Below are 57,671 nucleotides of genomic sequence, written 5' to 3' on the forward strand. Positions count from 1 at the left end.
TCATACACCAGGATACCGCTGTAAGTCGACTGAAAATACGTATTGTTAATACTGCTTTTAGATAAATTCCAGCCACCACTTACGCCATTAATTTTAGAGAGGGAGCCATTATCATAAGAAAATGTTCCGTCATTATGTCCAATGATATACTGAGTGCCGATTTTGGTAATATTCCAACCTTGTCCCTGCGTATTGGGCAGCATATTAAACCTGCCGGAGCCAAACTCAAAAATACCATGATTGGAAGCAATCAGATAGCCTTTATTTGTAGTTGCCACCGAATAAACAGATCCTAATATGCCTGAATTATCATAGAAAAAGGAGATTGGAGAATTGACTTCAACATGAGCAATTCCGTTATCCAGCCCCAACCATAAATCATCTTCCTTATCAAAACCTATACTCAGAATCGAATTGTTCATTAAAACATTATTACGATCAATGTTTTTATACAAATTTGAGTTTAAGTCTAAAATAATAACGCCTTTATTTCCGGTACCAATTATTAGTTTATCCCCTTTAATAAATTTGGCAACATTTATAGTGGTTGACTTTAAGGTTTCGTTCAGGGGATTATTCCACGGTCTGAGTCCCTTCTTTTCAACTATAAAAACTCCTTTTTTCTGTGTAAAAATGTACGTTTCGTTTTTGTATTTTTCGATAGCGTGCACTACCGTGTTTTTCAGAATGTTCCATCCTTTTGGATTTGCGATCCTTTTGCCGTTCATCTTAAAAATACCATCCTGAACAGAAGCCACATATAGGTTTTGATCTATAAAAAAACAATAGGATATGAGAAATGGAAATTTTATTTTTTTAATGGTTTTTCCATTATAAATAAAAACATCATTGAAGGATTGAAAATAAAGTGAACCATTGAACCTGAATATTTTCCAGATTTCTTCATTGTCTTTTTCATCAAATAAACGCAGGTTTTTGGTAATCGAAACGTAATGCATTTTGCCCTGTTTACGGTACCAGTAACCAAATTCTTTATAAGAACCGGAATATATTTTATCGCCTTCAATTAAAATAGAACGGATAATCGTTTTATTGGGTAATGTATATTTCTCCCATATCACCCCATCATATCGCAACAAATAATGATTATTGGCAAAATACATGGCATTATCTTTTCCCTGTGCTACATTCCAGATCTGATTATCGCCCTGATAATCTGATTTACTGTAATTTTCAACAAAGGGAAGTAATTCTTGTGCCTGAATTTGTGAAGCTATGAAAAGGAAGAAAAGTAATTTTAAAAGTATCGATTTCAAAATATTCGGATTTATATTCAAAGATACTGACAAATAATTAATTTTTGAATGTAAAAAAGCTCCTCAATTGGGAGCTTTTTCTAGGTATAAAATATGTTTTTTAATTCTGAAGCAGTTGATACACCTGATTTGCAATCTCATATTCCTCGTCTGTTGGAACGACCAAAACTTTAGCCTTAGAATTAGAATTATTGATTTCTCTTATTTCTTTAGAACGAACTGCATTTTTTTCATGATCTAATTCAATTCCGAAATACTCCATATCCGTACAAACCAATTTACGCATGTAGGATGAGTTTTCACCAATTCCTGCGGTAAAAATAATCGCATCCAGACCATTTAAAGCAGCGGTATAAGCACCAATCGTCTTTTTAATTCGGTACGCATTCATCAGCAAAGCCAGCTGACAATCTTTATTTCCTTTTTCAGCTTCCGATTCTATATCTCGCAAATCGCTGTATCCTGTAAGTCCTAGCATACCGCTTTGTTTTAGTAAAATTGCATTTACTTCATCAGCCGTATAATTTAGATTTTTGATCAGGTAAAAAATCACTGACTGGTCGATATCTCCGGCTCGGGTTCCCATTATTAAACCATTTGACGGAGAAAAACCCATTGTCGTATCAATACATTTTCCGTCTTTGATAGCTGCCATACTGCAGCCATTTCCTAAATGAATGGTAATTATTTTTGAATTGCGCTCCAAAAAATCAATTGCTTTTTCAGAAACATATTTATGACTGGTTCCGTGAAAGCCATAAACACGTACTTTATTTTCTGTTAGAAGATAATTCGGAATGGCGTATTTAAAGGCGGTTTCGGGCATTGTCTGATGAAAGGCCGTATCAAAAACAGCAATTTGCTCTGCGGAATTAAAAATTTCTTCTGCCACATTAATTCCCTCTAAATTGGCAGGATTATGTAAAGGTGCAAGTTCAAAAAGCTGCTTGATTTTTAATTTTACTTTCTCATCAATTTTTACGGTATCTGTAAAATCACTTCCGCCGTGAACGACACGATGACCAACAGCTGCAATTTCCGAAGTCGATTTTATAACTCCTTTTTCCGGATCTAAAAGCATTTCGGCTACTTTCTGCAAACCCACTTTATGATTCGGAACAGGAAGTAATTCTTCTACTGAATCTGATGCTGTTTTAAACGTAATATTTGAAATTTCCAAACCAATTCGATCAATCATTCCCGAACAAATCACTTCGTTTTCGGGCATAACCATTAATTGATATTTGATGGATGAACTTCCTGAATTTATAATTAGTATTTTCATTTTTTTTTAGGTGCTAAGGTTCTAAGATACTGAGTTACCTTTTTTAGTTTTTAATTCCGGTTTTTTAAGTAATAACTCAAAACTCATAATTTATAATTCACAATTCATAATTATTTAAAGTCCTTGTGCCTGAATCGCCGTAATCACTACTGTGTTTATAATATCGTCTACGGTACAACCACGGCTTAAATCGTTTACGGGTTTGTTTAAACCTTGTAACATGGGTCCGATGGCCAAAGCTCCGGTTTCTCTCTGAACGGCCTTGTACGTATTGTTTCCTGTATTTAAATCGGGGAAGATTAAAACACTAGCCTGACCTGCTACTTCAGAATCCGGCATTTTACTTTTCCCGACAGTAAGGTCAACTGCGGCATCGTACTGAATGGGTCCTTCGATTTTTAAATCAGGGCGTTTGGCTTTTACAATTGCAGTGGCGGCTCTTACTTTATCGACTTCATCTCCTTTTCCTGAAGATCCGGAAGAATAAGAAAGCATCGCTATTTTGGGTTCAATTCCGAAAGCCAGACTTGATTCTGCTGACGAAATTGCAATTTCTGCCAGTTGTTCAGCGGTTGGGTTTGGATTAATGGCACAATCTCCAAAAACGGAAACCCGATCTTCCAGGCACATGAAAAATACAGAGGAAACGACAGATGAATTGGGTTTTGTTTTTATGAATTGCAAGGCCGGTAGAATCGTATGCTGTGTGGTATGTGCAGCTCCCGAAACCATTCCGTCTGCATGGCCTTTATACACCATCATGGTTCCGAAATAAGAAACATCTTCCATTAAATCCCTTGCCATTGTAATACTTACGTTCTTGGCTTTTCTAAGCTCGTAATAGGTATTGGCATAATCTTCATAAAGCTTAGATTCTATTGGATTGATGATATTAACTTTCGAAAAATCAAACGTAATTCCGAGTTCCGCAACTTTACTTTCAATTTGTTTTTTATCTCCAATAATTGAAATATCAACCACATCCATATCCAATAATCTTGAAGCGGCCATAATGATCCGGTCGTCATTTCCTTCCGGCAGCACGATATGTTTGCGATGCTGTTTCGCTCTTTTCACCATATTGTACTGAAACATTTTTGGTGTCATTCCTTCTGCCACAAAAGTGATTAACCTTTCCGATAAAGCGTCCACTTTCACATATTTTTCGAAAGTACTGATCGATGTTTCTATTTTATGTGTGTTGTTGGCATAGATTTCAGATCTTATGCTGCCAATTTTATTAGTGATGTGGTAAGTTCCTCCGTCAACTGCAATGATTGGCACAACTGCTGAAAGTCCTTCGATAAGTTTTAATATACTTTGTTCGGGAATTATATTTCCGGTAAGGATAATTCCGGAAATCGTCGGATAATTAGCTGACTCATTGGCCTGTAATGCCCCTAAAATAATATCCGAGCGGTCACCGGGCGTAATTACCAAAGCGTTATTCTGCAAATGAACCAGATAATTATGCAGTTGCATGGCTCCGACACTGTAGTGTCCGATTTCATTGTTTAAATAGGTTTCTCCAAACAGCACTTTAGCATCCAGTTCGTTGACAATTTCCTGCATGGTCGGATTGTTCAGACTTGAGATCAGCGGAATGGTGTTTATCAAAACATTGGGCGGCAGACTTTTCTGGAGACTTTTGGTTACCAGTTCTATATTTTCAGGCTGCACTTTATTTGCAAAAACAGACAACACCTCCACTTCTTTTACTTTAAAGGAATCGTAAACCAGATGCAGACTGTCGACCAGTTCGTCAAGCGTTTTTCCAATTCCGGATCCTATAATTATGGTTGGAATTCCGAGGTTTTTCGCAATTAAAACGTTTGTATCCAATTCAATAGAAGTTCCTTCTCCGGTAAAGCTGGTACCTTCTACCAGAACAAAATCAAAGCGTTCTTCAAGGCGTTTGTATTTTTCAATAATTAAATCTAAGACCTCTCCTATCTTCCCTTTATTTTTCTTTTTAATCAGTTTGCTTTTCGTAATCGCATAAGCGTCTTCAAACTTAATATCAAGATTAAAATGCGAAAGAACTGTTTCAATATGATTGTCTACCCCTCCATCGACAAAATCTTCAACAATAGGCCTGAAATAACCGACCTTGGCGGTTTTCCCGATCAAAATACTCATCAAACCCAGTGTAATAATTGATTTTCCACTATTCTGATCACTGGTGGCTATATATATTGCTTTACTCATAATTTATATTTTGAAACGAAACAAATGTCGTACAATTAATATTTTTTTATAGATAAACTAACGTTAAAACCAACGTCTTTTTTTGAAATAAATAATTAACGCGATCACTAAAAAAAACATAGCAACCATAACACTATGATAGCCATATTTGTAATGCAGTTCCGGTATATTTTCGAAATTCATTCCATACACTCCAACAATGAATGTTAAGGGAATAAAGATGGCCGAAATGATGGTAAGTGTTTTCATGATTTCATTCATTTTACGGCTTTGTTCCGAAAAATAGAAATTTGAAGCACTTTCCAATGAACTCATATCTGACTCAATCTGTTCTAAAAGCTCTAAGCTTTTCTGGTGTAACCGAACGAAAAAATTAAAGGTATCTTTTTGGATTAAAGTACTCGTATCATCGTCTTTAATCGTCTTTAAATAATACAACGAATCCCGAAGCGGAATTATGGAACGTTTTAAAAAATTAAAATTATCTCTGTGATTTTCAATCTTTTCCAATATTACCGGATCTGCACCTTTCTTGGTTAAATTGATCAATTCTTCAATTTTGCCTTCTTCATCTTCTATGGTAATGTAAAAATTTTCGATCACGGCATCCAACAATAAGTAAAGCAGATAATCTACTTTTTTAGTTCGTACAATTCCCGCATGCGTGCGAAGTCGTTCCCGAATGTGTGTAAAGAAATCGCTTCGTTTTTCCTGAAAGGAAATCAGAACGCCATCTTTCAGAATAAAACTAAGTTGCTCAACGCTAATATTATCCGAATATTCGGAAGGTAATAGCGATTTTATATTAAAGAATAAAACATCCTCCTGTTCTTCCAGTTTCGTTCTTTTGGTCGTATTTAAAATATCTGCCAGTAAAAAATCACTCAATTTGAAATGCGTACCTATTGTTTTAAGCAGACTAATATCATTTAAACCGTGAACATTAAGCCAGTTATTTTTTGTATAATCAAAGCAGGAATTTAATGCTGCCACGGTAAACTTTTCATATTCAACTACATCTGCATCATCATATACGAAGAGCTGCAGCTCTGTTGCAAGTTCTTTATGGGTTCCTGTATATTCTAAAGTAATGTGTTGCAGCTTGCGCCCTTTCTTATATTTAATCTTTCTCATTCAAAATTATTTACCTAGTAATATTACAAAAAAGAATCCGAAAAGGAAATGACAATTGTCAGTTTGTCTCTATATAAGTGATAAAAGGGCATAAAAAAACCGGGGCATTTCTGACCCGGTTTTCAATCTTAATACTTTGTACTAATTACTTAGTACTAAAGAATTATTTTACTTCTTCGAATTCAACGTCTTCAACATTGTCACCTTGAGACTGCTCTTGTTGAGGAGCCGCTTGTTGACCTTGTTCACCTTGAGCATACATAGCTTCTGTAGCTGTTTTCCAAGCTGCATTAATATTGTCAAGAGCCGTTTGAATAGCTGGAATGTCCTGAGATTGGTGCGCCATTCTCAATTCAGTTAAAGCGTACTCAACAGCAACTTTGTGGTCGTCAGCTAATTTGCTTCCTAACTCTTTCAATTGACTTTCTGTTTGGAAAATCATGCTGTCAGCTTCGTTTAATTTCTCAGCTCTTTCTTTAGCTATTTTGTCAGCATCAGCGTTAGCTTCAGCATCTTTTTTCATTTTTTCGATTTCTTCAGCTGTTAAACCAGAAGAAGCTTCGATACGGATATCGTGAGATTTTCCAGTTCCTTTATCAGTTGCAGAAACTTTGATGATACCGTTAGCATCAATATCAAAAGTAACCTCGATTTGAGGAACTCCTCTTGGTGCTGGTGGAATACCGTCTAAGTGGAAACGACCGATAGTTTTGTTATCAACCGCCATAGCTCTTTCACCTTGCAATACGTGAATTTCAACAGATGGTTGAGAATCAGCAGCAGTAGAGAAAACTTGTGATTTTTTAGTTGGAATAGTTGTGTTAGACTCAATTAATTTAGTCAATACACCACCCATAGTTTCGATACCTAAAGATAAAGGTGTAACGTCAAGTAACAATACATCTTTTACATCTCCGGATAAAACTCCACCTTGAATAGCAGCTCCAATAGCAACAACTTCATCAGGATTAACTCCTTTAGACGCTTTTTTACCAAAGAATTTTTCTACTTCGTCAGCGATTCTTGGCATACGTGTAGAACCTCCAACAAGAATAACTTCGTCAATATCAGATGTAGATAAACCTGCATCTTTTAATGCTTTAGCAACTGGCTCCATAGAACGTTTAACTAAAGAATCAGTCAATTGCTCAAATTTAGCTCTTGATAATTTTTTAACTAAGTGTTTTGGTCCTGAAGCAGTAGCTGTAACGTATGGCAAGTTGATTTCAGTTTCTGAAGAAGAAGACAATTCAATTTTTGCTTTCTCTGCAGCTTCTTTCAAACGTTGCAATGACATTGGATCCAAACGTAAGTCAATACCTTCTTCAGCTAAGAATTCATTTGCTAACCAGTCAATAATTTCGTGGTCAAAATCATCTCCACCTAAGTGAGTATCACCGTTTGTAGACAATACTTCAAATACACCATCTCCTAATTCAAGAACAGAGATATCAAAAGTACCTCCACCTAAATCGTAAACAGCAATTTTTTGATCAGTTCCTTTTTTATCTAATCCGTAAGCAAGTGCCGCAGCAGTTGGCTCGTTGATGATACGCATCACTTTAAGACCAGCAATTTCACCAGCTTCTTTTGTAGCCTGACGTTGTGCATCGTTAAAGTAAGCAGGAACAGTAATAACCGCTTCAGTTACAGTTTGACCTAAATAGTCTTCAGCAGTTTTTTTCATTTTTTGAAGAGTCATTGCTGACAATTCCTGTGCAGTATATAAACGACCGTCAATATCCACACGTGGCGTATTGTTGTCACCTTTTACAACTGAATAAGAAACTCTTTTTGCTTCGTTTGTAGTCTCAGCAAAAGTGTGTCCCATAAAACGTTTAATAGAAGCAATCGTTTTTGTAGGATTCGTTACTGCTTGTCTTTTTGCAGGATCACCTACTTTAATTTCGCCACCTTCAACAAAAGCGATGATAGATGGAGTTGTTCTTTTTCCTTCTGCGTTAGGAATAACAACTGCTTCGTTACCTTCCATTACAGAAACACAAGAGTTCGTCGTACCTAAGTCAATTCCGATTATTTTACCCATTTTTTATATATTTAATTTTTGATATACATTTTTAACTCAGGTGGCATAAGTCAATCTTTGTGCCAATATAAAAAACCAAAGTAAATTGTCAGTTTTAATGTTGTCATGGTAAAAATCAGCTGACAACATGACATTTTCAAAACCTGACAACTGTGGCATATCAGTACTTTAGGTGTCATTTATCAGGAGCTTTTTCCTGCTGTCCCTCCAATCTTTCGTGCCGAACCCCTGCACAAAAGGATTTTCCCTCCCATCAGGGCTATGGCATCCTTTTCCATCATAAAACTTAATCTTAATATGATCGTATAAAGTCTTCCCATATTTTTAATTAAATTCCGAAATACTTACATTAGCAACTTTCTTCAATTCAATAGCAGTCTAAATGGAAAACTACAGTATCATCATATTTATTCTGGCCATCGTCATCGGACTATCCGCTTTTGCCGACACCATAAAATTGCCGCAACCTATTTTACTGGTTATAGTAGGAATCGCAATTGGATTTATTCCAACCATGAACGAAATCGAAATTAATCCGGAAATTATATTCCTGCTATTTCTGCCACCTTTATTATATGATGCCTCTTTTAATATTTCTCCTAAAGATTTCAAGACCAATCTGAATACAATTGGCACACTCGCTATTTCATTAGTTTTCCTTACTGCCTTAGGAATCGCGGTTTTAGCCCATTTTATAATTCCAGGAATGACCTGGCCGCTGGCATTTGTACTTGGAGCAATTCTCTCTGCTACAGATGCCGTAGCCGCAATAAGCATTACAAAAGGACTGAAAATATCCCATAAAACGATAACTATTCTTGAAGGTGAAAGCCTGATTAATGATGCCTCTGCATTGGTAGCTTATCGTTTTGCGGTCGCTGCCGTAATGGGATCCGCTTTTGTCATCTGGAAAGCCACGCTGGAATTTCTATTATTACTAGGAGGAGGATTTTTAGTAGGCTTTGTTATAGCTAAAATTCTGGGGTACATCTTAACGCGTGTGCATAAAAACGTAAATGTAACGATTAGCTTCCTGCTGTTAATGCCTTTTGTCACCTATCTTATTGCTGAACATCTGCATGTTTCGGGAGTAATTGCAGTAGTAATTTTAGGACTGGCAATTGCCCGATTCAGTAAAAAAATATTTCCCGAAAGTTTAAAAAATCAATCCAGAACTCTTTGGGACATTATCATTTTTCTACTCAACGGATTAATATTTATTCTAATCGGACTCAATTTCCGTTACATTCTGAAAGACATAGACAACAGTATGATTCTGCCCTATATTGGTTACGCGGCAATCATTACTATTGTAGCTTTAGTGATTAGGATGATCCGAATCTTTTTGCAGAAAATCAATCTCCAAAAAGCATTTCAAAATACAAAAAGGAAAAGAAAAGTAAGCGAACATGCACTTTTAGACTTCAACAACAGTATTATTTTAAGCTGGTCCGGGATGCGCGGAATTGTTTCGCTAGCCATCGCCATCGGATTACCAAAATTTCTGGAAGACGGAACGCCATTTCCTGAAAGAAATGCAATTATTTTTATTTCTGTCGCCGTTGTATTGCTTACTCTTATCGGGCAGGGTCTTACGTTGCCGTGGATTGTGAATAAACTGACCCTAAAAGAAAATAATGATCCTGCACAATCGTTGTAAGATTATATGTTTTCGTAACGATTACAAAAACTAATATTGTACAAATATGGAAAATCGCATTGCAATTTATGGCGCTTATGGTCACACCGGAAAATTTATTCTAGCGGAACTTTTCAGACAAGGTTATAAGAATCTGATTCTTTCCGGAAGAGATCAGGAAAAATTAATGCTTCTCCATCGGGAATATCCTGATTTAGAAATAAAAGCAGCAGACCTTCATGATCCAAAAACACTGGACGATGCTTTTTCCGGAGCTAAAATTATTATAAACTGTGCCGGACCTTATTTAGATACTGCAAAACCTATTATAGAAGCTGCTTTACGATCAGGCAGTCATTATATCGATTTAAGTGCTGAACAAAAGGCCGTATTAGATGTATTTGAACAATTTGCTGAACCAGCAAAAAACAATAAAATTCTAATAATCCCTGCTGCTGCCTTTTACGGTGGCTTAGCCGATCTGCTAAGTACCGCATTAACTCAGGATTGGAACGAAATTGATGAAATTAATGTTTACATAGGTCTTGATTCCTGGCATCCTACAAAAGGAACAAGATTAACCGGAGATCGAAATCATTACAAAAGATTAACATTCAAAGACAATCGCTTACAAGAACTTGAAGCCGGGATTTCAAAAGAATGGGATTTCAAAAATGCAATCGGAATTAAGGAAGTTGTAGCTTTACCGCTCTCTGAAATCATTACGATTTCACGCCATTTAAATGTAAATACCATCAATACCTTTCTTAGTCAGAACTCTTTAAATGATCTTAGAAATAATGATACTCCGGAACCAAAACCGGTTGACAGTAAAAACAGATCATCTCAGCAATTTTGTGTAGAAGTTATTGCTGTAAAAGGCAACATCAGGAGAACCATTTCGGCTCAGGGTCAGGATATTTATGCCGTTACAGCGCCTTTGATCACAGAAAGCATAAATAGAATTTTATCGGGCAGCATAAAGAAAAACGGTGTAACGACAATGGGAGAAGTATTTGATGCTTCTGATTTTTTAAAATCCTTAAATGATGATGATATTAAAATAACAGCCATCGAAGAATCTACCTTAAATTAAAAACCTATTACACCATTAAACAATGCAAAAACTTATATTCTTCTTATTGTTTCCCATAGCCTTAATGGCGCAAAAAGATAATTTCAATAAAAAAATCACTAAAGTAAATGGCGATCTGAACAAAGATGGTTTAGCTGACTATGTTTTAGTTTCACAAGATACTTTAAGCGACAAAGCTCCGTATAAACTCGAAATTTATTTTGCTGAAGCTAATGGTCATTACAAACGTATTCTTTCATCAGTCAAAGCGATAGATCCTGCTTTCCCTGAAGGCAAAAAGGGCTACTACAGCGGAAATGCTTTTTCAGAAATCACCATAAAAAAAGGTATTCTTAGTATTAAAAATGAACTTTTGCGTGGTCATTATGAGCATAAATTCAGGTATCAGAATAATAATTTCGAACTCATTGGTTTCTCTGAAGTCTATTCGGACGGACAAGGAACGATGGGTCAAATCGATTTTAATTTATCTACCGGAATTCGTATTAAAAAGACAGAACCTTATGGCGAAGATAATTTTCCGGTAACGAAGACTCAAAAGAAAATCATCATCAGGCCGCTTCCAAAACTACAGGATTTTGCTCCTTTCAAAACGGAATATTTTTAAAAACCAGAAGCAATACTTCTCTTTTGCCCTAAATGGTCTGGGTTTTTATTTGTAATTTCGATTTCCTGAAAATGACTGTTTTTCCAACCCAATAAAAACAGTCTGAATAACATTAAAATAAAACAAAAATGGTTTCATTTATTAAAGAATTATCTTTTCGCTGGTCAGATTTAGATCCCAATTTTCACGTCCGTCATAGTGCCTATTATGATTTTGGAGCACAACATCGTATCGAAATATTAGAACAGTTAGGTTTAACCCTGCGTGTCATGCAAACACAGGGTTTTGGCCCGGTTTTGTTTAGGGAAGAATGCATCTTTAGAAAAGAATTAAAACTTTCAGATAAGATATTCATGCATACCAAAACTTCAAAAATGAAAGCCGATGCTTCGCGTTGGTCCATCGTTCACGAATTCAGAAAAGAAGACGACACCCTTTGTGCTGTTATTACAGTTGATGGTGCCTGGATGGATACCAAACTTCGCAAACTAGCTTCTCCGACTCCTGAAATTGCTATTGAAGCTTTAAGTATTTTCCCTAAAAGCGATGACTTTGTCGGGCTTTAAAATAAAATACGATTTGTTATAAATTACAAAAATCCAAAAAGCACCTTTTAAAAAATAGTCGTTTTTTGGATTTTTTTCAAACTTGCAACCTATGATTGATTATTTAAAAGACTTTAGAATAGGTGTTTTTATTGCCATTATATTAATTATTACAATAATACTGGGTGCCATTACCGACAAAGTATTACGTTATTTCCTGTATCGCAAACTAAGCAATAAAGAATATGATGCAACTGGTTTTCGTTTTTTAAAACATTTAATCATAACCGTAATTTATATTTTAGGTTTTGCTTTTGCCCTAATCCAGATTCCGGAATTCAAAATCATCGGGCATTCCTTTTTAGCCGGGGCCGGAGTAATTTCGCTGGTTGCGGGTCTGGCTTCACAGCAGGCTTTGAGTAATATTGTCAGCGGAATTTTTCTGGTAATTTTTAAACCTTTCCGAATCAATGATAAAATCACCATCAATGGCTTCGTAGGTAAAGTCGAAGATATAAATCTGAGACAGGTAGTGCTCAAAGATGCAGAAAACAACAGAATCATTATTCCGAATTCGGTTATCAGCAATCAGATTATTGTAAATACCAATATGCACGACACCAAATGCTGTAAAATAATAGAAATTGGTATTAGTTATGAATCAGATGTCGAAAAAGCATTAGAAATCATGAAAGACGAAGTCGCCAAACATCCTTTTTTTATTGATACCCGAACAGCAGAAAATAAAAAACTAAAAACTCCTTTGGTCGTGGCGCGTGTTGTAGCACTCGCAGATTCAAGCGTAACGCTGAAAGCATGGGCATGGGCAAAAAATTCTACTGATGGTTTTGTAATGTATTGCGATTTATTGCAAAGTATTAAAAAACGTTTTGACGAAGCTGATATTGATATTCCGTACCCGCAGCGCGTTGTTACGCTGAAAAAATAATCCTGTAATAAACTTTCGGTTTTTTCTGATAATTTTAAGAGTATATTTTTTGCATTTAAAGCGGTAAGCCTTACTTTTATTATAATTGCAAATTAATATCCTTCGAAAATGAAAAAAATACAAATCATATTGCTGCTGCTTCCCTTTCTATGCCTGGCGCAGCAGGAAAAGATAAAAGCACTCGACATCAATTTAACGAATTATGAATATCCTTTTCCCGTTCACTTTTTAGAATTGAACAATCAGCGTCAGCCTTTAAAAATGGCTTACATGGATATCAAACCCGATAATTACAACAACAAAAATATCATTTTGCTTCACGGCAAAAACTTCAACGGAGCCTATTGGGAAACCACAATCAAAGCTTTGACTAAAGAAGGTTTCAGAGTGATTGTTCCTGATCAGATTGGTTTTGGAAAATCTTCAAAACCGGATCATTTTCAATATACTTTTCAGCAACTGGCAGAAAATACCAAAAAATTACTGGATCATTTGGGAATTCAAAAAACAACCATTTTGGGACATTCCATGGGCGGAATGTTAGCCACAAGATTTGCGCTGATGTACCCGGAAACTGCCGAAAAACTGGTACTTGAAAATCCAATTGGCTTAGAAGACTGGAAATTGGTTGTTCCGTATAAACCTGTCGAATGGTGGTACGAATCGGAATTGAAACAAAATTACGAAGCCATCAAAAAATACCAGATGGAGAATTATTACGACGGAAAATGGAATACCGATTTTCAAAAATGGGCCGAACTTGGCGCCGGGTGGACTACCGCTGCGGATTATTCAAAAGTGGCCTGGAACTCTGCTTTGCTGTACGATATGATTTTTACACAACCTGTTTTATACGAATTTAAAAACCTCAAAAGCCCGACACTTTTAATCATCGGAACGAGAGATAAAACCGCTTTAGGAAAACCGCTGGTATCCGAAGAAGTCAGAAAAACAATGGGGAATTATATGGAATTAGGCAAGAAAACACAAAAAGCCATTCCGAAAGCAAAATTAGTCGAAATTCCAAACACCGGACATTTGCCACATATTGAATCTTTTGATTCTTTTATAAAACCATTAATCGTATTTTTGAAACAATAAAACTTTAACTAAAAACGAACTATTATGTTTACTATAGACCAAATAAAAGAAGCACATGCCAAAGTAAAAAGCGGTGCAGATTTTCCAAATTACATACAGGATTTAATTATTTTAGGCGTAAAAGGCTACGATACTTTTGTACACGACGGCCATGTTGAATACTATGGCGTAAACAATTATAACGTTACCGCCGATGAAAAATACAACGAAATTAAAATCTCCACCTCTGTAAACAAAGAGCTTTTTATCGAATTTCTGGTCAAACATCAGAATGGTGAAACGGATTATCTTACGTTTTGTAATCATTCCGCGCAATGTGGTATTGCCAAATGGCGCGTGGATATCATCGAAATGACTTGTACTTATTTTGATCTGGCAGCCAACGAAATATTAATTGAAAAAATCCCGGGTTAATATTTTAAAAAGAATTTTTAATTTTCATTTAAATGTCACATATGATTTCACCAATTATAAATCCTGAAGAATTAGTAAAACTGCAGGAATCATCAGAAATTATTTTAATTGATGCACGAGCCGGAATCAATGCGGAAGAAAATTATCAAAAGGAACACTTAAAAGGCGCGAGATACGTTGATTTAAATAAAGACTTAGCAACCGTCGAAACCAATCCTGCAAACGGAGGAAGACATCCTTTACCTTCTTTTGAGAAGTTTTCGGAAGTACTTTCAAAACTTGGCATTCAGCCATCAGCCCATGTGATTATTTATGATGATAAAAGCGGAGCAAATGCCGGAGCAAGATTCTGGTGGATGCTGCGTTCCATTGGCCATGAAAAAGTGCAGGTTGTAAACGGAGGTCTGCAAGCCGCCATAAAAGCCGGTTTTCCGGTAAGTTCAGAAATTGAAACTTTTGAAACCGCTGAAAAATATCCGGTTTCAGAATGGAAATTGGCTCTAGCCGATATCGAAGCAGTCGAAAAAGCACGAAATAACAACGAAAATATTGTAATCGACGTAAGAGATAAAAACCGTTTTGACGGGCTCACAGAACCCCTGGATTTAATCGCAGGACATATTCCGGGCGCAATCAATGTTCCCTTAAGTGAAAACTTAAACGAAAATAGCTTTTATCATTCTGCTGAAATATTACATCAGAAATACAGCCAAATTTTAGGCGATGTAAAACCTGAAAACACAATTGTACATTGCGGTTCGGGCGTTACAGCCTGCCATACTTTGTTAGCAATGGAGTACGCCGGTATTCCGATTCCGAAACTGTACATTGGCTCCTGGAGTGAATGGTCGCGAAACGATCGCGACATGTTTACACAGCAAACAAAATAACTGCGAAGTAAAATTCATAATTATTAGCCACAGATTACAGGATTAAAATGATTTTAAAATCTATATTCATCTTTTAATCTGTGGCAAAACATAACTAATTAATCTCTGTTTATGTTTGTTAAAGATATACGCACAGATAAAACAATTATATTAAAATACAGAAATGCAGCATTGGGATATTCTTTTATCGAATCAGGTCAATAAAAAAGCTTTTATAGACACTTTACTTTCCGGCTGTGCCGAAGGAGAATTAGCCGCTTTTAACTTTCAAAAGGGTATTCTTTTTTCAGATATTGCAATAGAAAAATTTATCGAAAAAGAATATCAATACGATATTGTTGAGGCCTCTACTGATTCCCACAGGCAATTACGAACCTTTTCTTCCGGTGAACGCAAAAAAGAGTTTTTAAAATACTGCATCAGTCAAAAACCCGATTTTATCATTTTCGATAATCCGTTTGATCATTTAGATCAGGCTTCACGTGTCATTTTAGCCGAATCTTTAAAAGATTTAACAGAGCAGATTGCCATTATTCAGATCGTAAACCGTGTTACCGATGTACTTCATTTTGTTCCCAATAAAGCACAAATCAAAGACAATACATTTGAATTACACCCTCTTTCAAAAATAGAAAAACTGTATAAAACCTTAAATACAGCGGCAATTCCAAAAGCTTTAGAATCGCATTCCTTCGACGAAAATGTCTTAATCAAAATGGAAAATGTTTCCGTAAGCTACGACGACCGAAAAATTGTAGATCAAATTTCATGGACCATAAAACAAGGTGAATTCTGGCAGTTAATCGGCCCGAACGGTTCCGGAAAAAGCACGATTTTATCCTTGATCACCGGCGATAATCCAAAAGGTTTCGGGCAGGATTTACATTTGTTCGGAAGAAAAAAAGGAACCGGAGAAAGCGTCTGGGACATCAAAAAGCAAATCGGAATCTTCACGACTTCCATGACCGATTTATTTCAAAAAGGACATACTTTGGAAGAAATGATTCTGTCCGGATTTTTTGATTCCATCGGTCTATACACCGAACCCACAACGTTGCAAAAACAAACCGTAACGCAATGGCTTGAAGTAATTGAAATGAGTAGTTTACGCAAAAAACGTTTTATCGATCTTTCTATAGGTCAACAAAGGGTCGCTTTAATTGTCCGCGCCGTTTTAAAACATCCGCCTTTGTTAATTCTGGACGAACCGGTGGAAGGTTTAGATGACGAAAATGTTGATTTGGTCATTCAGCTGATCAATACCATCAAACAGGAAACAAACGTCAGTATTTTATACGTTTCACATCGCATCGAATCCGGCCTCGCTCCTACTTCGGTATTTGAATTGCTTCCGACTTCTACAGGATCAATCGGCAAAATAAAATACCACTCAGAGTTAAACTAAAAACAAAAATGAAAATTAAATATCCCATATTATTAGTACTCTCCCTAATAATCACTTCCTGTTGTAGCAGCATTGCAACAACAAAAAAAGAATACAAAATCGCTCCTGCTTCTGCTCTGCAATCAGACTGGAACTTAAATCCGGAAGAATGGTCTCTTGAAAAAGATACTTTAAGGGGAACCGGAGGTCCAATGCATTGGGGCGTTATAGAATCTAAAAAGAAACTTCCTGAAAATTATGAAATCGATTTTAAGGTAAATATGACGAAAGAATCTTTATTCGAGATTATGCTGAACATCGATAAAGAACAATATATCAGAACCTATCTCTATCAAATCGACCAGAATATCGTGATTGGAAAAGGCGTTTATCACAAAAAGAGCGATGAATACGAAAAACGCGGAGGCCCAACCTTGTTTAAAAAACCAATGCAGTTAGAAAATAACAAATGGTATTCTGTAAAAATAAAGGTACTGCACAATCAGTTATTTTTCTCTGTAAACAAGGTAACTTTCTTAGAATGTTCCCTCGAAAAAAGCAATTTAAGCCAACAAGGCAAATTAGGTTTTCTAACCAACGGAGAAGCAAAAATCACCGACTTAACAATTAGAAATATTCTGTAAACAATAGCAAAAAAAAAACTCCAAACAGGAGCTTTTTTTTTAATATCAGGAATTATCTAATTTTCTAATTAAAAAATTATCTAATTAATTTTCCTCTTCTTCCATAGTATGCGTCTTCCCATAATTGCGCCATTTCTCGATACAATCCTGAAAGTCTTGTGGCAATTCAGTATCAAAACGCATCATTTCACCGGTAGTCGGATGTACAAAACCAAGTGTTTTAGCATGCAGCGCCTGACGTGGCAAAGCTTTAAAGCAATTTTCTATAAACTGTTTGTATTTCGTAAACGTAGTTCCTTTCAGAATCAAATGACCACCGTAACGTTCATCATTAAATAATGGATGTCCGATATGTTTCAAATGCGCACGAATCTGGTGCGTTCTTCCTGTTTCCAATCTACAGGAAATCAAAGTCACATAACCAAAACGTTCCAGCACTTTATAATGCGTAATGGCAGGTTTCCCAATTTCAGGATCAGCAAAAACAGCCATTTGCATGCGGTCTTTTAAGTGTCTGGCAAGGTTTCCCTCAATGGTTCCTTCTTCTTCAGCCACATTTCCCCAGACAAGGGCAATATACTCACGTTCCGAAGTTTTAGCTTCAAACTGTTTGGCTAAATGTGTCATGGCCGCCTCCGTTTTGGCTACCACCAAAAGTCCGGACGTATCCTTATCAATTCGGTGAACCAGACCTGGGCGTTCGCTGCTGTTCAAAGGCAGATTATCAAAATGATGCGCCAGGGCATTCACCAAAGTTCCGGTATAATTTCCGTGACCAGGGTGTACAACCATTCCGGGCTCCTTGTTAATCAGTAATAAAGCATCATCTTCATAAACAATATTCAACGGAAGATCTTCCGGAAGAATATGGTTTTCAAACGGAGGATGGGTCAGCATCACGGTCACCACATCCAGTGGTTTTACTTTATAATTTGACTTTACCGGAATATCATTTACAAAAATGTTTCCTTCAGTGGCTGCGGTCTGAATTTTATTTCGGGTCGCATTCTGAATCAAGTTCATTAAATATTTGTCAATACGCAACAGCGCCTGACCTTTAGGGACTTCAAATCTGAAATGTTCGAATAATTCGTCTTCCAGATCTAAATTTTCATTATTATTGTTCATCTTTTGGGGTTTCAGTTGTCGGTACAGCTAAACTATCTGTCGCCTGACTATCGTCTACATACGATGCTTTTCCGTCTCCTAAAACCAAATCAATTTTAGAAGCTTTAAGCACGCGGTCTCCTACTTTTAAGTTTCTTCCTTTATAACGCATCTCCAAAACCATATCTTTTCCAAGGTTCGGAATATAAGTAATGATTCCCTCCTGAAGTCCCAGAGCTTTTAGAGTCGGAACTGCTTCACGGTAGGTTTTCTCAATTAAATCCGGAATTTTAACAGATGAAAAACCCGATGCATTAATTTTAATATATATTTTTCTGCCTACTTTAACCTTTGTTCCGGGCAATGGATCCTGCTCTACCACACTGTATTTAGGAAATTCACTTCGGTAATCAACACTATCCAAAAGCACATAATCCAGGTCTAATTCGTCCAGTTTACTTTCAACTTGTTCTTCCGTCAGTTTAGATAAATTCGGAACCGTTATTTCGTTCCCGTGATCCGTTGTAAAAGTCAGCCAATGCATAAACAAATACCCCAAAACTGCAATAATAGCAGCTGCACCCAATACTTGAAGAAAAAACACACGGCTTGTTAAATACTTACATAAACTCATAAATTTATTTTTAGTTGTGGCAAAGATAAACCTATTTCGTTTCAAAAAAAATGATAATTTTGTTTAAAACAAGAAACTATTACGATTGTCATCCTGAGCGAAGCCGAAGGATGGTTTTCAGGAGCTGTTTCCTGCTGTCCGCTGTATCTTTTATGCCGAACACCGGCACAAAAGGATGCCGCTCCCATCAGGGCTAGTAGTTCAGATTTCATAAGAATGTTTTTTTTTGTCATTTCGACGAAGGAGAAATCGCATACAGAGAGCACGCACTTTACGTGAGTTACGAGTGTGATTTCTCCTTCGTCGAAATGACAAGCAGATCGAAAATTGTAAACAAATTTAAATTCAATTCGTGGAATTCGTGTCAAAAAACCTGAACCCTAAAACAAATAAACGATTAAACAAATAAACCTCAAATCAATGAAAAACATAGCCATCATCATGGGCGGATATTCAAGCGAATATAAAATTTCTCTTATCAGCGGAAACGTCGTACACCAATACCTTGACAAAACAAAATACGCCGGTTTCCGTATTCATATTTTCAAGGAAAAATGGGTTTATGTAGACGAAAACGATGCTGAATTTCCAATTGATAAAAATGATTTCTCGGTAACCGTAAACGGACAAAAAATCACTTTCGACTGTGTTTTCAACGCCATTCACGGAACTCCGGGCGAAGACGGATTAATGCAGGCTTATTTCGAATTATTAAACATCCCGCAATCTTCCTGTGATTACTACCAGTCAGCACTTACGTTCAACAAACGCGATTTGCTTTCGGTTTTAAAACCATACGGAATCAAAACGGCCATCTCTTATTACCTGAACAAAGGTGACGTGATCAATACAGCCGAAATTGTAAAAAAAGTAGGTTTGCCTTGTTTCGTAAAACCAAACAAAGCAGGTTCAAGCTTCGGAATTTCAAAAGTAAAAACAGAAGCAGAATTGCCAATTGCTATTGAAGTAGCCTACAAAGAAGACAACGAAATCATCATCGAAAGTTTCCTTGACGGAACAGAAGTTTCGGTTGGTGTAATCAATTATAAGGGAGAAATCAAAGTTTTACCCATTACAGAAATAGTTTCTGACAATGATTTCTTTGACTACGAAGCCAAATACGAAGGAAAATCACAGGAAATAACACCTGCCAGAATCTCAGACGAATTAACTCAAAAAGTGGGCGAAACTGCAAAACGCGCCTACGAAGTGTTGAAAATGAAAGGTTTCTCCAGAAGCGAATTCATTATCGTAGACAACGAACCGTACATGCTTGAAATGAACACCATTCCGGGATTAACAACAGAAAGTCTGATTCCGCAACAAGCCAAAGCTGCCGGAATATCCCTGGAAGATTTGTTCACGAATGCAATTGAATTGGCTTTGGTTTAAGATGCTAAGGTTCTGAGATTCTAAGTTACTAAGATCTCAGGACCTTATTTTTTTACCAAAATATTGTCAGACTGAGCGAAGTCGAAATATCAGATTGCATGAAGTCGAACTGTCAGACTGAGCGAAGTCGAAGTCCCGTAACAATTTATGATGTGTTGCTCTCTGGATGCGATTTCTCCTTCGTCGAAATGACACAAAAACTTAAAAACTTTCCAGCTCAAACACTAAGAAACTCAGAACTTAAAAAAAAGTCTTAGTACCTTAGCAACTCAGAACCTTAGAACCTCAAAGAAAAACCTTAGAACCTCAAAGAAAAAAAATGAAAGAAATATTCGAATGGAATAGATTATTATTCAACGACTTGCCAGCCAATTTCATTTTAGAAGTTATATTTCGTTCTACAGTGATGTTTGTCATTTTACTTTTAACTCTAAAACTGGCCGGAAAACGGGGCGTAAAACAACTATCTATTTTCGAAACCGTAATTATTATAGCATTAGGTTCCGCAGCCGGAGATCCCATGTTTTATGAAGATGTTGGAATTGTTCCCGCAGCCATCGTTTTTACTGTAATTATCATTTTATACCGTTCTGTAACCTGGCTTACCGGAAAAAGCAAGAAATTCGAAGAATTCATTGAAGGCAAAACCGAATGTTTAATCAATGACGGCAAGTTTTCTGTCGCTACTTTCAAAAAAGAAAGCCTAGCACAGGATGAATTTTTCTCGGAACTTCGAATCAGATCCATTGAACACCTCGGACAGGTAAAACATGCCTTTATAGAAACCAGCGGTGAGGTAAGCGTATTTTTTTATGACGATAATGAAGTGAAATACGGTCTTCCCATCTTACCGGCCCAATTCAATAAAAAAAGTAAAATCATTGAAAATGAAGGTATTCAGGCCTGTACTTTTTGCGGCCATACTGAACAACAAAAACCAGGCATCGCAAAATGTGAAGTTTGCAAAAATGACGAATGGGTACCGGCCATCAAAACACTTAGAATAACGTAATATCAAATTCCAATCCCGAAGCTATCTGGAACAAATTTCAAATTTCAAATTCCAATAAAAAAAAAATAAAGCGCTAGCATGGTTACTTAAAAAACTTTGAACCTTTGTAACTTTGATTCTCTGTACCTTAAAATAAAAACCAACAAAGCTTCAGCACCTTTAATTAAAATACTCTGAACCTTTGTAACTTTGAACCTCTGAACCTTAAAAAAAAATGAGAAAAGCCATATTCCCGGGATCGTTTGATCCGATTACACTGGGCCACGAAGATATTATCAAAAGAGGAATTTCCCTATTCGACGAAATTGTAATTGCGATTGGTGTCAATGCCGAAAAAAAATACATGTTTTCACTGGAAGAAAGAAAACGATTTATCGAAGAAACTTTCAAAGACGAACCCAAAGTAACCGTGATCACGTACGAAGGCCTTACTATCGATTTGTGCCATAAATTAAAAGCCCATTTCATCTTAAGAGGTTTACGTAACCCTGCCGATTTCGAATTCGAAAAAGCCATTGCACACACCAACAGACGCCTTTCTAAAATAGAAACGGTCTTCTTGTTAACTGCTGCAAAAACGTCTTATATCAGTTCAAGTATTGTCCGTGACGTCCTTCGAAATGGTGGTGAGTATGAAATGCTGGTTCCTGATGCTGTCAGGGTGAAGAAGTAATTCAATAGAATTTTTAACTTAAAATATAAATTTGTAGAAGTAAGATATAGCTCTATTTTTGCAGGATTAACCAAAAAACAAAAAATGGTATTTTATTACGGAACCAAAGCTACGAATTTAAGAAACGGGCAAATTATTAATGTAGAATGTCCAAATTGCAACACCAATGTATCAATGATTTACAGCGTCTTTGGAAAATATGGACACTTGTATCTTATCCCTTTTTTTCCAATCAAAAAATTAACTTTTGCGGAATGTAACTCTTGCAAAAAAACATTCGAACAAAAAGAATTACCATCTCCAATCCAGCAAAAACTGGAAAGAGAAAAAGAAAAAAACAAAGTGAAGATCCCGATCTGGATGTTTTCAGGATTGTTTCTAATCGCTGCTATTATTGGCCTTGTCTCCTACAGTTCACATCAGACAGACTTAGATACTGCAAGTTTTATTAAAAATCCAAAAGCCGGAGATATTTATTATTTAAGTTTCGTTGAAGGTCACTATACAACTATAAAAATAAATCAGATTTCAAAAGACAGCCTGAATATATTTGTGAATGATATGGAAATTGATAGCAAAGCATACATTGACAATATTGATATTGACAAAAATTATACAAAGAAAACTAACATATCTAAAAAAAATATGCTAAAACTTTATGATGAAAAGAAAATTTATGAAGTTAAACGCAATTAGTTTTTAATCTATAGACATAATTTGCGAAACGTAGTATTTAAAACTATACTTTCGCCAAAAATAAGATAATAAAAATGAGTATCGAAAGAGAATTAAACAAACGCAGCGGATCTAAATGCGAACTTTGTGGAGCTGAAGAAAACCTAAAAGTATATCAGGTATTACCTACCCAAAAAGGAGGTCTTGACGAAAGTATTTTAGCGTGTACTACCTGTATTGACCAAATTGAAAACCCGGATAATGTTGATTTAAATCACTGGAGATGTCTTAATGACAGCATGTGGAATGAAAACGCAGCTGTACAAGTCGTAGCCTGGAGAATGTTAAGCCGTTTACGTGCTGCCGGATGGCCACAGGAATTACTGGATATGCTGTACTTAGACGAAGATACGCTGGCATGGGCACAAGCAACAGGTGAAGGTGAAGAAGATGAAAACAAAATTACACACCGTGATAGCAATGGCGTAATTTTGGAACACGGAGATTCTGTTGTTTTAATCAAAGACCTGAAAGTAAAAGGATCAAGCATGGTGGCTAAACAGGGAACTGCCGTTCGCAACATTCGTTTAGACCATGAAAATGCCGAATACATAGAAGGAAAAGTAGACGGACAACAAATTGTAATTATAACGCAATACGTGAAGAAGATATAATTTTTAAAGGTACAAAGGCTCAAAGGAACAAAGTTGCAAAGGTTTTATTTTTATAACCTGAAACTAAAAAACTTTAAACCTAAAACTAAAAAAGGCTATTCAAAATATGAATAGCCTTTTTTTAGTTTTATACTTGAACTAAAATTATTTCTGGAATAATTTACTGATCTGATCTTTTACGAATGGCTCAGAAACACTGCTTGTTGCAGAAGAAGCTTCTTTTGAAGAAACCATGAACTGAACTGTAGCTTTCTCAGGAATAACGCTTCCTGTGTAGTGCAACCAGATGTAGTTATTAGGCAATTCTAATTTAATATCATACAAAGGGTTTGCAGTAAAACCTCCCATAATGATATTGTAAAGACTTGTGTAATCATTATTTACGTTTTTAAACGAAAACTTTCTTAAACTTGAAGATTCATCATCGTTCTGGATACTAGTATAATAAACAGTATATTCATCTCCAATTTTTTGAATATAATTGTTATTTACTTTTCCCAATTTTTCAACTGGTACAGTTTCAAGAACTTTAATTTGTGCAAACGAAACAAAACTAAAGAGCAAAATGGCAAGGGTAATAATTTTTTTCATAACGAATTTGGGGTTAATTTTTACTAATATTATAAACGCCGAAATTATGAAAAATTACCTCTAAAACTGCTATTTTATTAACATTAAATTGTGAATATTAGTTAAAATTACACAATAGCAAAACAAAACAAACGTAACCTCTTAATAATCAGTAAAATAAATCAAAAATAACGACTTAGAACTTTGCAAATTTTCGTAAAAACTTGTCAAAATTCATTGCATTTACCTCTCCTCTTCCTTTTTAACGACTTTTCTGGCCACTTCAATTTTAAATTTTTTGCCTTTCATTTTCTCGTCTTTGATATTTTTCAGCAACTCTGTTACCTTATTATATTTCACTGCTGCAAACGAAATAAAGTCTTTTACTTCAATCAGGCCTAAATCTCCTTTTTCCAGTTTTCCTTTTTGAGAAAAGAAACCTACAATGTCAATTTTATTCAATTTTGTTTTCTTTCCGCCACTAATGTAGATCGTTTGAAATTCGGGTGGTTTTGGTAATGTCGTTGTACTTTCTACATTCAGAACCTCCATTCCGTAGTCAATATAATCCAGTTTTTTTTCACTTTCGTGAATCAGTATATAAGCCGTTCCCGAAGCCAGCATACGCGCTGTACGACCGTTACGGTGTGTAAATTCATCTTCTTTTAAAGGTAAATGATAATGAATTACATGTTTCATTTCCGGGATATCCAGACCACGGGCAGCCAGATCTGTTGTGATTAAGTAACTCACACTTCCGTTTCTGAACTGAATCAAAGCGCGTTCACGCTCGTCCTGATCCATTCCGCCGTGATAATAAACCGAGTAAATTCCTTTTTCGTTCAGGGTATCACTAATACGCTCAGCGGCATCACGATGGTTACAGAAAATAATAGCCGATTGTGATTTAAACGAACAGATTAAATTGAATAAACTTTCCAGTTTATCTTTTGAAGGAGAAACCACCATTTTCATCGAAAGATTGGTCTTTTCTTCTTCCTCAGGAATAAAATCTAAAATAGTAGGATTTACAACTCTGGTATATCTCGGAATCTCAACATCTGAAGTAGCCGAAACCAGAACTCGTTTGTTTAGTTTCGTTAATTTACCAATGATAAAAGACATTTGTTCATGAAAACCCAACTGCAGTGACTTGTCAAATTCATCCAGAATTAAAGTCTGAACTTTATCCAGGCGAAAAGTTCCTCTGTCAATATGATCTGCAATTCTTCCCGGAGTTCCGATTAAAACTGCCGGTGGATTGCTTAAATTTTTAATTTCCGTTTCTATTGAGTGTCCACCGTAACAAATATTTACTTTATAATCTGTTCCCATTTTTTTCCAAACCTGTTCGATTTGTAATCCCAATTCACGGGAAGGAACTAAAATTAAACATTGAACGGACAGAATTTCAGTCTGCAATAATTCCAGAACAGGCAATAAAAATGCCAGGGTTTTCCCTGATCCTGTAGGCGAAAGTAATAAAACATTATTGTCGTTAAGAATTGCATCCTGTGCAACTTCCTGCATTTCGTTCAGGCTCTCAATACCTAAATTCGAAAGTATATTGTTGGAATGGTGTTTTTTATTCATTTTGCAAAAGTAATCAAAAAAAGTGGTTTCAGGTTTCAGGTTGAAATAGGAATAAAATTTTAACCGCTAAGAACGCTAAGAATTTTATTGGATTGGCTTACAATGCGTAAAGCTTTTAAAGCTTTTTTATTCAATCACGCAAAGTCGCAAAGTCGCAAAGTTTATTTTCTTTGCGACTTTGCGACTTTGCGTGAAATAAATTAGTACTCTTTGCGGTAAAATATCAAAGTTTCTGTATTTATAATTCACAAAGTTCGTAAAGCTGCTTTTATTCAATCACGCAAAGTCGCAAAGACGCAAAGTTTTGATTATAAAGCTTTTCGGGCTTTGCGTTTTTAAAACTTGCTATATTAAAAAACTTTGCGTGCCTTGCGTTTAAATTCCAAAATTGCTCTATCCTCATTTCAACTTAAAACTTGAAACCTGAAACAAATAAAACTTTATATTTGACTTTTCTATTAAAACCCAAATCATGAGACTTTTTACCATTGTCATTTCACTTTTTACACTTACTCTTTTCGCACAGAATACCAAAAAATACGATACCTTTTTCGAAAAAGGAAATGGAAATCAGGCGGCAGACTACCCCGAAACCATCAACTATTACACCCTTTTATCTCATGATTTCCCGACAATTCAGATGCAGGAAATGGGTCTGACCGATTCCGGATATCCTTTACATATGATTATCTTTAATCCGGAGAAAGAATTTGATTTTAATAAAATTCAGAAAAATAAAGCCGTTTTATTAATTAATAACGGAATACATGCGGGCGAACCGGACGGGATTGACGCTACCATGCAATTGTTCCGGGATTTGGCTTTAGGAAAAATCAAGGCTCCAAAAAATACGGTTATCGTAACTATTCCGGTTTATAATATTGGAGGTGCTTTAAACAGAAATTCTACTACAAGAGCCAATCAGGATGGTCCCGAAATTTATGGCTTTCGCGGTAACGCCAGAAACTATGACCTGAATCGTGATTTTATGAAATCGGATACCCGTAACACCAAGAGTTTTGTAGAGATTTTCCAGAAAACAAATGCAGATGTTTTTATAGACAATCATGTGAGTAACGGATCTGATTATCAGTACAAATTAACGTATATCATGACACAACACAACCAATTGGGAACTGTTTTGGGTGATTTTATGAATACCGAAATGATGCCTGCTTTGGTAAAAGACCTGCAAAATAAAAAAATAGAAACAACACCTTATGTCGATTCGTTTAAAGATACGCCCGATAAAGGTTTTGGTCAGTTTACAGATAGTCCGAGATATACTACCGGTTATACTTCGCTATACCATACCATTGGATTTGTCGTTGAAACGCACATGCTTAAAAAATATGCCGACCGTGTCAAAGTAACGTACGAATACATGAAATCGACAATTGATTTTATGGATGCCAATTATCTAAAAATCAAAGAACTTCGATTAAAAAACGAAGAGCAATACAAACCTAAAAAAACTTATACTTTAAAGTGGGAAATGGACAGTACCAAAACAACTACTTTTTCATTTCTGGGGTATGAAGCGGGTTACAAAAAAAGTGAAGCGACAACCGGAAATCGTTTGTTCTATGACCGCAGCAAGCCTTATAAAAAAGACGTTCCCTACATCAAAGAATTCAAATCGGTTAAGGAAGTTGTGATTCCGACCGCTTATATTATTCCGCGTGGGTATTGGAATATTATTGACCTTTTGAAAAACAATGCCATAACGTATTCTACCTTAAAAAAGGATACGATAATAGAAGTTGAAAGCTATAAAATTGCAGATTTCAAAACAGTTCCGTCAGCTTATGAAGGGCATTATTTGCACCGAAATACAACCGTTACTTCTAAGGTTGTAAAAGTTGCTTTTGTGAAAGGCGATTACTTCGTTCCGACAAATCAAAAAGGGGCAAAATATTTGCTGGAAGCTTTCGAACCGGAAGGGGTTGATTCCTTTTTTAACTGGAATTTCTTCGATCCTATTTTACAGCAAAAAGAACATTATTCGGAGTATGTTTTTGAAGATACCGCTGCAAAACTTTTAAAAGAGAATCCAACTTTGAAAGCTGAACTCGAAGCTAAAAAAGAATCTGACGCCACGTTTGCCAAAAATCCTGAAGCCCAATTAGAATGGATTTACAAACATTCTGCTTATTATGAAAAGGCGCATTTGCAGTATCCGGTTTATCGTGTTTTATAGTTTTTCTTAACCGCAAAGTTCGCTAAGTTTTTTTGCTTTTGATTGGGCTGAAAAACGCGGAAGGACGCAAAGTTTACGTGAAGATCTATGCCAAAATTTTGAACTCTGACAAAGATAAAATTAAATATATTTGATCATATAAACAAAGTAACCGAAAATTATGAATAACCAAACTGGTGATACCATTGCAGGTGCAATTATTGAGGCATTAGGTTATTTAGGTGCCATGGTTCACTGGCTTCTGTTCTTTGGAAAGAAGCCTTTTCAAAAGGTACTTCAAAATAATATAATTAATGGTTTTGTTGGCCTGCTGCTTATAATTTTAATCATTGTAGTATTTAAAAATGAGGTATTAAAACTCCTCTTATATTTAATTAATAATCGCCAAAACCATAAATAAATGAATTCACAATTTTCATCAGGAAATCCAAAAATATTTGCTGTAATCGGTCTTATTTTTGCTATTTTTTCTTTTCTTTTTTCCATTGTTCCGTGTATCGGATTTTATGCAATCGGGCCAAGTATTATGTCTATTGTTTTTTGCGGAGTCTCCTTTTTAGGGTTAAAGCAAAAAAATCAAAATACCGGAGTTTCAACCGCAGGTTTAATTGTTGGCGTAATAGCAATATCAATAGGGATATTCCAATATTATAAGTATAAAACAGTGTTTGATGCAAAAGCAGAAATTGAAAACTCGCTTAACAATATAGAAGGTCAAGTTTTAGATACGATAGAAAAAAAGGCTTTGAAACAGGTTAAGGAAAAAATTGAAAAAGAAATAGAGAATGATTCAATTGAAAAAATCAAGAGTGATTCTATTAGTCAATAAAGAATATCATTTATTTAATTTTTTGATATTTGTTGCAATACTAATTTTAGTCCTCTATTTAAAAACAGGCTTTACAATTATTAAATGTCCTTACGCTGAACTGGGAATTAAATGCAAGACTTGTGGTCTTACAACTTCTTTTAGAAAAATAATAAACAACGACTTAACCCACTTAAATTTTGGTCCTTTTTTATTATGTATGACTTTTTTGTTACAACTTTTTATCAGGCCCTTTATTAGCTTAATCTTGTTATATTCATCAAAATCAAAAATAATTCGGAATATCGATATTATTTTTTCAGCTGCTTTAATTGGATATGCATACGTAAAACTGATGCTGAATTAATTTTAAAACTGAAAAGAAATTATAGCCGAAACAAAAGCAAAAACCCCGAAATTCAAATGAATTCCGGGGTTTCAAATTTTATAATCTAAAAGAAACAGCAGTTTTATTGACCGCCAAGTCCCACTAGAGTAGGATATTGTCCAGCTGTAAATTTCCAGTTGGCAGACGTCCAGGTACTCGTGTAAGGAGTTCCTGTTTTCATATCACCTGTCTTTTTTCCAACTGCCTCACCTCCATCATCTGAAGCGGTTTGTCCTGTAGATTGGGTATCCCAAAAACAATTTGGAGCCGAACTCCAGTTAAAATTGAAACCAACCAATCCACCGCCAATTTTTATATTTCCTGTAGCATAACAATTCATAATCTCGCAGGCGTTCTTCCCGATAAGAGCTCCTCCGTATTTATAAGTACCGGATACTGAACCTGTAGCATAGCAGTTTTGTACATCGCAAAGGTAGTTGTACCCTATTAATCCGCCAACTACAGAAGCACTTGGCCCTGCTGCAGAAACGTTTACCGTACTGTAACTATTTAAAAGTTTACCGCCTATACCGTTAGCATCATTATTAATTCCAACCAGACCTCCTACTTGCGTGTTCGCCTGGATTCCTGTAGAACTAACCGTTCCGCTGGCATAACAACGGGATATAGTACCTCCCACATTATTAGCAACCAGAGCACCTACGGTACCGCCTCCCTCAATTTTTACGGAGACAAGTCCCAGATTTTTCACCACACCTTTAGATCCTAAAGTAGAAACAAATGCAACATCATCGGTACTACCTCGCTTGATGGTTAGATTTTTTACTACGTGATTATCTCCGTCTATCGTTCCGTTAAAAGTTTCAAAATCTCCAATAGGGCTAAAACCCATTGTTGCATAACCTTCACCAATCGGATATTCAGTACCATCTACAGCAGGCATCGTGATATCATTAATCAGCTTAAAGTTGTCATTAAGATATAAATTTGGTGTCCAAAGTTGTGCCGGGGTATAGATACCATAAGGATTTGTAGTCTTGTTGTAAACCGGTATTTTTATCGTATAGGTCTTTTTAGTCTTTCCATCAGCAGCCGTGATAGTAAATGTAAATCCTGTCAAATTGTAGTTACTGGCTTCATTATCTCCTGCTGCTGTAAGTTCTGCTCCCGAAGGCAAAATTGGAATTCCTGTAATAAAGTCAAGATTAGCCGGAGCATTGTAAAAGGTATTAACACCCTCTTTAAGCGCAGGAAGTTCCCAATAGATTTCAGAATTTGAACCTTCGAAAGTAAAACCCAGTACAGCTGCCGAGTTAGGAGGAGTGATTGTATAATCCTGCTTGCTTCCGTCTTGTGCCGTAACGGTATAAATTAAAGTTTTGCTAAAATCATTTGGCGTTGTACCACTTACCTGAGCAACAGTCCCAATTGTAACTTTCGTGCCTGTAGTAGCAAAAATAGCCACTAAATTAGTTACGTTTACTCCCGAAGGATACGTAATGGCGATAGTGTGTGCCGTTTCGTCAATAGTAGCTTTTATAGCCGTATTTGAAAAAGTGAAAGACGTAATCGCCTTAGTAGTGCTTGCTGGTATCGTTGGTTCTTCTGTTTTACCAGGTTCATCACTTGAGCAGGAATACCCCACTACAATAAATAAAGCAAGCATCGTTGCATATTTAAAAAAGGGTACAATTGTAGATTTTGTTTTTTTTGACATTTTTTGATTAGGATAAAATTTTGGAAATGATAGCTGTTTTGGTTCAGCTATCTCTGATTTTTTAAATTTTCGTAAAATTATTTTTACATTAAAGTAGAGTTAACTCATAGAGAAATTAGTTTTTAGGTTTGTTAATTTGTTCTTTTTTTGAAAATTATTCTTACCAAAAATATCATTAAATTTCTTTAACACAAGCTTAGTAAGAGAATTTTGCCGTAAATAATTTGTGTAATGTCTTTTATTTTAAACAATAAGAATTTTCTTCTTTCCTGTTAACCAAACGCAAAGAATAATAATCTTTAGAATAGCATTTAATTACTGAACTTTAAAGCAGGATTAATTATAAAAAATTCCCCATTAAATATCAGCAAATTTCAAACGATAGAACTTGCCTCAGGCATTACACTATAAGTTGTGACAAAATGAAAATGAATAAAAATTTTGTCACGTTTTTTTTGTGACAAAAACAAACAAAAAAAAAATTTGTCACGGATTTTGTGACAAAAAATAATTTTTAAAAAAAATGTCACAACTTTTATACACAACGAGAATCAAAAAAAATAGTCATGATATTTGGCGCGTATCACTTCTAAAATTTCCTTTTTGAATCATTTTGAAGAGGGGAAATTATTTATTTATTACAAACTTTTATGGAAAGTTATTTTGTAAATCATTTTTAGAAAAGCCGTTTTTGCAACATCACCTAAAAAAAATAAAAATAATACTTTTTAAAATTGAAAGTTTTTTCTTAGTTTTGTAATTCTAAACTACGACATAGAATTAAATATAATTTGCTCTTGAGATAAGGTTGCGTTATTGGAAACAATAGGAATGCATTACTCTCGCGGGTTTAATATTCACTAAAAATGTAGTTTATGAGTACAAACACTTTTTCAAAAGAAGCCGAAAAAAGGCTAATTGATTTTTTTAATCACGCGATAGCCCCGGAAGATATGGCTAAAGTAATCAGGCAGGTCAATTACACACTGGCTTTAAGTGTAATGAAGGAACAGGAAACCCCACCAAACGGAATAGAATCCAACTTTTATTGGCTCAATGAATTAGCCGAAATTCTAAATCCTTATCTGGAGGCCGAATAAATTTAACTGATATTATTTAAATGAAAACCCTGATCTCAAAAAGATCGGGGTTTATTTATTTAAAGTTATTGCATTTACGAGTAAAACGCTCACACAAGCAGCGAATTGTTAAATCACTAAAATTATTTGATCTTTTTATAGATCAGAAAAACAATATAAAGTATTAAAGAAAATAACAGTACAATTGTTGCCACAGGCAAATAGGTAAAGACATAATATGTATCATGAATATTAATATCTAAACAATATTTACTTGGATAAATGTAACCATAAATTAGCATCCCAATACCTAAAATAAAAAAGAAGTAAATAAAATATTTCATAGTCTTGTATAATATTCATCCAAAAAATTACTGCCTAGTTAATCTCATTTTAACCTCTGGAAATAATTGTGCTGCAGCCCCATTGGGACAATCCTTTTCAAGCATAATATCTCTTTTTGGTATTAAAACTAGTTCCATTATAGAATCCGAATTTTTAGTTAGCATAACATAAAGTTTTCCTTCTTGTCCACAATCAAATTGACGTCCTCCATACAATAAAACAAAAAATGTTTTATCATAATAATAGCTTGTAACCACATAACCACTATCATCCGGTTCTGTTCTGGTATCCTCTAAAAATCTGCCACTTGCATCTTTTATTAAGTAACGCATTAGTAATCTGTCTTTAGTATATCGAACTGGTTTATATGTAATTTTAGAAAATATCAGTTCGTAATTTTTGCCACCATAAAATCCTTTCCAGGTTCCGACATATTTATCCCGAATTCCATTTACATCCTTTAAATAGGTTACACTTTCTGGAAAGTCCGTTTTTGCACGCACATACTCTATCTCTTTTTCGATTGGAAGTATTGACTGGGCTTTGCATGCTGAAATACTTGCTATTGTCATACCTATAATAATTATCTTTTTCATGTTATTTACAATTTGAAAAACATTACTGCCTAGTTAATCTCATTTTAACCTCTGGAAATAATTGTGCTGCAGCCCCATTGGGACAATCCTTTTCAAGTATGATATCGCGTTGGGGTATTAAAAACAATTCCATTACAGAGTCATAATTTTTAGTTAGCATAACATAAAGCTCCCCTCTTTGTCCGCAATCAAATTGACGCCCTCCATATGATAAAACAAAAAATGTTTTATCATAATAATAACTTTTAAGAACGTAACCACTCTTATCTGTTTCTGCTCTTGTATCTTCTAAAATTCTGCCATTTGCATCTTTTATTAAATAACGCATTACTAATCTGTCTTGAGTTATTCGAGAAGGTTTGTCTGTTATTTTAGAAAATATTAATTCGTAATTTTTTCCCTCATACGTTCCTCTCCAGGTTCCGACATATTTATCCCGAATACCATTTACATCCTTAAAATACGTTACACTCTCAGGAATACCAATACCCGCATTTATGTAATCTATCTTTTTTTCGATTGGAACAACTGATTGGGCTTTGCATGCTGAAATACATGCTATTGTGATACCTATAATAATTATCTTTTTCATATTATTTCCAATTTAGAAAAACATTATTGTTTTGTTAATCTCATTTTAACCTCAGGAAATAATTGCGCTGCAACCCCATTGGGACAATCCTTTTCAAGCATAATATCTCTTTTTGGTATTAAAACTAGTTCCATTATAGAATCCGAATTTTTAGTTAGCATAACATAAAGTTTTCCTTCTTGTCCGCAATCAAATTGACGTCCTCCATACAATAAAACAAAAAATGTTTTATCATAATAAAGACTTTTTACCACATACCCACTATTATTCGGTTCTTTTCTCGTATCTTCTAAAATTCTGCCATTTACATCTTTTATTAAGTAACGCATTAGTAATCTGTCTTTAGTATATCGAACTGGTTTATCTGTAATTTTAGAAAATATCAGTTCGTAATTTTTGCCGCCATAAAATCCTTTCCAGGTTCCGACATATTTATCCCGAATTCCATTTACATCCTTTAAATAGGTTACACTTTCTGGAAAGTCCGTTTTTGCACGCACATACTCTATCTCTTTTTCGATTGGAAGTATTGACTGGGCTTTACATGCTGAAATACTTGCTATTGTCATACCTATAATGATTATCTTTTTCATAGTGTTTGTTTTTAAATATTAAGAACATGGTATTGTTGCTATTTTATCATTGTTATTCAATGTTTTTTTAGCACTAGTCCCATTTTTGTTTATTTTGAATAAGGAAATACCGTTAATACCAATTTGTTCCTTTATGAATTTTAAAAACCCAACTTCCCTTGAGCCCTTATTATCCTCCATAACTTCCTCATATTTTTCTCTCATATTTATGTCAAAATTTAATCCCATATTAAGATCACTATAAACTCCTTCAAATCTTAAAGTATAATCTCCTTCACTTGAAATCATCGTTCCATACACATTATCTAAAGCAATATTATTTCTATGGGCATTATCTAAAAGCGCAATAAACGATTTCACATCTGAAGGTGAAAACATTTTAATCGGTGAGTTTATTGTTGGATCACCATTTGGATCAACAGTTCCAGAATCATAATCATTAATATGTGTATGCATATAACCAATGGTATTGGGATCTTTGGGCAAGCTCATACTGTCATTACTCAAATTATCAAGAGGTGTAAAAGGACCGTTTTTGCTTTGTGAATATCCTGTTTCATTTTTTAGATCCGTTTTCTTTCTTAATTCTTCCTGTTTTGCCAAAAAGTTAGCATTAACCATCTGTGTCTTAATTTTATCACAGGGGTTTGCAGCCGTCGCAGGAGGGGGAGCCGTGCCACCACCGCCATTACCACCACGAGGAGAGGTATAACCACTGGGAGTTGTTCCTCCAATTACAGGAGAACGTGGTCCATAGTAGGCCACAGGAGTTCCCAATTTAGGTTTAGGTCCGGTATAAGAATTAATCTTAACAACTTCTCTTAATTCAGTTGGTAGTATTCTTGGCACTGGTGTTGGATTACCACCACCAGGACCATCATTGCAACTACCATCAACACAAGGATTAAGAGAAGGTGCCCTGTAAGTTGTCTTATCTTCTCTGGGCAAGACTTCTACAATTCCGTCTTCCACAGCGTGATTGTCTTTAAATTGAGCTGCTTTTACAAAACCTTTCTTGAGATCCCAGACGCTTATGTATCCGTTAAAATTCCCGCCCTCCATAGACTGGTACTCTTGTGGGGCAGCTTTGTCGGGATAGATTTCAACCAGTGAGGCTTTGTAACTGCCATCGGGTAATTTGTACAGGTACAAGCGCTGTTGCCAGATTTCTGAATGGTCTATTTTTAATTCTTTTATCGGGATTACAATCACCTCAGTCCCGTCTTCAGCTTGTTTCACGATCGCCCCCGGCCACTCATAAATGAGGTTCTGGAGGTAAACATAATTATCTCCTTTTGCCTCGTACTCTTTAAACCATTGTTTGGCGGAAGACAATGTTGTGCCCTGCGTACCTACTTCTTCATCTTCCTGCTGACATCTTGTAAAAAAAACAGAAATCAACAGCACAGTAATTACACTTACTGCTCTTTTAAAATTTTCTTTCATCACATAATTCCTTTAGGTTATAATTTTGATTTCTTCTGAACAAAAACACCCTGTTAAGCTGCTGCAGCTAAGGCTTAAAAGGTGTTCTTTTTATAAAGTAAAACAATAATTTTGTAGTCCGGAAAACCGATTTATAAGTGGAGGGTTTCAATTGATATTCGTAGTTAAAGTATGTGATGCAACCAAAATCCGGCTGGGATTTTAATGAAAAAAGTGTAAGACTGTTTTTTTGCTACTGTGCTTTTTTCAGATTTTTATCAATTACTGATGCCCAAAGCCGAACTAGCAAAGAAAAACTACAGCCTGAAACAAAATTTTCTAGTCAAAATGCAGCTTCCGCGTGAGGGATAGAAGCTTTCCGCCGCCGCGGAGCGGATAGCCCGACAGCATTAAAAAAAAGGCCTCATAAACGCAAAGTTTGTCAGGCCTTTTTTTTAATGGTGGCACGCTCAGATAACCGACAATTTCATTTTTAACATTTTAATACGCAACTATTCTTAGCATATGCTACTAGAGAATATAACTTAAAACAAAATGAAATGAAAAAGCTAATCGCATTATTTACTGTACTCACAATTGTTTCCTGCTCAAATGAAGAAATCACTAACTCAGAAATTAAAACGAATCTAAGTTCTATCAGGTTTAATGATTATTATAAAAATTCACTGATGTATTATCAGGATATGCAATTTGAAAATGAGAAAATTACAACGGTTAAAAGTTCTGACAATAAGCATAGTGACTATACTTATAACAATCAGAATCTGGTTTCGAAAATAATTGATTACAATCCTTCGGAGGAAATTTTACTAACAACCACTTTCCTGTACAGTGATGCCGGAAAAATAACCGAAATAAAACAATTGTCAGGTCCGGCAAATGAAGAAATTTTGAATGCGAAATTTGTTTTTACACATCTTGCAGACAAAATAATTTTGACAAAAACTACCGAAAATAATCCAGTAGAATCTTTGGAAATTTCGCTTAATTCGAATAATGAAATCGAAAAACGAACGGTATTTTCAGGAGCTTATTTTTACAAATATGACTTTGTGAACGGTAATTTAGAAAAGTTTTCTCAAATTGGAGATAACGGAAGTTTAAGTGAACATTTCATCAGTTGTAAATACACTAATCTGAAAAATAATTACAGTTACAAAAAAATGCTGTTTGGTAAAGAATGGAAACTCAACAGCTTTTTAAACAGTTTCTTAAATTTTAATCACTCCATAATCATTGACCTTTCTGAAAACTTAATTTCGGAATACACTGATACTTTTGTTTATCAAAGTTCAAATTACAGTGTTGTTTATACCACAAAAACAGATTACACTTTTGACAATACAAACAGAATGACAAAAATGACCGAAAACTTTAGTACTGACAATGGTGGAAAAATAGCAAACGATTATAAATCGGAGTTTATTTTTAATTACAAAGAGTAAAACGATGCTCTAAAAATGGATTTAAATCGCAATATACCATTGCGATTTTTTTTATTGGTATTGATTTTCTTCTTCAAATAACAATTTAATATTCTCATAAGAATTTTTAAGTGCATCTTTGATTTCCTCCGGATTTAGCCAGGCCACTTTTTCGATACCTTCCTCAATCTGGCCTTGCGGAATTCCTTCAAAATCAGATTGCATTTCGAACCAATGCGTGATTTTGAGTTTGTATTTTCCGTTACGTTTAAAAACATGATAGGTTTTCTGAAGTTTTTCGATAATAGTCAATTTTCCAACACCTGTCTCCTCTTCTACTTCACGCATGGCGGTGTCTTCAATTTCTTCGCCTTTTTCGATTCCACCCTTAGGAAGATCCCATTTTCCGTTTCTGAAAATAAATAAAACTTCGCCTTTTTTATTGTAAACCAATCCTCCTCCGGCTTTTGTTACGGGAATTTTAGCTTTCAGGGTTTTCATTATTTCCCTTTCATCTGGATGATATAAATAGGCTTTTTGAATTTTATTTTGAAATATTTTCACTATAAGCTGCTCAATATCAATACTCTCTAACAAGAATAATTGAAAATTAGTCTCTTTGGAGATTTCATTTGTCAAAAAAAGTGGTTTGTCGTTCACAAAAACTTTATACATTTGTACTATGATTTTTAATAAAGATACTGCCGAAAAAACAGCCGAATTGCTTTTGCAAATAAATGCAATTAAATTGAATCCAGAAAATCCTTTTACATGGGCTTCTGGCTGGAAATCTCCTATTTATTGCGATAATAGGTTAATTCTTTCATTTCCAACGATCAGAAATTATGTTCGTGATGAGTTTGCAAAGAATATTGAGAAACAATTTGGAAAACCGGATGTCATTGCCGGAGTTGCGACTGGTGCTATAGGAATTGGTATTCTCGTGGCCGAAAGCCTCGGATTACCTTTTGTATATGTGCGCCCGGAAGCAAAAAAACACGGAAGACAAAACCAGGTAGAAGGCTTTTTGCAAAAAGGCCAGAATGTTGTTGTGGTAGAAGATTTAATCAGTACCGGAAACAGCAGTCTGATGGCTGTGGAAGCTTTACGTAACGAAGGTGCTAATATTAAAGGGATGGCAGCAATTTTTACGTATGGTTTTAATGTAGCAGAAGAGAACTTCAAAAATGCTAATATTGACCTGTATACCTTAAGTAACTACGAAAATCTATTGGATTTAGCGGTTCAGAAACAATATATCACCGAAGATCAACAAGCTACACTGCAGGAATGGAACGTGAGTCCGTCTACCTGGGGACAGGAAGAGGAGTAATTTTAGATTTTTAGATTTTTAGATTTTTAGATTTTTAGATTTTTAGATTTTTAGATTTTATACAAAAATCGCTTCGCTCTTTTTTGTAAATTGTGATTTAATTTAGATCTAACTTTGCGAACATAACATTTACTATCGTTTTACAATATAAAAAAACCTTGCGCCCTCTGCGGTGAAAAAAAATTATAAAAAAGAAAAATATGAACTTAGAAAGTCCAAAAGTTACTGTTCAGAAATCAGCACAGGATTTATTTGATTTGTTGACTGATGTTAAGAATTTCGAAAAATTAATGCCGGATAATATTGCTAAATTTGAAGTAACCGGTGAAGATGCTTTTATTTTTGGACTGAAAGGTATGCCGGAAATAAAACTTAAAATGAAAGAAAAAGTGGCTCCAAACAAGATTGTTCTGGGTGCTGCAAGTGATAAGCTTCCGTTTACACTGGTTTCTAACATTGATAGTATTTCTGCTACCGAAAGTGCCGTACAATTGCAATTTGAAGGAGAATTCAACGCTATGATGGCCATGATGATCAAAGGACCAATCAGCAAGTTTATCGAAACTCTGGCCGCTAATATGACAAAACTATAAGTATTTATTATTAATGCTTAAATTTTAAAGTCCGATTTTACGATCGGGCTTTTTTTTGTTTCACGCAGATTTAGCAGATTTATTTCTCTTAAAGTCACATAAAAGCTAAGTTTTAATTTCTTTAAAACTGTACAAGAGCACCTCTCCCTCTTTGCTACTTTGAGCCTTTGCAACTTTGAACCTAAAAACCTTAGCAACTCAGTACCTTAGTCCCTCAGAACCTCTAGTAAAGCATCTGAATTTCCTTAATATCAAATTCGGAAACCGAATCATCTTCAAGCAATATCCGGATTTTTCCAACAGGAGAAACACCCTGAATAATTCCCATGAAGTTTTGTCCCGAAGTGCCGGGATGGAGATTTTTAAAAGGCATTGGAATTCCTTTTCTGAACAGCGAATTAAAATATTCATCCCAAAAAACTGCGGAATTAGCCTGCCAGAATTCAATTTTTTGTTCGATCTTTTCAGTAATTAAAGAGGGCAAAACATCCTTATCAAACGTCTTTCCGGAAAGTACTGCCAATGACGATGCCAGGGGTAAATCATCAAAATTAGTCTGATTTACATTAAGGCCTAAGCCTGCGACTGACACGATCCTGCCATCACTTTTGATGGTATTTTCGATTAGTATGCCACCAATTTTTTTATTGTATGACATAATGTCGTTTGGCCATTTTATACTTAAATTAGAAATATCCAACGCTTTTAAGGTCTCAATTACCGCTAATGAAACTATTATACTCAGATTAAAAACCTTTTCTTTATCAAACAAAAAATCCTTCACCAAGACACTCATAATTAAGTTTTTACCGGATTCCGACTGCCATTTAGAGCCCATTTGTCCCTTTCCTTTTGTCTGATTTTCAGCTGTTACCACTGTAAAATTATCAAGCTCTTCCTGACTGGCCAAAGCCTTAAGAAAATCGTTTGTTGAATCTATGGCATCGAGTTTGATTAGTTTCATTCAAATAATTTATTTATACTTAATTTAATATTTTGTTAAGGTTCAAAATTAATCACAAAAATTGGTAACTTTACAAAATCATATAAAATAATTCATGGCGAAAAAGACTATTAATAATGATGTTCTATTGGCGAACATAATCAAAGGAATTGAAGAAGTAAAAGGAAATGATATAGATATTCTTGACTTAAGGGAAATAGACACGGCTGTTTGTGACTATTTTGTAATTTGTAACGGAAGTTCAAATACCCAGGTTAATGCCATTGTAAACTCAATTCAAAAAACAGTATCCAAAGACTTAAAAGATAAACCCTGGCACGTAGAAGGAACCGATAATGCGGAATGGGTTCTTATGGATTACGTGCATATCGTGGTACATGTTTTCCAGAAACACATTCGTGAATACTATAATATCGAAAGCCTTTGGGGTGACGCCAAAATAACTACAATCGAAAACAAATACTAAAGAAAATTTTTTCTAATGGCTAAAGATAATAATCCAAACCCGAGTAAATTTAAAATAAGTCCCTGGTTAATATATACTGCAATACTTCTAGTTTTTTTATTTATAAGTTTTGCAACCGGTGGATCTAACTTAAGCGAACCTGCTCAATTAACTTCTTCTAAATTCAACACTTTATTAGAAAAAGGACAAATTGAAAAAGTTATCGTATACAATAAAGCAGAAGCTGAAGTGTATTTGACAGCTGCAGCACTAAAAGACGCAGCAAATAAAAAAGTAGCAAAAGATATTTTTGAAAGACCGAATAAAGGTCCTCACTATACTTTAGAAATTGGTAACGATCAGATTTTTCAAACTAAATTAGAAAAAGCAGTTGGCGAAGGCAAACTGAAAGATTTTAATTTCCTGCAGAAAAACAACTGGAGCGATATTCTAATCAGCCTGCTTCCAATTATCATCATTATTGGTGTATGGATTTTCATTATGCGTAAAATGTCAGGCGGTGCCGGTGGCGGTGGCGGACAAATTTTCAACATTGGAAAATCAAAAGCCAAATTGTTTGATGAGAAAACAGATATCAAAACAACATTTAAAGATGTTGCCGGTTTAGAAGGTGCAAAAGAAGAAATACAGGAAATTGTAGAGTTTCTTAAAAACCCTGAAAAATATACCAACCTTGGAGGTAAAATTCCAAAAGGAGCTTTACTTGTAGGACCTCCGGGAACTGGTAAAACTTTATTGGCCAAAGCTGTTGCAGGCGAAGCCCAGGTTCCTTTCTTCTCCTTATCAGGTTCGGATTTTGTTGAGATGTTCGTAGGAGTTGGTGCATCACGTGTACGTGATTTATTCAAACAGGCAAAAGAAAAATCTCCTGCTATTATTTTCATTGATGAAATTGATGCTGTTGGTAGAGCAAGAGGAAAAAGCAATATGTCAGGCGGAAACGATGAAAGAGAAAATACACTGAACCAATTATTGACAGAAATGGATGGTTTTGGTACTAACTCGAATGTAATCGTTCTGGCTGCAACCAACAGAGCTGATGTACTGGATAAAGCTTTAATGCGTGCAGGTCGCTTTGACAGACAAATTTTTGTTGACTTACCGGACATTCGCGAAAGAGCTGAAATCTTTAAAGTACACTTAGCTCCTATCAAAAAAGTTGAAGGTCTTGATTTAGATTTCCTGGCCAAACAAACTCCGGGTTTCTCCGGTGCTGATATTGCAAACGTTTGTAACGAAGCTGCATTGATTGCTGCCCGTAACAATAAAACGGCTGTAGACAGACAGGATTTCTTAGATGCTGTTGACAGAATTATTGGTGGTCTTGAAAAGAAAAACAAAATTATTACTCCCGAAGAGAAAAGAGCAATCGCTATTCACGAAGCGGGTCACGCGACAGTAAGCTGGATGTTAGAGCATGCTGCACCACTTATTAAAGTAACAATTGTTCCTCGTGGACAAAGTTTAGGAGCTGCATGGTACCTTCCTGAAGAAAGACAAATCGTAAGAACAGATCAAATGTTAGACGAAATGTGTGCTACTATGGGCGGAAGAGCTGCTGAAAAAGTAACTTTTGACAGAATTTCCACCGGAGCATTAAGCGATTTGGAAAAAGTAACTCGTCAGGCTCGTGCGATGGTAACGATTTATGGTTTGAATGATAAAATAGGAAATGTTACTTATTATGATTCAAGCGGACAAAGCGAATACAACTTTTCAAAACCATATTCTGATGAAACTGCAAAAGTTATTGACAAAGAAATTTCAGAATTAATTGAAGGCCAATACAAAAGAGCTATTCAAATTTTAGAAGAAAACAAAGACAAGCTAAATCAGCTTGCCGATATATTAATTGAAAAAGAAGTTATTTTTAAAGATGACTTAGAAACAATTTTCGGAAAACGTACTTTTGATAAAAATCTGGAAGAAGTAGTTTCTTAAACTATTCGGAAATATTTAATATTTTTTAAAATCTTAATTCAAAATAGCCTTTTGAATTAAGATTTTTTTATCTTTGAACGTTTTCAATTAACATGTAAAGTATTTCATATAAAATGAATTTTTTCAAAAAAATATTTGGTTCGAGCGATGCCGCTTCTGATGAAGAAACTGAAAGCGAATATGGAGGGAATCCAACAACTCCTGATAGTCACTTATCTATTGACGAAAGATTCATTTTTAATTTTAAGAAAAACGGAGGCAAATTTTTGTATTGTGAAAACAAACAGGAAGTAGCAGAACAATTTGAAAATATTTTAGAAGAAAACGACTGGTTTGAGAATGAAGTTTTATGTTACGAACCGGGTTTATTTACTTTATTGGAGGAAAATAAATTAATTTATATTTCGCCCAGAAATCCTAAATTTTTACTTGCCACTTGTGAAAGCCTTATTGCTGATGAAGGTTCTATCTTATTTTCATCCAAACAAATCAGACAGGACAAACCAAACGAATTACCGGCCAATATTGTCATAATAGCCACAACCAGCCAGATTCTTTCTATTAAAAGCGATGGACTCAGTGCTATTAAACGCAAATACGAAAGAGACTATCCTACCAATATTACCACAATAAAATATTTCGAAAAAGCAAAAGAAGAAGATTTTACACAATACGGAAGTGTTGCAAAAAATCTGTACTTATTGCTTTTAGAAGATCTTTAACATGAACGAAACACTCAAGAGGACCATTTCTGGTGCTGTTTATATCGCTTTGTTACTAACTTCGATCTTGTTTTCTACCGAAAGCTTTATTATCCTTTTTGGTATTTTCCTGGTTATTACCATTTATGAATTTTCCAATTTGGTTCATCTCAATAAAATCTTTTCGATTCTGTTTGGAATCTTGTTGTATTCCGTTATTGTACTAATAAGCCATTACAACAAAGAAACTACCCTGTATCTTAACAATCTGTTTAACGCAGACTTTTATTTAGAAACTAATATCCAGCAATTAGATTTGGTGCTGCTAGCCGTTACGATAGTCATCGCAATTAAATGTATTTTATTCTTGTTTTACGACTCTGTTCAGAAAATAAGTATTTCTTCCAAATATCTATATCTGTTAGGATACATCACTTTACCTTTCGTCTTTATTGTAAAAATTTCTTTTGGGACCAATGATTACAATCCAAAAATTATCATTGGACTATTTATCCTCATCTGGACAAATGATACATTTGCCTATCTGGTTGGAAAATCGATAGGAAAACATAAATTATTTGAACGTGTTTCTCCTAAAAAAACCATCGAAGGATTCTTAGGCGGTGCTGTTTTTGCTGCATTCGCAGGTTTTTTGATTTCAAAATTTTACATTCAGCCCAATCCCGCTTTTAGCAGTAAGTCTATTTTAATATGGACTATTATTGCACTAATTGTCAGTATTTTCGGAACGATCGGTGATTTGATCGAGTCAAAATTTAAAAGAATTGCCGGTGTAAAAGACAGCGGTTCCATAATGCCCGGACACGGAGGCATCTTAGATCGATTAGATAGTGTTATATTTGTAGCACCAATTATATATTTATTTTACCAAATTTTATATTATGTTTCATAAAGAAGGAGCCCCGTCCATTTTATTAGGTACTGTTTTTACTGTTGCCGTGCTTTTGATCGCTGATCGTTTTATTGATATCAGCTGGCTGAGAATGCTAGTTCAGATAGCAGCTGTTTTGATTTTGATTATTATTTTGCAGTTTTTTAGAAATCCTAAAAGAATTGCGATCAGAGAAGACAATCATATCCTGGCTCCGGTAGATGGAAAAGTGGTCGTAATTGAAGAAGTTTACGAAGGCGAGTTTTTTAAAGATAAACGTTTACAGGTTTCTATTTTTATGTCACCAATAAATGTGCACGTAACGCGTTATGCTATGGATGGTGTTATCAAATTCAGCAAGTATCACCCCGGCAAATTTTTGGTTGCATGGCATCCAAAAGCAAGTGAAGAAAACGAAAGAACAACTGTTGTAATCGAAAATGAAACTTTCGGACAAATTCTATACAGACAAATTGCAGGTGCTTTGGCACGCAGAATTGTAAATTATGCAGAAGAAGGAATGCAGGTTGTTCAGGGAACAGATGCAGGTTTCATTAAATTTGGCTCAAGAGTAGATTTATTTTTACCTTTAGGTACACAAATTAATGTAGAATTAAACCAAAAAGCAATTGGCGGAAAAACCATTATTGCTACAAAAGCTTAAATGACGATCAAAGATTTAGATACTCGTTTCTCAGAGGCAGTAGAAATTGCCTTAAAAATGACACAAGCCTCGTTACCGCAAGATGTGCAGCTAAGACTGTATGCCTATTATAAACAGGCTACTTTTGGAACTGCAGTGTACAATCATCAATCTGAAAATTTTGATTTACGTGATGCTTTCAAAACAAATGCCTGGATGCAAATTAGTCATTTATCCGTCGACGAAGCAAAAGAACAATATATCGAAATCATAAATTCACTAACAGCGAAATAATTCATATTATGAAGAAAAACATTGTCCGTTTCAGTATTTTAGCTTCATTCTTAGCATTATTTTCTTGTAATGACAATAAGCTAACCGAAGTTGTAGAAGTTCCTTTACCAACAAAAGAGGAAAAAATAACCATAGGAAGTCCCGATGAAGTAAAAGCAGATCCGGGATCTTTTGCGCTTACAAAACTGGCTTTCCCTTATGATGGATTAGCGCCGGCCATACGATCTCTTACTTTAGAAACACATTATTCCAAACATTATTTAACGTATACCAATACCTTAAACAAAGAAATTGTTTCTACTGAATTTGAGAATATGTCTATTGAAGATATTCTTAAAAAATTAGATCTCAATAATGCCAAGCTTCGTCAAAATGCAGGTGGATATTACAATCACACGCTTTATTTTAATATTCTGACGCCAAAAGAACAAACTCCAAAGGATACTCTTTCAAGCGCAATCAATAAGGAATTTGGCTCTTTTAATAATCTTACCAATCAATTTAAGGGACAGGCCACGAAGCAATTTGGATCTGGCTGGGTCTGGCTGGTTGTAGATAAACTGGGAAAACTCCAGGTAACCACGACCGATAATCAGGATAATCCTTTAATGAAGAATGCCCTGATACCGGGAACACCAATTATGGGTATTGATCTTTGGGAACACGCTTACTATCTGGACTACCAAAATAGAAAAGGAAGTTATATCGATGCTTTTTATCAACATATCAATTGGGAAAAAGTAAACGAAAATTACATCGAAGCCTTAAAGAAAGTCAAAAAAGTATAATTATAAAAAAAGCTGATACCAAAAGTATCAGCTTTTTTATTTTTCGATTCATTCCGCTTTTTATTCTACTTCATAAATAAAAGATTCTGAAGGCCCGATTTTAACTCTTGCTAATCCTACTCATTCTTTACCGTAAAATAGGTTTTATTTTGCAGATACAACTGGTCTAAAAGGACATAAGAACCATCTTTTAATTTCCATTTTAAAATAACATCAGAAGGGATTTTCAATTCAAATTCGCTTGTTTTCTCCGAAGAAAAATTAGCGACAACAATTAGTTTTTGCTTGTCTGACCAACGAACATAGGAATAAAGTAAGTCATGATAACCCGTATTAGCTTGAAAGTTTACCGATTGTACTTCCTGAAAATTGCCCATCAAAGCCGAGCTTTTAATCGAGAAATTCAACAATCTTTTATAAAAATCGCGAAGACTTTTTTCTGATTCAGAAAGTTGCCCTCCGTCAAATTTTCCATCGTTCATCCAACGCTGATGATTGGGAACGCCGATATAATCAAAAATTGAAGTTCTGGAATGTGTTCCAAAACCGGCATTTTCATTTCCGGCCTCTCCCACTTCCTGTCCGAAATAAACCATTGTTGGCGATGTGCTGATTGTTGTAGAAACCACCATCAAAGGTTTCCCTCTTTCGGGCGTTCCTGCAAATTCAGGACTTGCCAGACGCTGTTCATCATGATTATCCAAAAAATGAAGCATATGGTGTTCGATGTCCTGCATTCTGGTTTGAATTTCAGACAAACCATCAGTGGAAGATTTTCCGCGAATAATATCTTTCAGTTTATCGTAGGTTTCTACCTTATCATACAAATAATCCATTTTTCCCAAACGAATATAATTGCGGTATTCATTCGGATTATAAACTTCAGCCAGTAAAAAAGCATCTGGGTTTTTCATTTTGATAGCTGAATTCATGTAACTCCAAAATTCATACGGAACCATTTCGGCCATATCATAACGAAAACCATCCACTCCTTTTGCAGTCCAGTACAAAGCGATTGATTTGAATTTTTTCCAGGAATCCGGCACGTCTTTGTCCTGCCAGAAGGCAAAATGTTCGGCATAGGATTTTTGGTCAAAACCAGCAGGAAGTTCAGGAAAATCTTTCGAACCATCCGGACGGATTCCGTAATTTACTTTTACAGTTTCGTACCAGTCATTTTGATCTGGTTTTACTTTACGCGATCCGTTGCCGGTCCATTTTGCCGGATTTTCATCGAAAACACCATCAACAAGAGGATTTTTTTCTCCATTTAACGGAACATCTCCGTCAGGAATCTGAAAATGTTCATTCGGAATATAATAGAAATTATTATTTCTGCTGTATTCCACCTGCACATCATCACCAGCACCAAAATCCCGAACACCCTCCGGATTGTTTTTTCCTTCGTATTTACGGGCAATATGATTGGGTACTATATCAATAATTAATTTCAAACCTGCTTTGTGTGTGCGGGTTATCAACGCTTCAAACTCCTCCAGGCGATGTGCAGGGTCGACTGCTAAATCAGGATTTACATTGTAATAATCTTTTACGGCATAAGGAGAACCTGCCCTGCCTTTTACCACTTCGGGATCATCATTTGAAATCCCGTAAGCGATATAATCCCGAACCAAAGCATGATGTGGAACACCGGTGTACCAAATGTAAGTAACGCCTAAATCTTTAATTTCATGTAATGCTTTATCTGTAAAATCATTAAATTTTCCAACGCCGTTTTCTTCAATTGTCCCCCAGGGTTTGTTGGTTGTATTTTTATTTCCGAATAAACGTGTAAAAACCTGATACACGACAATTTTCTTATCTGTAAGAACTTCTTCCTGAGCTGCATTCATTTTTAAATCTTTTGTTTTACATGCTGTCAACAGCATTGTTACAGCTATTCCTGCAACCAAAATTCTTTTATTTATCATATTCAATTTATAAACTGTTTCATAGAAAAGAAAATCCAATATTTAAATCCCAAATTGCAATCTTAATAAAATTGAAATTTGTTTTTTATTGGCTTATTTCATCTAATCGTTAGAAACGATGTTTTAAATTTAAACTAATTTTTAAAAATCAAAAGAAACTGAAATCAATTTATGCCTGTTTTCATTCAAAAAACCAAACTACAACGAAAGAGTGTCCTGTTTTGTTGATAACTTAGGAAGTAAGTTACAAAGATTCAGAGGGACAGAGGGGCATAGGAAGAAAGCCAAAAAAAAATGACTTGAAACAATTTAATAGTTGATTTAAAATCTAAAGAATCTGAGACCTTTGCCCCTTTGAACCTGTGTCCCTCTGAACCTTTACAGTACCAAACCTCCTAAAAAATTATAAATTAATACTAATATTAAGAAAGGTTGTAACCTTTTTCATAAATTTGACAAAAATTAATCCCTTGACGAAATCATTCTTTTTCATATCTTATTGTTTGCTTCTATTAAGTGTTCAAAGCATTTTTGCGCAGGCACCCAAAAAAATCATTATTGAGAATGCAGACAATTCGTATGTAAATCAAATCGCAGTACCTGATGCTCTATTACTAGCCGGCAATGTAAAAATCAATCATGATGGCGTTGTGCTTACCTGTAACAAAGCTTATTTTTTTCAAAAGGAAAACTATTTAAAAGCGTTTGGAAATGTACAATTAGTACAGGGAGATACTTTGTACCTTAACAGTAAATATGCCGAATATAATGGTAACATAAAAAAAGCATTTGCCACCGGAGATGCCGTTATGACCTCACCGGATGCCACTTTACAAACTGACACCATTAATTTTGACCGTAATGTTCAGGAAGTTTTTTATAATTCGAAAGGAACAATTGTTAATAAAGATAATACCCTGGTAAGTAAATCAGGCCGCTATTATGTCGCCCAGAAAAAATTTCAATTCTTAACCGCGGTTGTTCTTACCAATCCAAAATACGTTATCAAATCAAACCATCTGGATTATTACAGTAATTCGGGACACAGTTATTTATTTGGCCCATCGACTATTACCAGTAAGACGAATTATATTTATACTGAAAAAGGGTTTTATGACACCAAGAAAAACCTGGCGCACTTACTTCGAAAATCATACATAAAATACGACGATCGCCGCATTGAAGGAGATAGTTTGTTTTATAACCGGAACACTGAATTTGCATCGGCAACCCGAAATGTAAAAATTACCGATTCTGTAAATCGCGGCATCGTAAAAGGGCATTATGCGGAAGTTTACAAACTAAAAGATTCGATGTTTGTAACCAAAAGGGCTGTTGCGGTTAACTTTGTAGACAATGATTCGGTTTATATTCACGGAAAAAAACTAATGGTTACCGGAAAAGAGGGCGAACGAATTCTGAGAGCTTATAATAATGTTCGTTTTTATAAAACGGATATGAGCGGAAAATGCGATTCGATTCATTCCAATTCAAAAACTGCTTTAACAAAACTAATCGGAAATCCAATTCTCTGGAATGGTGAAAGTCAGATTACCGGCGACATCATGCATTTAATCGGAGATAACACCACCCGAAAAATAGATTCCTTAAAAGTACTCAACAACACGTTTATTGTCTCGCGGGATACGCTCGGAACCGGCTTTAATCAGGTAAAAGGCCTCAATTTATTTGGAAAATTCAGAGAAGGTAAATTACATGATGTCGATGTGATAAAAAATACCGAAGTCATTTATTATATGAGGAATGATACTAATGAACTTATCGGTATCAATAAAAATGTCAGCAGTAAAATCAATATGATTTTAGAAAACAATGCTATCGAAACTATTACATTTTTCAACAAGGTCGACGGAGATATCTACCCGGAAGCAGATTTACCTGAAAATGCCCGTAAATTAAGAGGTCTGGTCTGGCGCGGTGACGAACGAATAAAATCGAAAGATGATATTTTTACTGCCGAAGAAAATGAACTCAATGATAAATTAATCAAAGAAGGAAAAGCCGAAGACGCCAAAGAGAATGTTCCGATGAAAATCAGAAAAGAAACCTTAGATTACGATAAAAAGAAACCGGCTGTGAAGACAAGTACAGCTAAGTCAGCGACGACTAAAGGTACTTCTAAGGATAAGAAATAGTCGCAGTTTTCAGTCTCAGTTTTCAATTTCAAAGCTTTGCGATCTTTGCTTTTTAATAATGTAAACTTGATTTAAAACTTTGCGAACATTGCGTAAACTTTGCGATCTTTGCGGTTAAATTTAATCACAGTTAGGCAGTCACAGTTTTTACTGAGACTGAAAACCGAGACTGAGACAAACCTCAGAACCTTAGCAACTCAGCCACTTAGAACCTCAAAAAAGAATGAATTCAGATTTTATAAAATACCAGGCGCAAACATCCCCCTATCCTTTAGGAATGGAAGTTTCTCATGCAATTGGTTCCTATATATACGACACCAGCAATAAAAAATATTTAGACTTTGTTGCCGGAGTTTCGGCCTGCACGTTGGGTCATCAGCACCCCAGAGTTAACCAGGCAATTAAAGATCAGTTAGACAAATATTCGCACGTAATGGTGTATGGCGAATATTCACAAAGTCCGGCTGTTCAATATTGTAAATTACTGGCTTCCCTCCTTCCGGAATCCCTCAATAAAACGTATTTGGTTAATTCGGGTACAGAAGCAATCGAAGGAGCACTGAAACTCGCTAAACGAACCACAGGCCGCAGTCAGCTTATTTCGTGTCATAATGCCTATCATGGGAATACGATGGGATCCATGAGTGTTATGGGTTTTGAAGAACGCAAGCAGGCTTATCGACCTTTGCTTCCTGATGTTGATTTTATAACATTCAATAACGAAGAAGATTTACAAAAAATAACCACCCGAACCGCTGCGATTCTTTTAGAAACTATTCAGGGAGGGGCCGGATTCATTCAGCCTCATGATAATTTTCTGCAGAAAGTACGCCAACGCTGTGATGAAGTAGGCGCCCTGATGATTGTTGATGAAATTCAGCCCGGTTTTGGAAGAACCGGAAAACTCTTCGGCTTTCAGAATTACGATGTAGTTCCTGATATTGTAGTAATGGGAAAAGGTATGGGCGGCGGAATGCCCGTTGGTGCTTTTACGGCTTCGGCGGAAAAAATGGACCTTTTAACTGAAAATCCTAAACTAGGTCATATCACTACTTTTGGAGGCCATCCTGTCATTGCGTCAGCCTGTTTAGCCACTTTGCAGGAATTAACTGAGACAAACTTAATGCAGGAAGCTTTAGAGAAAGAAAAACTCTTCAGATCTCTTTTGGTACATCCTTTGATAAAGGAAGTTAGAGGAAAAGGATTAATGCTTGCCGCAATGACCGAAACTGCCGAAATAACCAATCAGGTTATTTTAAATTGTCAGGACAAAGGGCTCATATTATTCTGGCTGCTCTTTGAAGGATGCGCCATAAGAATAACACCGCCATTAACCATTTCTGAAGAAGAAATAAGAGAAGGCTGTGCCATAATTTTAAACGTTATGGATGAAATAATGAAAAAAGAACAAGTAGTTTAATCAGGAGCTATTTCCTGCTGTCCGCTAAATCTTTTATTTTTTAAAGAAAAAAAACAAAAGGATATCGCTGCCATCAGGGCTAGAACTCCGGATTAGAAACAAAAATAGAATAATAATTAAATTTAATCTTTTAAATATCAAAAAGATTATAACTTAAAACAGAGTAGAAATTCTGTCCATATTGTTAATTAAATTGTTCAAAACAATTGATTCCCGTTCCTCTCAACACGAATATGGTTGCCTAATTTTATAACAGGCTAATTTCAAATAAAACAAAGTATGCAATTAAGCAACGAAGAAGAAGATTATAACCTATCCTTATCCAAATTTGAGTCGATGTTAAAAACTAACAAAGTACTCTTTTTTGATTCTGAAGAATTTGAAGAAATAATTCTTCATTATTTAGATATAGGCAAGGCTAATTTAGCAAAAAAGGCCTTAAAACTTGCATTAGACCAACATCCAAAATCTACAGGCTTAAAATTAGTTCAAGTAGAAATGCTGGTTTACGACGACAAACTTGACATTGCTGAAAAGCTTTTAAACGAGTTGTATGCAATTGAACCTAACAACGAGGAAATTTACATCCAGAAAGCCAATATCTGTTCTAAGAGAGATCAACACGAAAAAGCGGTAGAATTGCTTAAAATCGCCCTGCAATATACAGACGATTACGCTGACGTGTATAACTTAATCGGAATGGAATATCTTTTTATGGATAATCTCGAGATGGCAAAAGACAGTTTTATCAAATGTCTGGAAGAAGATTTAGAAGATCAGTCTGCGCTGTACAATGTGGTTTATTGTTTTGAATTTTTAGATCAAAATCAGGAAGCCATTGTATATCTTAACGATTACATCAATAAAAATCCGTACAGCGAGATTGCCTGGCACCAGCTAGGACGCTTGCATTATGGCGTGAAGGAATATGAAAATGCCATTCGCGCTTTTGATTATGCCACCCTGATTGACGACGAATTTCTGGGCGCTTTCATGGAAAAAGCAAAAGCGTACGAACGCCTTAAAAAATACAACAAAGCAATTGAAAGCTACAACCGCACCATCGAGTTAGACGATGCGACTTCGTATGCTTTATTGCGTATTGGAAAATGCTATGAAAAATTAGGCAATTCTGCCAAAGCATTACAATATTACAATCAGACGGTACATGAAGATCCGCTTTTAGATAAAGGATGGATTGCCATTACTGACTTTCATGTTCGCCAGAAGAACTTTCAAAAAGCATTATTTTTTGTCAACAAAGCATTGGCAATTGACAATCAGAATCGTTTGTACTGGAAACGCTATGCAACGATAAACAAACAAATGAACTTCTTTGAGGAAGCTGAATTTGGATATAGAAAAGCGGTTGAATTTGGGGATTATGCCTTAGATACCTGGTTATTCTGGGTTGACATCCTGCAGTTTTTAGGTGAATTTGACAGTGCCATTCAAACTTTATTGCAGGCATCAGAATATTTCCCTGAAGAAAACGAAATCGAATATCGTCTGGCAGGACTGTATTTTATGATTCAGGACAATACCAAAGCAAAATTTCATTTAAGCAACGGATTACGTCTAAATTTTGAAAATTATATTCTAATCGAGGATTTGTTCCCGGTGGTCTGGTCAAAGAAAATGGTGAAAAATTATATTGAGAAACATAGAAAAGAATAATGATTGATACTTTAAAAAGACGATTTGGCTTATTGGGCCGCAATATTAGTTACTCTTTTTCGAAAGGATATTTTACAGAAAAATTTAATGATGAAGTTTTTGCAGGCAACACCTACGAAAATTTTGACATTTCTGAAATTAATCATTTCTCCGGACTGGTTAAAAATAATCCCGATTTAAAAGGCCTTAATGTTACGATTCCGTACAAAGAACAAGTCATTCCCTTTTTAGATAAACTTTCAAAAAAAGCATCTTTAATAGGTGCTGTCAATACCATAAAATTCACTAAAAACGGAAAATTAAAAGGGTATAATACGGATTACTATGGTTTTAAAAAATCACTGAAACCACTATTAGAGCCACATCATAAGAAAGCACTCATTTTAGGTACCGGCGGCGCCTCAAAAGGTGTTGCTTTTGCTCTGGATGAACTTGATATCCTGTATACTTTTGTGTCAAGGGAAGCCAAAGAAAATATTATCGATTACGACCTGATCAATGCCACAACTTTTGACAACTTTCAGATTATAATAAATTCTACTCCCGTAGGAACAAGCCCAAATATTGAAGCTTGTCCCAATCTTCCTTACGAGTTTTTTACCAGTAAGCACATTGCTTATGATTTGATTTATAATCCGGAAGAAACACAATTTCTAAAAAATGCAAAAGAACACGGAGCAATTATAAAAAACGGTTATGATATGCTTATTTTTCAAGCTGAAAAAGCATGGAAAATCTGGAATAAATAAATCCTCACATAAAACAATTAGTGTCTTCGTATCTTCTATTCATAATTAAAAAATTGAATTTAAGAATCGGTCTTCCTGCTTTATAATCTCAACCAAAACAGACATTGCAAACATAAGCAGATTGCTGCAGCTATTACTTTTCGACACACCCTGCCTTAAACGGATTTCAAAATAATGCGTTTTTAAAATTCGGCAGAAAAACCATTTCGTTTTAAAAGATTCCTTAAAATAAAATCAGAATCAGAAGGTTAAAAACAATCATTTAATATGATTTTTCTAAAAATACTGGTCATTCAAATTTTATATTAACTTCAAAAAAAAGGATAAAAAAATCAATATCATATTTGCTAAACAGAGCAATAAATAAGAATTTCATTGCAAAATAGCGTATAAACAAACGATTTATTTTGTATTTAGAAACACCTTTACTATCTTTCGCTCTGTTTAAAAACAATAAACCTTATACATTTAAAATGTTAGAAGAAAAGAATGATAACCTGCAAGAAGCAGACGGAAAATCAGGAATCGAATTAACTGATTCTATACAAGACGATGCAACTGAAACATCAGATTCTGAAGTAACAGCTGAAGACTCTGTTTCAAATACTGAAACTGAGCCAGAAAATACAGTTGAAGCTACAGAAACAGACCATCAGGAAGCATTGGATGCCATAACCAATTCAAATGCGGAAGAGAGTGAAGATGAGACGCTGAAAGAGCGCCATGATATTCCTATGCAGGATTATGATACTTTTTCGTTAGATGCACTTGTTGACGAATTGAAAAATCTTGTCCATACAGATAAAGCGATGTCTGTAAAAGATCATATTGAAGAAATCAAAAAAGCATTTTTATTACAATACAATCATTTGATTGAGGAAAAAAGAGAAGAATTTAATGCTTCTAAACAAGATCCAAATGAAGAATTTGAATACCATTCTCCGTTAAAATCTAAATTTGACGAATATTATAATGTTTTCAGGGAAAAGAGAAATGTTCATTTTAAACATTTACAAACCAACTTAAAATCAAATTTAGACAATCGCCTTGCTATTGTTGAAGAACTAAAAGAACTTATAAACCCGCAGGAAAACATCAAAGACACGCTTAAACATTTTAATGATTTAAGAGAAAGATGGAAAAATGCAGGACCAATTCCAAAAGACAAATACAATCACGTTTGGAATAATTATCACTTCCATGTAGAAAATTTCTATGATTATTTACATTTGGACCGTGAAGCCAGAGATTTGGATTTTAAATACAATCTGGAGCAAAAACAAAAAATTATAACCCGCGTTGAAGAATTAGTAAATGAAACTGACATCAGTAAATCATTTAGAGAATTACAGGATTTACACAGAATCTGGAAAGAAGACATTGGGCCTGTTTCGAAAGAACACCGCGATACGATCTGGAATAAATTTAGTGAACTGACTAAAAAAATTCACGATAAAAGGGAAGTTTTATTTGAAAGTCACAGAGCCAATGAGCAACAAAATCTGGAAATAAAAAAAGGAATTATTGCTACATTGGAAGTTTTAGGTACCGAAAAAGTAGGTTCTCACGCGCAATGGCTGGTTCAGATTCAAAAAGTAGAAGCCCTTAGAAATGAGTTTTTTGCTGCCGGAAAAGTTCCATCTGAAGTAAATGAGCAAACCTGGGCTGCTTTTAAAACTGCCGTTAGAAATTTTAATTCTTTCAAAAATTCGTTTTATAAAGACATTAAGAAAGATCAAAACGATAATTTAAATAAAAAAATGGCACTTGTGGCGAAAGCCAAAGAGTTACAGGAAAGTACCGATTTTACTGCCACTACTCCAATCATGAAGCAAATTCAGGATGAGTGGAAACAAATTGGCCACGTTCCTAAGAAATATTCAGATAAAATCTGGAAGGAATTTAAAGACGCGTGTAATCATTATTTTGACAAATTAAAAGAACATAAATCTGAAGAAAATGGTGATGAAGTAGCTGCTTTTGACAATAAAAAAGCCTATTTGGATATCCTTAGAGCTTATCAGCTTACCGGAGACCATAAAACAGATTTAGATGCTATAAAACTGCATATTGAAACCTGGAAAGGATTTGGAAAAGTACCATTCTCAAGACGTCACATTGAAGGAAAATTCAATAAAATCTTAGATGCTCTTTTTGAAAAATTAAGTTTGAGCAAAAAAGAAACGGAGATGATGCGTTTCTCTAACCGAATTGATTCATTATCCGAAAGTAATGACACGAGAAAGCTGGACAACGAGAAAATCTTCCTGATGCGTAAGATTGAAGAAGTTCAAAACGAAATTTTCCAATTAGAGAATAACATTCAGTTTTTTACGAATACTAAAAACGCAAAAAAAGAGAATTCCATTGTTCTTGAAGTTCGCAAAAACATTGCTATTCACAAAGAGAGCCTGGAAGTCTGGAAAGATAAACTAAAGCAATTACGTAATCTGAATCAATAGCAATTGTCAGGTTAAATAAACATAGCATTTTACTGCAAGGGCACGCTAAGGTTTATTTATACGTAAAATTCTACAAAAACGCAAAGTTCGCAAAGCTACATAAGTATAAGCCTTGCGAACTTTGCGTTTTAAGCGTAATATAAAAAACAAACCTTAGCGTGCCTCGCGGTTAATTCGTCTACTATCATTTCAACCTGAAACCCTAAACTTAACATTGTCCTTAACTTTCCTAAAACAATTCTGTAAAATATTGATTATATTTGATAGTACATTATTTACTGAAGATCAATTAATTAAATAATTCTAAAAAATACTAATATGAAATTTACAAGAAAAGCAAATGCCAACTGGAAAGGAACGGGCATGGAGGGAACAGGAACTATAAGTACACAAAGTACAACACTGGATAAGGCTCAATTATCCTTTAAAACAAGATTTGCAGACGGCGTTGGAACAAATCCTGAAGAATTGGTTGCCGCAGCTCATTCCGGCTGTTTTACGATGCAATTAAGTTTTTTGCTAAACGAAGGAGGGTTTACGGCAGATGACCTGGCTACAGAAGCAACAGTAACTTTTGAAGACGGAACCATAACTTTGATCCATCTGGACTTGAAAGGAAAAGTTCCCTCAATTTCAGCTGAGGAATTCGAAAAAACAGCTCTTAAAGCGAAAGAAATTTGTCCGATTTCCAAACTTTTAAATACGACAATTACACTTTCTGCTACATTAATCAGTTAAGGGACATACTTAAAAAAAAACAATAAAAAAAATCCAAATTCCAATTATGCCGAGCATCTTTTGGAATTTGGATTTTTAAAATATTGTCTTTTTGTGCAAAGAACTACATTGTAGCTTTCAAAGCTTTTGCTTCAGCTGTCATTTCTAATGCTTTATAAACCCCTAATAATGTTTTAGCAACATCTTCATTTTTAGGATCTAATTCATTTGCTTTTTTAAGGTAAGGAATCACACCTTTAAAAACAGACTCTCTTTGTGCTTTTAACACATCGTAACGCTTCATATCTTTTGCAGAATTACCCAATTTATTCATTTCATCAATAATTGGTTTTTCAGCTTCTAATTTTAATGCGGCAAGATTAAGGTAAGCATTTGTATAACCTGGATTAATTTCGATCGCTTTCAAATAGTATTTTTCAGCGTCAGCAGGATTTTTTGCATTCCCGCTAATTACTCCAAGGTTGAATAAAAGATCTGCATTGTTTGGATCTTTCTGCAAAGCCTCACCCACTAATTTTTTGTAGGTATCAAAATCTTTGGTCTCAAGGTATAAATTTGCTTCTGTAAGCAACAAAGAAGAATCTTCCGGGTTTGTTTTTCTTGCATCGGCAATTGCTTTTTTAGCATCTTCGATACGACCTTTCTGAACTAAAATTAAAGCAAGATTTTTGTAAATCTCTCCTCTTTTAGAAGGAATAGCCTCTGTTTTAGGTTTTTCGTGAGTCCCTAATTTTACAGCTAAATCTCTTTCGTTAACCGTATTAAAACCGTCTTCGTTACCAGAAGCTTTATTTAAAGCTGTATAACTAGTCCCTTTTCCGGAGTAATTAATTTTTTTCAGCTCTTCGTACATTGGTAAAGCCAAATCATAATCCTGAGCATTTACCGATGTTGAAGCCGCATAGTACAAATTGATTGTATCCTTTTTATCTAATAAATAGGCATCATACAATTTTTTTGCTCCTTCAGCATTTTTGTTTGCCTGAGTATCTGCAATTGCTGAATTAATTAAATTTCCTTTAATCTGAGTAATTGAAGTAGCTGCCTGAGTAGAATATTTTAGCTTCCCGGATTCTTTTTCAACGTCAATTAACTTTTTATAACTTTCGGCTGCAAGAGACAAGCTTTTGCTTTCATCTACTTTTTTAGTAGCTAAATCAAGATAAGCATTCCCTTTTACAAAATAGTATTGTGCCTGTTCAACATCTTTGGCATTTACTACTA

54 protein-coding genes and 1 pseudogene (2 of these 55 only partly in view) are annotated in these 57,671 nt (G+C 35.0%); 35 read left to right on the top strand and 20 right to left on the bottom strand.

What is annotated here, in order from left to right:
• The 6 genes from HAV12_RS15760 to HAV12_RS15785 form a co-directional block, all read right to left on the bottom strand.
• A protein-coding gene (locus HAV12_RS15760) for a LuxR C-terminal-related transcriptional regulator (RefSeq protein WP_171570498.1) crosses the window boundary here: on the bottom strand, nt 1-1,277 show its 5' end (the start). 1,468 nt of this gene lie to the left of the window's left edge; the window shows 1,277 of its 2,745 coding nt (coding positions 1-1,277); its start codon is at nt 1,275-1,277; its stop codon lies beyond the left edge, outside the window.
• Between the two features lie 100 nt (nt 1,278-1,377).
• Complete coding sequence (locus HAV12_RS15765) at nt 1,378-2,562, bottom strand: acetate/propionate family kinase (protein WP_171570499.1); 1,185 nt, start codon at nt 2,560-2,562, stop codon at nt 1,378-1,380.
• Between the two features lie 114 nt (nt 2,563-2,676).
• On the bottom strand, nt 2,677-4,770 hold the full coding sequence (gene pta, locus HAV12_RS15770; RefSeq protein ID WP_171570500.1) for a phosphate acetyltransferase: 2,094 nt from the start codon (nt 4,768-4,770) through the stop codon (nt 2,677-2,679).
• Between the two features lie 63 nt (nt 4,771-4,833).
• The gene (corA, locus tag HAV12_RS15775; RefSeq protein ID WP_171570501.1) at nt 4,834-5,904 is read right to left on the bottom strand and encodes a magnesium/cobalt transporter CorA; all 1,071 of its coding nucleotides are present in this window, start codon (nt 5,902-5,904) and stop codon (nt 4,834-4,836) included.
• Nucleotides 5,905-6,067: 163 nt separating this feature from the next.
• Entirely contained in the window at nt 6,068-7,951 is a 1,884-nt protein-coding gene (dnaK, locus tag HAV12_RS15780) for a molecular chaperone DnaK (protein ID WP_171570502.1), read from the bottom strand.
• A gap of 182 nt (nt 7,952-8,133) precedes the next feature.
• Nucleotides 8,134-8,271: a hypothetical protein gene (locus tag HAV12_RS15785; RefSeq protein ID WP_205423325.1), complete on the bottom strand. Its 138-nt coding sequence runs from the start codon at nt 8,269-8,271 to the stop codon at nt 8,134-8,136.
• 62 nt (nt 8,272-8,333) lie between these two features.
• Between HAV12_RS15785 and HAV12_RS15790 the strand changes: the two genes are divergently transcribed.
• The 10 genes from HAV12_RS15790 (at nt 8,334) to HAV12_RS15835 (ending at nt 17,220) form a co-directional block, all read left to right on the top strand.
• A complete protein-coding gene (locus HAV12_RS15790) occupies nt 8,334-9,611 on the top strand; it encodes a Na+/H+ antiporter (protein WP_171570503.1) in 1,278 nt (425 codons plus the stop codon).
• 46 nt (nt 9,612-9,657) lie between these two features.
• Nucleotides 9,658-10,686, top strand: coding sequence for a trans-acting enoyl reductase family protein (locus HAV12_RS15795; protein WP_171570504.1), 1,029 nt, complete (start codon nt 9,658-9,660; stop codon nt 10,684-10,686).
• Between the two features lie 22 nt (nt 10,687-10,708).
• Nucleotides 10,709-11,293 carry a hypothetical protein gene (locus HAV12_RS15800; RefSeq protein WP_171570505.1) on the top strand — a complete coding sequence of 195 codons (585 nt, stop codon included), beginning with the start codon at nt 10,709-10,711 and terminating at the stop codon, nt 11,291-11,293.
• A 128-nt stretch (nt 11,294-11,421) separates the two neighbouring features.
• Nucleotides 11,422-11,859: a thioesterase family protein gene (locus HAV12_RS15805; protein WP_171570506.1), complete on the top strand. Its 438-nt coding sequence runs from the start codon at nt 11,422-11,424 to the stop codon at nt 11,857-11,859.
• A gap of 91 nt (nt 11,860-11,950) precedes the next feature.
• Nucleotides 11,951-12,787, top strand: a complete 837-nt coding sequence (locus HAV12_RS15810; RefSeq protein WP_171570507.1) for a mechanosensitive ion channel family protein — start codon at nt 11,951-11,953, stop codon at nt 12,785-12,787.
• Between the two features lie 108 nt (nt 12,788-12,895).
• On the top strand, nt 12,896-13,888 hold the full coding sequence (locus HAV12_RS15815; RefSeq protein WP_171570508.1) for an alpha/beta fold hydrolase: 993 nt from the start codon (nt 12,896-12,898) through the stop codon (nt 13,886-13,888).
• Between the two features lie 24 nt (nt 13,889-13,912).
• Nucleotides 13,913-14,302, top strand: coding sequence for a DUF1398 domain-containing protein (locus HAV12_RS15820; RefSeq protein WP_171570509.1), 390 nt, complete (start codon nt 13,913-13,915; stop codon nt 14,300-14,302).
• Between the two features lie 32 nt (nt 14,303-14,334).
• Nucleotides 14,335-15,192: a sulfurtransferase gene (locus HAV12_RS15825; protein WP_171570510.1), complete on the top strand. Its 858-nt coding sequence runs from the start codon at nt 14,335-14,337 to the stop codon at nt 15,190-15,192.
• 163 nt (nt 15,193-15,355) lie between these two features.
• Nucleotides 15,356-16,597, top strand: coding sequence for an ATP-binding cassette domain-containing protein (locus HAV12_RS15830; RefSeq protein ID WP_171570511.1), 1,242 nt, complete (start codon nt 15,356-15,358; stop codon nt 16,595-16,597).
• Between the two features lie 8 nt (nt 16,598-16,605).
• Complete coding sequence (locus HAV12_RS15835; protein ID WP_171570512.1) at nt 16,606-17,220, top strand: hypothetical protein; 615 nt, start codon at nt 16,606-16,608, stop codon at nt 17,218-17,220.
• Nucleotides 17,221-17,304: 84 nt separating this feature from the next.
• On the opposite strand, the gene HAV12_RS15840 is transcribed toward HAV12_RS15835, so the two are convergent.
• The 3 genes from HAV12_RS15840 to HAV12_RS15850 are packed head-to-tail and all read right to left on the bottom strand — an operon-like array spanning nt 17,305 to nt 19,173.
• Complete coding sequence (locus HAV12_RS15840; RefSeq protein ID WP_171570513.1) at nt 17,305-18,348, bottom strand: RluA family pseudouridine synthase; 1,044 nt, start codon at nt 18,346-18,348, stop codon at nt 17,305-17,307.
• On the bottom strand, nt 18,338-18,961 hold the full coding sequence (locus HAV12_RS15845) for a PASTA domain-containing protein (RefSeq protein WP_171570514.1): 624 nt from the start codon (nt 18,959-18,961) through the stop codon (nt 18,338-18,340). Before HAV12_RS15845 ends, HAV12_RS15840 begins: the two co-directional genes overlap by 11 nt.
• Before the next feature lie 41 nt (nt 18,962-19,002).
• Complete coding sequence (locus HAV12_RS15850) at nt 19,003-19,173, bottom strand: hypothetical protein (RefSeq protein WP_171570515.1); 171 nt, start codon at nt 19,171-19,173, stop codon at nt 19,003-19,005.
• Between the two features lie 208 nt (nt 19,174-19,381).
• Here HAV12_RS15850 and HAV12_RS15855 point away from each other — a divergent pair, with 208 nt between their 5' ends.
• The 5 genes from HAV12_RS15855 to HAV12_RS15875 all read left to right on the top strand — a co-directional run bounded on the left by HAV12_RS15855 (nt 19,382) and on the right by HAV12_RS15875 (nt 23,387).
• On the top strand, nt 19,382-20,353 hold the full coding sequence (locus HAV12_RS15855; RefSeq protein ID WP_171570516.1) for a D-alanine--D-alanine ligase: 972 nt from the start codon (nt 19,382-19,384) through the stop codon (nt 20,351-20,353).
• 319 nt (nt 20,354-20,672) lie between these two features.
• Nucleotides 20,673-21,365: a DUF421 domain-containing protein gene (locus HAV12_RS15860; RefSeq protein WP_171570517.1), complete on the top strand. Its 693-nt coding sequence runs from the start codon at nt 20,673-20,675 to the stop codon at nt 21,363-21,365.
• A 214-nt stretch (nt 21,366-21,579) separates the two neighbouring features.
• Nucleotides 21,580-22,038: a pantetheine-phosphate adenylyltransferase gene (gene coaD, locus HAV12_RS15865; RefSeq protein WP_132033316.1), complete on the top strand. Its 459-nt coding sequence runs from the start codon at nt 21,580-21,582 to the stop codon at nt 22,036-22,038.
• An 84-nt stretch (nt 22,039-22,122) separates the two neighbouring features.
• Nucleotides 22,123-22,734: a zinc-ribbon domain-containing protein gene (locus HAV12_RS15870; RefSeq protein WP_171570518.1), complete on the top strand. Its 612-nt coding sequence runs from the start codon at nt 22,123-22,125 to the stop codon at nt 22,732-22,734.
• Nucleotides 22,735-22,808: 74 nt separating this feature from the next.
• Nucleotides 22,809-23,387, top strand: a complete 579-nt coding sequence (locus HAV12_RS15875) for an alkylphosphonate utilization protein (protein WP_171570519.1) — start codon at nt 22,809-22,811, stop codon at nt 23,385-23,387.
• Nucleotides 23,388-23,531: 144 nt separating this feature from the next.
• On the opposite strand, the gene HAV12_RS15880 is transcribed toward HAV12_RS15875, so the two are convergent.
• Nucleotides 23,532-23,978, bottom strand: a complete 447-nt coding sequence (locus tag HAV12_RS15880) for a hypothetical protein (RefSeq protein WP_132033311.1) — start codon at nt 23,976-23,978, stop codon at nt 23,532-23,534.
• Between the two features lie 222 nt (nt 23,979-24,200).
• Complete coding sequence (locus tag HAV12_RS15885) at nt 24,201-25,550, bottom strand: DEAD/DEAH box helicase (protein ID WP_171570520.1); 1,350 nt, start codon at nt 25,548-25,550, stop codon at nt 24,201-24,203.
• Between the two features lie 472 nt (nt 25,551-26,022).
• Here HAV12_RS15885 and HAV12_RS15890 point away from each other — a divergent pair, with 472 nt between their 5' ends.
• The 3 genes from HAV12_RS15890 to HAV12_RS15900 all read left to right on the top strand — a co-directional run bounded on the left by HAV12_RS15890 (nt 26,023) and on the right by HAV12_RS15900 (nt 28,579).
• Nucleotides 26,023-27,750 (top strand): M14 family metallopeptidase, encoded by a 1,728-nt coding sequence (locus tag HAV12_RS15890; RefSeq protein WP_171570521.1) that lies wholly within the window; start codon nt 26,023-26,025, stop codon nt 27,748-27,750.
• Between the two features lie 160 nt (nt 27,751-27,910).
• Nucleotides 27,911-28,150 carry a hypothetical protein gene (locus tag HAV12_RS15895; RefSeq protein ID WP_132033306.1) on the top strand — a complete coding sequence of 80 codons (240 nt, stop codon included), beginning with the start codon at nt 27,911-27,913 and terminating at the stop codon, nt 28,148-28,150.
• Nucleotides 28,151-28,579 carry a hypothetical protein gene (locus tag HAV12_RS15900; protein WP_171570522.1) on the top strand — a complete coding sequence of 143 codons (429 nt, stop codon included), beginning with the start codon at nt 28,151-28,153 and terminating at the stop codon, nt 28,577-28,579. It begins immediately after the preceding gene.
• Nucleotides 28,580-29,028: 449 nt separating this feature from the next.
• On the opposite strand, the gene HAV12_RS15905 is transcribed toward HAV12_RS15900, so the two are convergent.
• A complete protein-coding gene (locus tag HAV12_RS15905; protein WP_171570523.1) occupies nt 29,029-30,624 on the bottom strand; it encodes a GLUG motif-containing protein in 1,596 nt (531 codons plus the stop codon).
• Between the two features lie 875 nt (nt 30,625-31,499).
• On the opposite strand from HAV12_RS15905, the gene HAV12_RS15910 reads away from it, so the two are divergent.
• Nucleotides 31,500-31,724 carry a hypothetical protein gene (locus HAV12_RS15910; RefSeq protein WP_171570524.1) on the top strand — a complete coding sequence of 75 codons (225 nt, stop codon included), beginning with the start codon at nt 31,500-31,502 and terminating at the stop codon, nt 31,722-31,724.
• 350 nt (nt 31,725-32,074) lie between these two features.
• Here the strand turns inward: HAV12_RS15910 and HAV12_RS15915 are convergent, their stop codons facing one another.
• From HAV12_RS15915 to HAV12_RS15930, 4 genes are read right to left on the bottom strand one after another with little or no spacing between them, the layout of a single operon-like run.
• A complete protein-coding gene (locus HAV12_RS15915) occupies nt 32,075-32,644 on the bottom strand; it encodes a hypothetical protein (RefSeq protein ID WP_171570525.1) in 570 nt (189 codons plus the stop codon).
• 22 nt (nt 32,645-32,666) lie between these two features.
• Entirely contained in the window at nt 32,667-33,236 is a 570-nt protein-coding gene (locus tag HAV12_RS15920; protein ID WP_171570526.1) for a DUF6705 family protein, read from the bottom strand.
• 23 nt (nt 33,237-33,259) lie between these two features.
• A complete protein-coding gene (locus tag HAV12_RS15925; protein WP_171570527.1) occupies nt 33,260-33,829 on the bottom strand; it encodes a DUF6705 family protein in 570 nt (189 codons plus the stop codon).
• A gap of 18 nt (nt 33,830-33,847) precedes the next feature.
• A complete protein-coding gene (locus HAV12_RS15930) occupies nt 33,848-35,275 on the bottom strand; it encodes a hypothetical protein (protein ID WP_171570528.1) in 1,428 nt (475 codons plus the stop codon).
• 539 nt (nt 35,276-35,814) lie between these two features.
• Here HAV12_RS15930 and HAV12_RS15935 point away from each other — a divergent pair.
• Nucleotides 35,815-36,720 (top strand): hypothetical protein, encoded by a 906-nt coding sequence (locus tag HAV12_RS15935; protein WP_171570529.1) that lies wholly within the window; start codon nt 35,815-35,817, stop codon nt 36,718-36,720.
• 51 nt (nt 36,721-36,771) lie between these two features.
• Here HAV12_RS15935 and HAV12_RS15940 read toward each other — a convergent pair whose 3' ends face one another.
• Nucleotides 36,772-37,374 (bottom strand): NUDIX hydrolase, encoded by a 603-nt coding sequence (locus tag HAV12_RS15940; RefSeq protein ID WP_171570530.1) that lies wholly within the window; start codon nt 37,372-37,374, stop codon nt 36,772-36,774.
• A gap of 7 nt (nt 37,375-37,381) precedes the next feature.
• Here HAV12_RS15940 and pyrE point away from each other — a divergent pair, with 7 nt between their 5' ends.
• Nucleotides 37,382-38,032, top strand: coding sequence for an orotate phosphoribosyltransferase (gene pyrE, locus HAV12_RS15945; protein ID WP_132033288.1), 651 nt, complete (start codon nt 37,382-37,384; stop codon nt 38,030-38,032).
• Between the two features lie 200 nt (nt 38,033-38,232).
• On the top strand, nt 38,233-38,625 hold the full coding sequence (locus HAV12_RS15950; protein WP_132033286.1) for an SRPBCC family protein: 393 nt from the start codon (nt 38,233-38,235) through the stop codon (nt 38,623-38,625).
• A 223-nt stretch (nt 38,626-38,848) separates the two neighbouring features.
• Here the strand turns inward: HAV12_RS15950 and HAV12_RS15955 are convergent, their stop codons facing one another.
• A complete protein-coding gene (locus HAV12_RS15955; protein WP_171570531.1) occupies nt 38,849-39,589 on the bottom strand; it encodes a biotin--[acetyl-CoA-carboxylase] ligase in 741 nt (246 codons plus the stop codon).
• A gap of 94 nt (nt 39,590-39,683) precedes the next feature.
• Between HAV12_RS15955 and rsfS the strand changes: the two genes are divergently transcribed.
• The 7 genes from rsfS to HAV12_RS15990 all read left to right on the top strand — a co-directional run bounded on the left by rsfS (nt 39,684) and on the right by HAV12_RS15990 (nt 45,314).
• Nucleotides 39,684-40,055 carry a ribosome silencing factor gene (gene rsfS, locus HAV12_RS15960; protein ID WP_007809313.1) on the top strand — a complete coding sequence of 124 codons (372 nt, stop codon included), beginning with the start codon at nt 39,684-39,686 and terminating at the stop codon, nt 40,053-40,055.
• Between the two features lie 15 nt (nt 40,056-40,070).
• Nucleotides 40,071-41,996 carry an ATP-dependent zinc metalloprotease FtsH gene (gene ftsH / locus HAV12_RS15965; protein ID WP_132033280.1) on the top strand — a complete coding sequence of 642 codons (1,926 nt, stop codon included), beginning with the start codon at nt 40,071-40,073 and terminating at the stop codon, nt 41,994-41,996.
• A gap of 113 nt (nt 41,997-42,109) precedes the next feature.
• A complete protein-coding gene (locus HAV12_RS15970) occupies nt 42,110-42,718 on the top strand; it encodes a lactate utilization protein B/C (RefSeq protein WP_132033278.1) in 609 nt (202 codons plus the stop codon).
• Between the two features lies 1 nt (nt 42,719).
• Nucleotides 42,720-43,610, top strand: coding sequence for a phosphatidate cytidylyltransferase (locus tag HAV12_RS15975; protein WP_132033276.1), 891 nt, complete (start codon nt 42,720-42,722; stop codon nt 43,608-43,610).
• A complete protein-coding gene (locus HAV12_RS15980) occupies nt 43,600-44,253 on the top strand; it encodes a phosphatidylserine decarboxylase family protein (RefSeq protein WP_132033274.1) in 654 nt (217 codons plus the stop codon). Before HAV12_RS15975 ends, HAV12_RS15980 begins: the two co-directional genes overlap by 11 nt.
• Nucleotides 44,254-44,526 (top strand): acyl-CoA-binding protein, encoded by a 273-nt coding sequence (locus HAV12_RS15985; RefSeq protein WP_171570532.1) that lies wholly within the window; start codon nt 44,254-44,256, stop codon nt 44,524-44,526. It abuts the gene before it with no gap.
• Between the two features lie 8 nt (nt 44,527-44,534).
• The gene (locus HAV12_RS15990) at nt 44,535-45,314 is read left to right on the top strand and encodes a superoxide dismutase (RefSeq protein WP_132033270.1); all 780 of its coding nucleotides are present in this window, start codon (nt 44,535-44,537) and stop codon (nt 45,312-45,314) included.
• A 60-nt stretch (nt 45,315-45,374) separates the two neighbouring features.
• Here the strand turns inward: HAV12_RS15990 and HAV12_RS15995 are convergent.
• Nucleotides 45,375-47,245: pseudogene (locus HAV12_RS15995) on the bottom strand (alpha-amylase family protein).
• 503 nt (nt 47,246-47,748) lie between these two features.
• Here HAV12_RS15995 and HAV12_RS16000 point away from each other — a divergent pair.
• The 6 genes from HAV12_RS16000 to HAV12_RS16025 all read left to right on the top strand — a co-directional run bounded on the left by HAV12_RS16000 (nt 47,749) and on the right by HAV12_RS16025 (nt 56,447).
• Nucleotides 47,749-49,401: an OstA-like protein gene (locus HAV12_RS16000; protein ID WP_171570533.1), complete on the top strand. Its 1,653-nt coding sequence runs from the start codon at nt 47,749-47,751 to the stop codon at nt 49,399-49,401.
• A gap of 223 nt (nt 49,402-49,624) precedes the next feature.
• Nucleotides 49,625-50,821, top strand: a complete 1,197-nt coding sequence (locus HAV12_RS16005) for an aspartate aminotransferase family protein (protein WP_171570534.1) — start codon at nt 49,625-49,627, stop codon at nt 50,819-50,821.
• A gap of 279 nt (nt 50,822-51,100) precedes the next feature.
• Entirely contained in the window at nt 51,101-52,498 is a 1,398-nt protein-coding gene (locus HAV12_RS16010) for a tetratricopeptide repeat protein (protein WP_132033262.1), read from the top strand.
• Nucleotides 52,498-53,247 carry a shikimate dehydrogenase gene (locus HAV12_RS16015; RefSeq protein ID WP_171570535.1) on the top strand — a complete coding sequence of 250 codons (750 nt, stop codon included), beginning with the start codon at nt 52,498-52,500 and terminating at the stop codon, nt 53,245-53,247. The genes HAV12_RS16010 and HAV12_RS16015 overlap by 1 nt, the downstream gene beginning before the upstream one ends.
• A 473-nt stretch (nt 53,248-53,720) precedes the next feature.
• Complete coding sequence (locus HAV12_RS16020; RefSeq protein WP_171570536.1) at nt 53,721-55,709, top strand: DUF349 domain-containing protein; 1,989 nt, start codon at nt 53,721-53,723, stop codon at nt 55,707-55,709.
• Between the two features lie 318 nt (nt 55,710-56,027).
• Complete coding sequence (locus tag HAV12_RS16025; RefSeq protein ID WP_132033256.1) at nt 56,028-56,447, top strand: OsmC family peroxiredoxin; 420 nt, start codon at nt 56,028-56,030, stop codon at nt 56,445-56,447.
• A 103-nt stretch (nt 56,448-56,550) separates the two neighbouring features.
• On the opposite strand, the gene HAV12_RS16030 is transcribed toward HAV12_RS16025, so the two are convergent.
• A protein-coding gene (locus tag HAV12_RS16030) for a lipopolysaccharide assembly protein LapB (RefSeq protein WP_132033254.1) crosses the window boundary here: on the bottom strand, nt 56,551-57,671 show its 3' portion. 148 nt of this gene lie beyond the right edge of the window; the window shows 1,121 of its 1,269 coding nt (coding positions 149-1,269); its start codon lies beyond the right edge, outside the window; it ends in the stop codon at nt 56,551-56,553.

It is taken from the genome of Flavobacterium sp. CLA17, from assembly GCF_013112255.2.
GTDB lineage: Bacteria > Bacteroidota > Bacteroidia > Flavobacteriales > Flavobacteriaceae > Flavobacterium > Flavobacterium circumlabens.

Bases quoted from the DNA above. Each gene is read 5' to 3' on its own strand.
- coaD (WP_132033316.1), top strand. From the start codon at position 21,580: ATGAGAAAAGCCATATTCCCGGGATCGTTTGATCCGATTACACTGGGC.
- HAV12_RS16020 (WP_171570536.1), top strand. From the start codon at position 53,721: ATGTTAGAAGAAAAGAATGATAACCTGCAAGAAGCAGACGGAAAATCA.
- ftsH (WP_132033280.1), top strand. From the start codon at position 40,071: ATGGCTAAAGATAATAATCCAAACCCGAGTAAATTTAAAATAAGTCCC.
- HAV12_RS15925 (WP_171570527.1), bottom strand. From the start codon at position 33,829: ATGAAAAAGATAATCATTATAGGTATGACAATAGCAAGTATTTCAGCA.
- HAV12_RS15970 (WP_132033278.1), top strand. From the start codon at position 42,110: ATGAATTTTTTCAAAAAAATATTTGGTTCGAGCGATGCCGCTTCTGAT.
- HAV12_RS15810 (WP_171570507.1), top strand. From the start codon at position 11,951: ATGATTGATTATTTAAAAGACTTTAGAATAGGTGTTTTTATTGCCATT.
- HAV12_RS15790 (WP_171570503.1), top strand. From the start codon at position 8,334: ATGGAAAACTACAGTATCATCATATTTATTCTGGCCATCGTCATCGGA.
- HAV12_RS15885 (WP_171570520.1), bottom strand. From the start codon at position 25,550: ATGAATAAAAAACACCATTCCAACAATATACTTTCGAATTTAGGTATT.
- HAV12_RS15800 (WP_171570505.1), top strand. From the start codon at position 10,709: ATGCAAAAACTTATATTCTTCTTATTGTTTCCCATAGCCTTAATGGCG.
- HAV12_RS15895 (WP_132033306.1), top strand. From the start codon at position 27,911: ATGAATAACCAAACTGGTGATACCATTGCAGGTGCAATTATTGAGGCA.
- HAV12_RS15890 (WP_171570521.1), top strand. From the start codon at position 26,023: ATGAGACTTTTTACCATTGTCATTTCACTTTTTACACTTACTCTTTTC.
- HAV12_RS15835 (WP_171570512.1), top strand. From the start codon at position 16,606: ATGAAAATTAAATATCCCATATTATTAGTACTCTCCCTAATAATCACT.
- HAV12_RS15880 (WP_132033311.1), bottom strand. From the start codon at position 23,978: ATGAAAAAAATTATTACCCTTGCCATTTTGCTCTTTAGTTTTGTTTCG.
- dnaK (WP_171570502.1), bottom strand. From the start codon at position 7,951: ATGGGTAAAATAATCGGAATTGACTTAGGTACGACGAACTCTTGTGTT.
- pyrE (WP_132033288.1), top strand. From the start codon at position 37,382: ATGATTTTTAATAAAGATACTGCCGAAAAAACAGCCGAATTGCTTTTG.
- HAV12_RS15975 (WP_132033276.1), top strand. From the start codon at position 42,720: ATGAACGAAACACTCAAGAGGACCATTTCTGGTGCTGTTTATATCGCT.
- HAV12_RS15900 (WP_171570522.1), top strand. From the start codon at position 28,151: ATGAATTCACAATTTTCATCAGGAAATCCAAAAATATTTGCTGTAATC.
- HAV12_RS15875 (WP_171570519.1), top strand. From the start codon at position 22,809: ATGAGTATCGAAAGAGAATTAAACAAACGCAGCGGATCTAAATGCGAA.
- HAV12_RS15920 (WP_171570526.1), bottom strand. From the start codon at position 33,236: ATGAAAAAGATAATTATTATAGGTATCACAATAGCATGTATTTCAGCA.
- HAV12_RS15930 (WP_171570528.1), bottom strand. From the start codon at position 35,275: ATGAAAGAAAATTTTAAAAGAGCAGTAAGTGTAATTACTGTGCTGTTG.
- pta (WP_171570500.1), bottom strand. From the start codon at position 4,770: ATGAGTAAAGCAATATATATAGCCACCAGTGATCAGAATAGTGGAAAA.
- HAV12_RS15980 (WP_132033274.1), top strand. From the start codon at position 43,600: ATGTTTCATAAAGAAGGAGCCCCGTCCATTTTATTAGGTACTGTTTTT.
- HAV12_RS15795 (WP_171570504.1), top strand. From the start codon at position 9,658: ATGGAAAATCGCATTGCAATTTATGGCGCTTATGGTCACACCGGAAAA.
- HAV12_RS15990 (WP_132033270.1), top strand. From the start codon at position 44,535: ATGAAGAAAAACATTGTCCGTTTCAGTATTTTAGCTTCATTCTTAGCA.
- HAV12_RS15765 (WP_171570499.1), bottom strand. From the start codon at position 2,562: ATGAAAATACTAATTATAAATTCAGGAAGTTCATCCATCAAATATCAA.
- HAV12_RS15845 (WP_171570514.1), bottom strand. From the start codon at position 18,961: ATGAGTTTATGTAAGTATTTAACAAGCCGTGTGTTTTTTCTTCAAGTA.
- HAV12_RS15915 (WP_171570525.1), bottom strand. From the start codon at position 32,644: ATGAAAAAGATAATTATTATAGGTATGACAATAGCAAGTATTTCAGCA.
- HAV12_RS15860 (WP_171570517.1), top strand. From the start codon at position 20,673: ATGAAAGAAATATTCGAATGGAATAGATTATTATTCAACGACTTGCCA.
- HAV12_RS15985 (WP_171570532.1), top strand. From the start codon at position 44,254: ATGACGATCAAAGATTTAGATACTCGTTTCTCAGAGGCAGTAGAAATT.
- HAV12_RS15805 (WP_171570506.1), top strand. From the start codon at position 11,422: ATGGTTTCATTTATTAAAGAATTATCTTTTCGCTGGTCAGATTTAGAT.
- HAV12_RS15870 (WP_171570518.1), top strand. From the start codon at position 22,123: ATGGTATTTTATTACGGAACCAAAGCTACGAATTTAAGAAACGGGCAA.
- HAV12_RS15935 (WP_171570529.1), top strand. From the start codon at position 35,815: ATGAAAAAGCTAATCGCATTATTTACTGTACTCACAATTGTTTCCTGC.
- HAV12_RS15910 (WP_171570524.1), top strand. From the start codon at position 31,500: ATGAGTACAAACACTTTTTCAAAAGAAGCCGAAAAAAGGCTAATTGAT.
- HAV12_RS16015 (WP_171570535.1), top strand. From the start codon at position 52,498: ATGATTGATACTTTAAAAAGACGATTTGGCTTATTGGGCCGCAATATT.
- HAV12_RS15840 (WP_171570513.1), bottom strand. From the start codon at position 18,348: ATGAACAATAATAATGAAAATTTAGATCTGGAAGACGAATTATTCGAA.
- HAV12_RS15950 (WP_132033286.1), top strand. From the start codon at position 38,233: ATGAACTTAGAAAGTCCAAAAGTTACTGTTCAGAAATCAGCACAGGAT.
- HAV12_RS15815 (WP_171570508.1), top strand. From the start codon at position 12,896: ATGAAAAAAATACAAATCATATTGCTGCTGCTTCCCTTTCTATGCCTG.
- HAV12_RS15955 (WP_171570531.1), bottom strand. From the start codon at position 39,589: ATGAAACTAATCAAACTCGATGCCATAGATTCAACAAACGATTTTCTT.
- HAV12_RS15855 (WP_171570516.1), top strand. From the start codon at position 19,382: ATGAAAAACATAGCCATCATCATGGGCGGATATTCAAGCGAATATAAA.
- HAV12_RS16025 (WP_132033256.1), top strand. From the start codon at position 56,028: ATGAAATTTACAAGAAAAGCAAATGCCAACTGGAAAGGAACGGGCATG.
- rsfS (WP_007809313.1), top strand. From the start codon at position 39,684: ATGGCGAAAAAGACTATTAATAATGATGTTCTATTGGCGAACATAATC.
- HAV12_RS16010 (WP_132033262.1), top strand. From the start codon at position 51,101: ATGCAATTAAGCAACGAAGAAGAAGATTATAACCTATCCTTATCCAAA.
- HAV12_RS15905 (WP_171570523.1), bottom strand. From the start codon at position 30,624: ATGTCAAAAAAAACAAAATCTACAATTGTACCCTTTTTTAAATATGCA.
- HAV12_RS15940 (WP_171570530.1), bottom strand. From the start codon at position 37,374: ATGTATAAAGTTTTTGTGAACGACAAACCACTTTTTTTGACAAATGAA.
- HAV12_RS15830 (WP_171570511.1), top strand. From the start codon at position 15,356: ATGCAGCATTGGGATATTCTTTTATCGAATCAGGTCAATAAAAAAGCT.
- HAV12_RS15785 (WP_205423325.1), bottom strand. From the start codon at position 8,271: ATGGGAAGACTTTATACGATCATATTAAGATTAAGTTTTATGATGGAA.
- HAV12_RS15820 (WP_171570509.1), top strand. From the start codon at position 13,913: ATGTTTACTATAGACCAAATAAAAGAAGCACATGCCAAAGTAAAAAGC.
- corA (WP_171570501.1), bottom strand. From the start codon at position 5,904: ATGAGAAAGATTAAATATAAGAAAGGGCGCAAGCTGCAACACATTACT.
- HAV12_RS15825 (WP_171570510.1), top strand. From the start codon at position 14,335: ATGTCACATATGATTTCACCAATTATAAATCCTGAAGAATTAGTAAAA.
- HAV12_RS15850 (WP_171570515.1), bottom strand. From the start codon at position 19,173: ATGAAATCTGAACTACTAGCCCTGATGGGAGCGGCATCCTTTTGTGCC.
- HAV12_RS16005 (WP_171570534.1), top strand. From the start codon at position 49,625: ATGAATTCAGATTTTATAAAATACCAGGCGCAAACATCCCCCTATCCT.